Origin of the sequence: Paraburkholderia sp. J12 (genome assembly GCF_905220215.1) — a bacterium.
Classification (GTDB): domain Bacteria; phylum Pseudomonadota; class Gammaproteobacteria; order Burkholderiales; family Burkholderiaceae; genus Paraburkholderia.
This window is the reverse complement of sequence record NZ_CAJMZC010000002.1, coordinates 677119-734789: the sequence shown is the minus strand read 5'-3', so window position 1 is coordinate 734789 and position 57671 is coordinate 677119. Positions and strand designations below refer to the sequence as shown.

51 protein-coding genes, 1 tRNA gene and 2 riboswitches (2 of these 54 only partly in view) are annotated in these 57671 nt (G+C 65.2%); of the genes, 19 read left to right on the top strand and 33 right to left on the bottom strand.

Annotated features, from left to right (window positions below; all coding sequences use genetic code 11):
- The 17 genes from flhA to flhD all read right to left on the bottom strand — a co-directional run.
- Window positions 1-1805, bottom strand: partial view of a flagellar biosynthesis protein FlhA gene (gene flhA, locus U5760_RS08320; RefSeq protein ID WP_322010940.1) — the 5' portion only. The gene continues 295 nt to the left of window position 1, outside the view; only the first 1805 of its 2100 coding nucleotides appear in the window; the start codon lies at window positions 1803-1805; the stop codon falls past the left edge of the window.
- A complete protein-coding gene (flhB, locus tag U5760_RS08315) occupies window positions 1802-3199 on the bottom strand; it encodes a flagellar biosynthesis protein FlhB (protein WP_322010939.1) in 1398 nt (465 codons plus the stop codon). Before flhB ends, flhA begins: the two co-directional genes overlap by 4 nt.
- A gap of 283 nt (window positions 3200-3482) precedes the next feature.
- Window positions 3483-4790 carry a DUF3443 domain-containing protein gene (locus tag U5760_RS08310; RefSeq protein ID WP_322010937.1) on the bottom strand — a complete coding sequence of 436 codons (1308 nt, stop codon included), beginning with the start codon at window positions 4788-4790 and terminating at the stop codon, window positions 3483-3485.
- A gap of 35 nt (window positions 4791-4825) precedes the next feature.
- Entirely contained in the window at window positions 4826-5356 is a 531-nt protein-coding gene (locus tag U5760_RS08305; RefSeq protein WP_415914060.1) for a DUF2844 domain-containing protein, read from the bottom strand.
- Window positions 5357-5584: 228 nt separating this feature from the next.
- Complete coding sequence (cheZ, locus tag U5760_RS08300) at window positions 5585-6301, bottom strand: protein phosphatase CheZ (protein ID WP_322010935.1); 717 nt, start codon at window positions 6299-6301, stop codon at window positions 5585-5587.
- 1 nt (window position 6302) lies between these two features.
- The gene (cheY, locus tag U5760_RS08295) at window positions 6303-6698 is read right to left on the bottom strand and encodes a chemotaxis response regulator CheY (protein ID WP_322010934.1); all 396 of its coding nucleotides are present in this window, start codon (window positions 6696-6698) and stop codon (window positions 6303-6305) included.
- Between the two features lie 183 nt (window positions 6699-6881).
- Window positions 6882-8033, bottom strand: coding sequence for a chemotaxis response regulator protein-glutamate methylesterase (locus tag U5760_RS08290; RefSeq protein ID WP_322010932.1), 1152 nt, complete (start codon window positions 8031-8033; stop codon window positions 6882-6884).
- The gene (cheD, locus tag U5760_RS08285) at window positions 8030-8803 is read right to left on the bottom strand and encodes a chemoreceptor glutamine deamidase CheD (RefSeq protein WP_322010931.1); all 774 of its coding nucleotides are present in this window, start codon (window positions 8801-8803) and stop codon (window positions 8030-8032) included. Before cheD ends, U5760_RS08290 begins: the two co-directional genes overlap by 4 nt.
- Window positions 8800-9798, bottom strand: coding sequence for a CheR family methyltransferase (locus U5760_RS08280; protein WP_322010929.1), 999 nt, complete (start codon window positions 9796-9798; stop codon window positions 8800-8802). The genes cheD and U5760_RS08280 overlap by 4 nt, the downstream gene beginning before the upstream one ends.
- 165 nt (window positions 9799-9963) lie before the next feature.
- Window positions 9964-11853, bottom strand: a complete 1890-nt coding sequence (locus U5760_RS08275; protein ID WP_322010927.1) for a methyl-accepting chemotaxis protein — start codon at window positions 11851-11853, stop codon at window positions 9964-9966.
- A gap of 175 nt (window positions 11854-12028) precedes the next feature.
- On the bottom strand, window positions 12029-12559 hold the full coding sequence (locus U5760_RS08270; protein ID WP_322010926.1) for a chemotaxis protein CheW: 531 nt from the start codon (window positions 12557-12559) through the stop codon (window positions 12029-12031).
- Window positions 12560-12634: 75 nt separating this feature from the next.
- Window positions 12635-15040, bottom strand: a complete 2406-nt coding sequence (cheA, locus tag U5760_RS08265; protein WP_322010924.1) for a chemotaxis protein CheA — start codon at window positions 15038-15040, stop codon at window positions 12635-12637.
- Between the two features lie 76 nt (window positions 15041-15116).
- Window positions 15117-15491, bottom strand: coding sequence for a response regulator (locus U5760_RS08260; protein ID WP_322010922.1), 375 nt, complete (start codon window positions 15489-15491; stop codon window positions 15117-15119).
- Window positions 15492-15530: 39 nt separating this feature from the next.
- The gene (gene motB, locus U5760_RS08255) at window positions 15531-16634 is read right to left on the bottom strand and encodes a flagellar motor protein MotB (protein ID WP_322010921.1); all 1104 of its coding nucleotides are present in this window, start codon (window positions 16632-16634) and stop codon (window positions 15531-15533) included.
- A gap of 34 nt (window positions 16635-16668) precedes the next feature.
- Window positions 16669-17529 carry a flagellar motor stator protein MotA gene (motA, locus tag U5760_RS08250; protein WP_322010918.1) on the bottom strand — a complete coding sequence of 287 codons (861 nt, stop codon included), beginning with the start codon at window positions 17527-17529 and terminating at the stop codon, window positions 16669-16671.
- 287 nt (window positions 17530-17816) lie between these two features.
- Window positions 17817-18359 carry a flagellar transcriptional regulator FlhC gene (gene flhC / locus U5760_RS08245; protein ID WP_322010916.1) on the bottom strand — a complete coding sequence of 181 codons (543 nt, stop codon included), beginning with the start codon at window positions 18357-18359 and terminating at the stop codon, window positions 17817-17819.
- 238 nt (window positions 18360-18597) lie between these two features.
- Window positions 18598-18915 (bottom strand): flagellar transcriptional regulator FlhD, encoded by a 318-nt coding sequence (gene flhD, locus U5760_RS08240; protein WP_322010915.1) that lies wholly within the window; start codon window positions 18913-18915, stop codon window positions 18598-18600.
- A 589-nt stretch (window positions 18916-19504) separates the two neighbouring features.
- On the opposite strand from flhD, the gene U5760_RS08235 reads away from it, so the two are divergent.
- Window positions 19505-20569, top strand: a complete 1065-nt coding sequence (locus U5760_RS08235) for a glycosyltransferase family 4 protein (RefSeq protein ID WP_322010914.1) — start codon at window positions 19505-19507, stop codon at window positions 20567-20569.
- Window positions 20570-20745: 176 nt separating this feature from the next.
- Here the strand turns inward: U5760_RS08235 and U5760_RS08230 are convergent, their stop codons facing one another.
- Window positions 20746-21042, bottom strand: a complete 297-nt coding sequence (locus U5760_RS08230) for an H-NS histone family protein (protein ID WP_322011090.1) — start codon at window positions 21040-21042, stop codon at window positions 20746-20748.
- Window positions 21043-21325: 283 nt separating this feature from the next.
- Here U5760_RS08230 and aqpZ point away from each other — a divergent pair, with 283 nt between their 5' ends.
- Both aqpZ and U5760_RS08220 read left to right on the top strand, forming a co-directional pair.
- Entirely contained in the window at window positions 21326-22066 is a 741-nt protein-coding gene (gene aqpZ, locus U5760_RS08225; protein WP_322010912.1) for an aquaporin Z, read from the top strand.
- A 155-nt stretch (window positions 22067-22221) separates the two neighbouring features.
- Window positions 22222-22923, top strand: coding sequence for a histidine phosphatase family protein (locus tag U5760_RS08220; protein ID WP_322010910.1), 702 nt, complete (start codon window positions 22222-22224; stop codon window positions 22921-22923).
- 39 nt (window positions 22924-22962) lie between these two features.
- Here U5760_RS08220 and U5760_RS08215 read toward each other — a convergent pair whose 3' ends face one another.
- Window positions 22963-23775, bottom strand: a complete 813-nt coding sequence (locus U5760_RS08215) for a Cof-type HAD-IIB family hydrolase (protein ID WP_322010908.1) — start codon at window positions 23773-23775, stop codon at window positions 22963-22965.
- A 126-nt stretch (window positions 23776-23901) separates the two neighbouring features.
- A complete protein-coding gene (locus tag U5760_RS08210; protein ID WP_322010907.1) occupies window positions 23902-24786 on the bottom strand; it encodes a BadF/BadG/BcrA/BcrD ATPase family protein in 885 nt (294 codons plus the stop codon).
- A 160-nt stretch (window positions 24787-24946) separates the two neighbouring features.
- Between U5760_RS08210 and U5760_RS08205 the strand changes: the two genes are divergently transcribed.
- On the top strand, window positions 24947-25549 hold the full coding sequence (locus U5760_RS08205) for a DNA-3-methyladenine glycosylase I (RefSeq protein WP_322010905.1): 603 nt from the start codon (window positions 24947-24949) through the stop codon (window positions 25547-25549).
- Between the two features lie 119 nt (window positions 25550-25668).
- Here U5760_RS08205 and rpsU read toward each other — a convergent pair whose 3' ends face one another.
- A complete protein-coding gene (rpsU, locus tag U5760_RS08200; protein ID WP_006401410.1) occupies window positions 25669-25881 on the bottom strand; it encodes a 30S ribosomal protein S21 in 213 nt (70 codons plus the stop codon).
- 407 nt (window positions 25882-26288) lie between these two features.
- Window positions 26289-27230, bottom strand: a complete 942-nt coding sequence (locus U5760_RS08195; RefSeq protein WP_322010903.1) for an aldo/keto reductase — start codon at window positions 27228-27230, stop codon at window positions 26289-26291.
- Window positions 27231-27471: 241 nt separating this feature from the next.
- Between U5760_RS08195 and U5760_RS08190 the strand changes: the two genes are divergently transcribed.
- The 5 genes from U5760_RS08190 to U5760_RS08170 all read left to right on the top strand — a co-directional run bounded on the left by U5760_RS08190 (window position 27472) and on the right by U5760_RS08170 (window position 35059).
- The gene (locus U5760_RS08190) at window positions 27472-28947 is read left to right on the top strand and encodes a flagellin (protein WP_322010901.1); all 1476 of its coding nucleotides are present in this window, start codon (window positions 27472-27474) and stop codon (window positions 28945-28947) included.
- Between the two features lie 173 nt (window positions 28948-29120).
- Window positions 29121-30677, top strand: a complete 1557-nt coding sequence (gene fliD, locus U5760_RS08185; protein ID WP_322010900.1) for a flagellar filament capping protein FliD — start codon at window positions 29121-29123, stop codon at window positions 30675-30677.
- An 18-nt stretch (window positions 30678-30695) separates the two neighbouring features.
- Window positions 30696-31013, top strand: coding sequence for a flagellar protein FliT (gene fliT / locus U5760_RS08180; protein ID WP_322010899.1), 318 nt, complete (start codon window positions 30696-30698; stop codon window positions 31011-31013).
- Window positions 31014-31324: 311 nt separating this feature from the next.
- Window positions 31325-34219: a tetratricopeptide repeat protein gene (locus U5760_RS08175; protein WP_322010898.1), complete on the top strand. Its 2895-nt coding sequence runs from the start codon at window positions 31325-31327 to the stop codon at window positions 34217-34219.
- Between the two features lie 6 nt (window positions 34220-34225).
- Window positions 34226-35059: a hypothetical protein gene (locus U5760_RS08170; RefSeq protein WP_322010897.1), complete on the top strand. Its 834-nt coding sequence runs from the start codon at window positions 34226-34228 to the stop codon at window positions 35057-35059.
- Window positions 35060-35114: 55 nt separating this feature from the next.
- On the opposite strand, the gene U5760_RS08165 is transcribed toward U5760_RS08170, so the two are convergent.
- The 9 genes from U5760_RS08165 to U5760_RS08125 form a co-directional block, all read right to left on the bottom strand.
- Window positions 35115-36203, bottom strand: a complete 1089-nt coding sequence (locus U5760_RS08165) for an FkbM family methyltransferase (protein ID WP_322010896.1) — start codon at window positions 36201-36203, stop codon at window positions 35115-35117.
- Window positions 36200-37021, bottom strand: coding sequence for a phytanoyl-CoA dioxygenase family protein (locus tag U5760_RS08160; protein ID WP_322010895.1), 822 nt, complete (start codon window positions 37019-37021; stop codon window positions 36200-36202). Before U5760_RS08160 ends, U5760_RS08165 begins: the two co-directional genes overlap by 4 nt.
- Before the next feature lie 27 nt (window positions 37022-37048).
- Complete coding sequence (locus U5760_RS08155; protein WP_322010894.1) at window positions 37049-37987, bottom strand: GNAT family N-acetyltransferase; 939 nt, start codon at window positions 37985-37987, stop codon at window positions 37049-37051.
- Window positions 37988-38012: 25 nt separating this feature from the next.
- Window positions 38013-38993 carry a hypothetical protein gene (locus tag U5760_RS08150; protein WP_322010893.1) on the bottom strand — a complete coding sequence of 327 codons (981 nt, stop codon included), beginning with the start codon at window positions 38991-38993 and terminating at the stop codon, window positions 38013-38015.
- A gap of 6 nt (window positions 38994-38999) precedes the next feature.
- A complete protein-coding gene (locus tag U5760_RS08145) occupies window positions 39000-39665 on the bottom strand; it encodes an acetyltransferase (RefSeq protein ID WP_322010892.1) in 666 nt (221 codons plus the stop codon).
- A 58-nt stretch (window positions 39666-39723) separates the two neighbouring features.
- Window positions 39724-40674, bottom strand: a complete 951-nt coding sequence (locus U5760_RS08140) for a glycosyltransferase family A protein (RefSeq protein WP_322010891.1) — start codon at window positions 40672-40674, stop codon at window positions 39724-39726.
- Between the two features lie 13 nt (window positions 40675-40687).
- Window positions 40688-41806, bottom strand: coding sequence for a DegT/DnrJ/EryC1/StrS family aminotransferase (locus tag U5760_RS08135; RefSeq protein WP_322011088.1), 1119 nt, complete (start codon window positions 41804-41806; stop codon window positions 40688-40690).
- 35 nt (window positions 41807-41841) lie between these two features.
- Window positions 41842-42267: an FdtA/QdtA family cupin domain-containing protein gene (locus tag U5760_RS08130; protein WP_322010890.1), complete on the bottom strand. Its 426-nt coding sequence runs from the start codon at window positions 42265-42267 to the stop codon at window positions 41842-41844.
- A 316-nt stretch (window positions 42268-42583) separates the two neighbouring features.
- Window positions 42584-43144 carry a hypothetical protein gene (locus U5760_RS08125; protein WP_322010889.1) on the bottom strand — a complete coding sequence of 187 codons (561 nt, stop codon included), beginning with the start codon at window positions 43142-43144 and terminating at the stop codon, window positions 42584-42586.
- A gap of 489 nt (window positions 43145-43633) precedes the next feature.
- On the opposite strand from U5760_RS08125, the gene U5760_RS08120 reads away from it, so the two are divergent.
- On the top strand, window positions 43634-43912 hold the full coding sequence (locus U5760_RS08120; protein WP_322010888.1) for a DUF4145 domain-containing protein: 279 nt from the start codon (window positions 43634-43636) through the stop codon (window positions 43910-43912).
- Window positions 43913-44006: 94 nt separating this feature from the next.
- Here the strand turns inward: U5760_RS08120 and U5760_RS08115 are convergent.
- Window positions 44007-44082, bottom strand: a tRNA-Arg gene (locus U5760_RS08115).
- A 327-nt stretch (window positions 44083-44409) separates the two neighbouring features.
- Here U5760_RS08115 and U5760_RS08110 point away from each other — a divergent pair.
- Window positions 44410-45321, top strand: coding sequence for a c-type cytochrome (locus tag U5760_RS08110; protein WP_322010887.1), 912 nt, complete (start codon window positions 44410-44412; stop codon window positions 45319-45321).
- Between the two features lie 109 nt (window positions 45322-45430).
- Here U5760_RS08110 and U5760_RS08105 read toward each other — a convergent pair whose 3' ends face one another.
- Entirely contained in the window at window positions 45431-47521 is a 2091-nt protein-coding gene (locus tag U5760_RS08105) for a UvrD-helicase domain-containing protein (RefSeq protein WP_322010886.1), read from the bottom strand.
- A gap of 203 nt (window positions 47522-47724) precedes the next feature.
- Between U5760_RS08105 and U5760_RS08100 the strand changes: the two genes are divergently transcribed.
- The 8 genes from U5760_RS08100 to U5760_RS08065 all read left to right on the top strand — a co-directional run.
- On the top strand, window positions 47725-48774 hold the full coding sequence (locus tag U5760_RS08100) for an oxidoreductase (RefSeq protein ID WP_322010885.1): 1050 nt from the start codon (window positions 47725-47727) through the stop codon (window positions 48772-48774).
- Between the two features lie 282 nt (window positions 48775-49056).
- Complete coding sequence (locus U5760_RS08095; protein WP_322010884.1) at window positions 49057-49407, top strand: hypothetical protein; 351 nt, start codon at window positions 49057-49059, stop codon at window positions 49405-49407.
- 195 nt (window positions 49408-49602) lie between these two features.
- Window positions 49603-49706: riboswitch (glycine riboswitch) on the top strand.
- A 58-nt stretch (window positions 49707-49764) separates the two neighbouring features.
- Window positions 49765-49907: riboswitch (glycine riboswitch) on the top strand.
- Between the two features lie 79 nt (window positions 49908-49986).
- Window positions 49987-51105 (top strand): glycine cleavage system aminomethyltransferase GcvT, encoded by a 1119-nt coding sequence (gene gcvT, locus U5760_RS08090; protein WP_322010883.1) that lies wholly within the window; start codon window positions 49987-49989, stop codon window positions 51103-51105.
- 61 nt (window positions 51106-51166) lie between these two features.
- A complete protein-coding gene (gene gcvH / locus U5760_RS08085; protein ID WP_322010882.1) occupies window positions 51167-51547 on the top strand; it encodes a glycine cleavage system protein GcvH in 381 nt (126 codons plus the stop codon).
- A gap of 64 nt (window positions 51548-51611) precedes the next feature.
- Complete coding sequence (gcvP, locus tag U5760_RS08080) at window positions 51612-54581, top strand: aminomethyl-transferring glycine dehydrogenase (protein ID WP_322010881.1); 2970 nt, start codon at window positions 51612-51614, stop codon at window positions 54579-54581.
- A gap of 134 nt (window positions 54582-54715) precedes the next feature.
- Entirely contained in the window at window positions 54716-55918 is a 1203-nt protein-coding gene (locus U5760_RS08075) for an alginate lyase family protein (protein WP_415914059.1), read from the top strand.
- Between the two features lie 80 nt (window positions 55919-55998).
- A complete protein-coding gene (locus U5760_RS08070) occupies window positions 55999-57387 on the top strand; it encodes an L-serine ammonia-lyase (protein ID WP_322010880.1) in 1389 nt (462 codons plus the stop codon).
- A gap of 62 nt (window positions 57388-57449) precedes the next feature.
- A protein-coding gene (locus tag U5760_RS08065) for a thiamine pyrophosphate-binding protein (RefSeq protein WP_322010879.1) crosses the window boundary here: on the top strand, window positions 57450-57671 show its beginning. It continues 1485 nt past the right edge of the window; the window shows 222 of its 1707 coding nt (coding positions 1-222); the start codon lies at window positions 57450-57452; its stop codon lies beyond the right edge, outside the window.

Genomic DNA, 57671 nt, shown 5'->3' with positions numbered 1-57671 from the left:
ATGTCGCCGTTGCCCGGGAACCATTGCTGCGTGATCGCGCGGCCAAGCGCAATGCGCACCGCCGCCGTGAGGTCGTGCGCGTCGGTCACGCGCCCGGCGTGCTCGGCCAGCGCCTCCATGATCGTGCGCATGTCGCGGATCGGCACGCCTTCTTCCAGCAGGTTCTGCAGCACCTTCTGCAGCGTCGTGACCGGCAGCACCTTCGGCACGAGGTCGTCGACGAGCGAAGGCGTGTCCTTCTGCACCCGCTCGAGGAGCGCCTGCACTTCGCGGCGCCCGAGCAGCTCCGAGGCGTGCGTCACGACGAGGTGGTTCAGGTGCGTGGCGACCACGGTGCTCGAATCGACGACCGTGTAGCCGTACACCTGTGCCTGCTCGCGCAGGTTCGTGTCGATCCAGATGGCGGGCAGGCCGAAAGCCGGATCGGCCGTGGGCGTGCCCGGCAGCGCCGCGCTCACCTGGCCCGGGTTGATCGCGAGCCACTGGCCCGGATACGCCTCGCCCGTGCCCACCTCCACGCCCTTGAGCGTGATGCGGTAGGCGTTCGGGCGCAGTTCGAGGTTGTCGCGAATATGAATGACGGGCGGCAGGAAGCCGATTTCCTGCGCGAACTTCTTGCGGATGCTCTTGATGCGCTTGAGCAGTTCGCCGTCGGTGTTCTTGTCCACGAGCGGGATGAGCCGGTAGCCCACTTCGAGGCCCAGCGTGTCGATCAGCACGACGTCGTCCCAGCTCGCCTCGGCGTTTTCGGCAGGCGCGAGCGCGGTGGGCGTGGAGTCCACCAGCACGGCGCTCTCCTTCTTCGCCTCGGCGTTCTTCTTCATGATCCGGCCCAGCTGGATCAACCCGGCGCCCAGCAGCAAAAACGCGAAGTGCGGCATGTTCGGGATCAGGCCCATCAGCACCATGATCGTGCCGGCGATCATCAGCACGCGCGGGTTCGTGAAGAGCTGGCTCGTGAGCTGCGTGCCGATGTCCTCGTTGGTCGCCACGCGCGAGACGATCACGCCGGCCGCGGTGGAGATCACGAGCGACGGGATCTGGGCGACGAGGCCGTCACCGATCGTGAGCAGCGTGTAGGTCTTGCCCGCGGTCGCGAAATCCAGGCCGTGCTGCACGACGCCGACGATCAGGCCGCCGATGATGTTGACCGCCATGATGATGAGGCCGGCAATGGCGTCCCCGCGCACGAACTTGCTCGCGCCGTCCATCGACCCGTAGAACTCGGCTTCCTGGGCGATTTCGCCGCGGCGCTTGCGCGCGGCCTCTTCGTTGATGAGGCCGGCGTTCAGGTCGGCGTCGATGGCCATCTGCTTGCCGGGCATCGCGTCGAGGGTGAAGCGCGCCGCCACTTCGGCGATCCGGCCCGCGCCCTTCGTGATCACCATGAAGTTGATGACCATCAGGATCACGAATACGACGATACCCACCGCGAAGTTGCCGCCCACGAGGAAGTGGCCGAACGACTCGATCACCTTGCCCGCCGCGTCGGGGCCGGTGTGGCCTTCGAGCAGCACGATCCGCGTGGACGCCACGTTCAGCGAGAGCCGCAGCAGCGTGGAGAACAGCAGCACGCTCGGGAACGCCGCGAAGTCGAGCGGCTTCATCGTGTACATGCTGACGAGCAGCACCATCACCGAAAGCGCGATGTTGAAGGTGAACAGCAGATCCAGCAGGAACGGCGGCAACGGCAGGATCATCATGCCGAGGATCATGCAGATCAGGATCGGCCCCGCGAGCGCGCGCAGGTTCGTGCCTTGCAGCACGTCCGGGCGGCGCGCGAGAAAACCGGTGCGGGCGTTCATTCAGAAGCTCCTTCGTTGCCGCGGCGCGCGGCATTGGGTGAATTGCCTGCGCCGTCACTGCTTTCGGTGCCGTCGGCGGTGCCGGCCGGCTTTGTTGGGTTGCCGTCGGCCTGCGCGGCCGTGTTCCGTGCGTTTCCTGGTGTGTTTCCTGCATTGGCCGCGTTGACCGTGTTCGCGGCATCGGAGGCGGTGGCGCTCGCCATGGCTGCCGCGTCGGGGCCGAGGGCGTCCTCGGCTTCTTCGTTCGCGTCGTCGTCGCTCACGGCGCCCTTGTCGAGATCGGGCGGCACATCGAGATCGGTCGGGGCCATCGGCACGTCGCCGCCATGCGCGCGAAAGCGCTTCAGCTGGTACACCCACGCCAGCACCTGCGCGACCGCGCCGTAGAGCGGGCCCGGAATCTCGCGGTTCAGATCGACGTTGTAATAAAGCGCGCGGGCGAGCGGCGGCGCTTCGAGGAGCGGCACGTCGTGTTCGACGGCGATCTCGCGAATGCGCGCCGCCACGAGGTTCACGCCTTTCGCGATGACCTTCGGCGCACCCATCTCGCCGTCGGCATACTGAAGCGCCACGGCGAAGTGCGTCGGGTTGGTCACCACCACGTCGGCCTTCGGCACCTGGGTCATCATCCGGCGGCGCGCCATGGCGCGCTGCTGCTGGCGAATGCGGCCCTTCACGTGCGGGTCGCCTTCGTTCTCGCGGTGCTCGCGCTTGACCTCTTCCTTCGTCATGCGCAGCTTGCGGTGGTATTGCCAGAGCTGGTAGGGCACGTCGAGCGCGGCCACCACGAACATGCCCGCGACCGTCGTGCCGCAGCACACGGCGATGAGGTGGAACGAGTCCGAGTAGGCGCGCAGGCCCGGCTGCATGGCGAGGCCCAGAATCTCCTCGCGATGGTTCCACACGGCCATACTGCCGATCACCCCCACCACGAGCGTTTTCGCGAACGACATGCCGAGCTGGATCGGGCCGTTCAGCGAGAAGATGCGCCCGAGTCCCGCGATGGGGTCGAGGCGGCTGAATTTCGGCTCGAGCGACGCCGTGCTGAAGAGCCAGCCGCCGAGCGCCATCGGCGCGAGCAGGGCGGCGAAACCCGTGAGCGCGAGCACCGGGGCGATCGCCGAAAAGCCTTCGCTCGCGACGGCCCCCGCGCCGATCAGCATGCGGCTGGTATCGAACACCATCGCGTGGTTGAAGGTGAGCGCGCCGCGCAGCATGTCCTGCATGCGCATGCCGATCATGCCCGAGAGCATCCACGTGCCGTAGAAACCGGCCGAAAGCAGCGCAAACGTCGAAAGCTCCCGCGAACGCGCAACCTGCCCCTCCTCCCGCGCCCTCTGCAGGCGCTTGGGAGTGGCGGATTCGGTTTTTTCGAGGTCGCTGTCCTCAGCCACGGATGCTCCGGTCGGTGGCGTGCGGCGCCGGCAAGGCGGCGCACACCCATTTTCAGTGACAGCGATTATTGCCGCGCGGCGCCAGCGGCGATTGGCGGAGTAAGGCGGAGAAACGGGGGTATTTCAGGGGATGGGCGGCCGCAGCGAAGGGAGCGCGGTGTGCCCTGTTGAAAACAGGGGCGGAGCCGGCCGTGCGGCGGGAGGACCGGCCGGGCGTGTGATGCCGCCCGGCCGGCCTGGACCCGAATTGCCCCGGATTGATCCGGATTGACCCAGGGCGGGCCTAGAAAGCGACGTACGGCGCCTGGCTGCCGCCAATGGCGGCCGTATTAAGACCGAAATACACGTAGCGGCCGTAGAAGAACGGCAGGCCCAGGTCGAGATCCGCCGACGAGCCGAACTGGCCGCCGAGATCGTTGAGGGCGAAGTTGCCGTTGTTGCCGCCGCTGCCGAGAAGCGTGCTCGCGCTCACCACGGCAAAGGTTGCCGTGCCGCTCGAACCGTCCACGCCGGTCAGCGCCGCGCTGAGCGACTGCGGCGTAGACGGACAATAGAACGTGCCGAGCGAGCCGCCACACTGGGGCAGCGCGCTGTCGTTGAAGAACAGCGCGTTCGAGCCCGAGTCGAGGAACGACGTGAGCGTCGCTCCGTTGAACCCGGCGTTCAGGTCGCCCCACTGCGTGGTCTGGAAGCGATGCGAGGCGCTCAGGGTGTTGTTCGACTCGGTGCCGATGCCGAACACCAGCGTGCCGGTGGCCGACGTCGCCCCGTTGTACGAAACGGGCGCCATCTGCAGGATCACGCCGTTGTTGTCGGCGGTGAAGTTCGCGACCGGGTTGGCGACCTGTTGGCTCGTCGCCAGTGTCGTATTGGTGCAGTTCGAGCCGCTCGGGCACGAATAGTAGTTGCTGTTCGCGGCGCTGATCGCGCAACTCGCCCCGCAATCCCACGGCGCCACGCCGATGCCGAGGATGCCGTTCGCGCCGAGGTCGCTCGCCGTGTTCTGTGCCGCACCGATGTTCGCGCAGGCCTGCGGCACGGTGGAGGACGCGAGGTCGCCGATGAACTGGATCGGGATGCGGCTTGCGGTTTCGCCGCCGATCTTCACGTCGGCCGTGCGCACGGTGCCCCAGGTGAAGCCGTCGGCGAACGCCGTGCATTCGGCGAGCGTGCCGCCGTTGGCGGCCGTGTTCACGGGCAGCGCGTTCGCAAACGAGGAAGGCAGCGCCGACGCCACGAGACGCAGTCCGAAGGAACCCGTATCGAGCTGCACGTTGTTCACGGTCGTGCAGGTGCTCGTGCCGCTCACGCAGACGGTGACGCTCACCGTGGGAATGTTCGGCACGCCGGCCACGCCGCCGTTCACCGTGACGGGCACGGTATTCGAGGCCGTGGCCGCGATGGGCTGCTGGCTGGGCAATGGCGGCAGCGACGAGGTATCGACGCCGCCGCTGTTGTTGTTGCTACTGCTGCCACTGCTTCCGCCTCCGCCGCCGCAGGCCGCCACGCTCAAGGCGAGCGGAACGAGAGCGCAAAGCGCACCGCGGCGCAGCCAGTGAAGGACGGTTGTCTGAAGTCGTTGTGTAAGCACGCGTCGCCTCCCCTTGGTCACCAATTCGTCGCCCATCACTGGATATCGCTGGCGCTGACGCCGGCCGGCAGGTCCTGAGGCACCCAGGCCTGCCCCGAGAAGGCGCCCATGTGGCCGCCCGAATGCACGACGAGGCCGGGTTGATCCACGACGCCCGGGCCATGCACGCCCGCGGCGCGGCTCGCCTTCACGCCCGCGACGTACTGGGGAAAGTAGCTGCCGAGCAGCGCCGAGAGGTCGGGCGGCTGCGGCCCGGTCCAGCCGACGCCGAACACGGTGCCTGCCGGCGAAAGATACTCGCGCACCACCGTGCCGTTGCCGAGCGTAGTTTGACGGACCGTGTATAAGGCGGAAGACGCTGAGGAAGCGGATGCGGCCTGCGCGGAGGCCGCCTGAACGGCCTGCCGGGCCACGGCATTGGGCATGCCGCTGGAGGTGCTGACGGTGGCGCCCTCCGGCGTGGCCATGGGCGCGCCGCCGAGCGCGGCAAAGGCGGACGGCGCACAGACCAGCACGGCGGCAGCGCCGGCGAGCGTGAGTGCGGCAAGCCGCCTGGGGATAGACAAAACGTTCGTATACAAGACAGCCATACCCCTCCCGATCGATGACGTGCTCCACGGAAACGGTGCCGGTTGCAGCGCGGCAACGAGGAGCGAACTCAAGCGATGCGGCCACGGCAATCGCCATGGCCATCGCGTCAGTCTGTCGTCGCTAGTATGCCTGTCCCAGATTACAGCCAACAGCTTTGCCGAACGGCCAACGGGGCAAACGCGCCCCCGCCGTCGCCCCGGAACCTAGAACCCGAGGCTCGCGAGCAGGTCGTCCACCTGCCCCTGGTCCTGCATGACGTCGGTCTTGCCTTCGGGGTTGATCTGCGGGCCGTTCAGGAGCGCTTCGGGACTGCCGGTCGAAGACACGGCACCGGACCCGGCAAGCTGCGCCGCCGTGGCTGCAAACTGCTCGCGCCGCTCCGGCGCGATATTCTCCACCAGCACGCCGAGGAGCTGCTGCTCGATCAGGTACACCACGTCCATGATCTTCTTGATCACCTGACCGGTGAGATCCTGGAAGTCCTGGGCCAGCATGATGCCGAGCAGTTGCTGGCTCGTCGCCGTGGTGGCTTCGGGCACGCCGGCCAGAAAGGAGCGCGTGTCGTCCATCAGCGCGCGCACTTCCTCGCGGCCGATGGGCGCGTCGTACCACGTCGCCCAACGCTCCGAAAGGGCCTTCGCGTCGCGTTCGAGCTGCTCCTGCATCGGCTTGGCGATCTCGATCGCCGACAGCACGCGCTCCGCAGCCTGCTCGGTCATGTTCGCGACGTAGCGCAAGCGGTCGCGCGCGTTGGGCACGGCTTCCGCCGCGCGCTCGACGTGCTTGTCGAGGCCGAGCTCGCGCATCGAATCGCGCAGCGTGCGCGTCACATGACCGATGCGCGCGAGGATGCGGTCGCTCGCGATCTCGTGCAGGTCGGCCTGCAGGCCGCCGGCCTCGGCGCTGATGGGCTCGTTCACGTCAGCTCCCGGTCTTGGCCATCTTCTCGAGAATCTTGTTCAGCTTCTCGTCGAGCGTCGCGGCCGTGAAGGGCTTCACCACGTAGCCGCTCGCGCCGGCCTGGGCCGCCGCGATGATGTTCTCCTTCTTCGATTCCGCCGTCACCATCAGCACGGGCAGGTGCGTGAGCGAGGCGTCGGCGCGGATCTCCTTGAGCATGGCGAGACCGTCGAGGTTCGGCATGTTCCAGTCGGAGATCACGAAGTCGTAGCCGCCGCTGCGCAGGCGCGCGAGGCCCGCGGCGCCGTCTTCGGCTTCGTCCACGTTCGAATAGCCCAGTTCCTTGAGCAGGTTGCGGACGATCCGGCGCATCGTCGGAAAGTCGTCCACCACCAGAATCTTCATTCCCTTATCCATCTCGTTTCATTCCTCCAGGCTTAACCCCGGGCAATTATCCAGACAAGCACGACACCGATCCAGATAAATTAATCGCGATCGATCGCGCCGTCGTCCGGCGTCGACGCGATCTCTCAATCCTGCTTCGCGGGCGCTTGCTGCTGCGCCTCGCGGGTTTTCCACGCGCCGCGTTTTACACGCGTATTACACGCGCTGCACGCGCTCGCCCATCATTGCGAGACGCGCCATCACGCGGCGACTCATGTCGGCGAGCGGCGAGATGTCGTCGGCCGCGCCGAGCGCGATCGCCTCGCGCGGCATGCCGAACACGATGCAGCTCGCCTCGTCCTGCGCGAGCGTGTACGCGCCCGCGTTGCGCATCTCGAGCAGGCCCGCGGCACCGTCGCGCCCCATGCCCGTGAGAATCACGCCGATGGCGTTCTTCCCCGCGTGCGTGGCCGCCGAGCGGAACAGCACGTCCACCGACGGGCGATGCCGGTTCACCGGCGGCTCGTCGGAGAGATGCGCGATGTAGTTCGCGCCGCTGCGCGCGAGCAGCAAGTGCGCATGCCCCGGCGCGATATAGGCGTGACCCGGCAGCACGCGCTCGCCGTGCTCCGCTTCCTTCACCGTGATGCGGCACAGGCCGTTCAGGCGCTGCGCGAACGACTTCGTGAAGCCCGGCGGCATGTGCTGCGCGATCAGCACCGCGGGCGCGTCGGGCGGCAGCGGCGTGAGCACTTCGCGGATCGCTTCGGTGCCGCCCGTCGAGGCGCCCACGATGATGAGCTTTTCCGTCGACAGGAGCGGGTTGTTAAGCATGGGCGCGGGACTCGCGCTGGCCGGCGCGGCATGCGCGCTCGCTGCGGCAACGCCCGGTGCCGATCCGCCCGCCCCCGCCGCACCCGCCGCGGCCGGCGCATGCGCAGCCGGACGCACGCGCACGCGCGCACGCGCGGCGGCGCGCACCTTGTCGGCGAGCTTTTCGGCGTAGTCGAGCATGCCGTCGCGAATGCCGACCTTCGGCTTCGTCACGAAGTCCACGGCGCCCAGTTCCAGCGCGCGCAGCGTGATTTCGTTGCCGCGCTCGGTCAGCGACGACACCATCACGACCGGCATCGGCCGCAGGCGCATGAGCTTTTCGAGGAAGTCGAGCCCGTCCATGCGCGGCATTTCCACGTCGAGCGTGAGCACGTCGGGGTTGTGCTGCTTGATGAGCTCGCGCGCCACGAGCGGATCGGGCGCGGTCGCGACCACGGTCATGTCCGGCTGGCTGTTGATGATTTCCGTCATCAGGCTGCGGATCAGCGCCGAATCGTCGACGCAGAGTACCTTGATTTTTTGCACAGCGTTCACGCCTCCTCTACTGTCCTGGCGTTGTCTTGACTTGTTGTGGGCCGCTGCGCTGCGCCGGCCGCACCGAAGAGCTCGATACGGCCGCGCGCGGGCGACGGCTGGGATGAAACGGCCTGCTGCGCCGTCGCGGCCCCCCGCGACGGAGTGAGGCCAAACAGCTCGACCCGGGCGCGCGCCTTGGCGAGGCGTTCTGCGCGCGCTTCGGGGGTCTGCTGCGCGAGCGCCTGCTCGCGCTCGGTCACGCTCGGGTCCTGGGTGAGGCGCAGCTTCTTCACCATCACCTGGCCCGTGCGCGGCAGGAAAGCAACCTTGCGCGGGTGCGAGCCCTGCAGGTCTTCGGCGACGATGCGGATGTTCTCCATCGCCAGATAGCGGCGCACGAAGGCCGAATTGCGGTCGCCGATATTCATCGTCGTCATGCCCGCGAGCACGGCCGCGCCGCCGAACACCTTGGCTTCGAAGCGCTCGCGGCGCCCGCCCGCCTTGATGAGCTCGTTGATGAGCACTTCCATCGCGTAGGCGCCGTAGCGCATCGCGTCGGAGGCGGCCTGGGCGACATCGGCGCCGTCGTCGGGCAGCATGAAGTGATTCATGCCGCCGATGCCCGCCGTGCGATCCTGGATGCACGCGGCCACGCACGAGCCCAGCACCGTCACGAGCACCATGTCCTCGTGCGTCGTGAAGAACTCGTTGGGCAGGAGCTTCACGCCCGGGCGCTGAAAGTGCGCGTCGAAATAGCGGTTCGTGGCGATCGGAAGTCTTGCGCTCATGCGGTGACTCCGATCTTGTCGGCGCGCGGCATGCCGGATGCGGCCGCTGCCGCGGACCCGGCGGACGCGCCTTCGTCGCGGCGGCCGCCGCGCGCGAGTTCGTACACCGTCTGGCCGCGCAGGCGGAAGGCCTGGGTGACGTACGTGAAGTTCTCCGAATGACCGGCGAAGAGCAGGCCGTCCGGCTTCATGAGCGGCTCGAAGCGGGTCAGCACCTGGCCCTGCGTCGGCTTGTCGAAATAGATCATCACGTTGCGGCAGAAGATCGCGTCGAAGGTCTGCCGCAGGCCGTAGTCCGCATTGGTGAGATTGAGCTGCTCGAAGCGGATCATCGCGCGCAGTTCCGGGCGCACCTTCACGAGGCCCGCATGCGCGCCCGTCCCCTTCAGGAAGAAACGCTTGAGCCGCTCCTGCGAAAGATGCTTCACCTGGTCCCACGCGTAGACGCCCGAGTCGGCCTTGGCGAGCACCTGGGTATCGAGGTCGGTGGCGAGCACCCTGGCCTCGCGCGCCGCGCGATCGCCGAGCGCCTCGATCAGCGTCATCGCGATCGAGTACGGCTCCTCGCCCGTCGAAGCCGCCGAGCACCACACCGAAACCGGCTGCGGGCGGCGCTTCACGAACTCCGCGAGAATCGGAAAGTGATGCGCCTCGCGAAAGAACGCCGTGAGGTTCGTGGTGAGCGCGTTCGTGAACGCTTCCCACTCGTCGACGTCCTGGCGCGATTCAAGCTGGTCCAGATACTCGCGAAAGCTTTCCAGACCAAGCGCGCGCAGGCGCCGCGCGAGACGGCTGTAGGCCATGTCGCGCTTGTGGTCCGACAGCGAAATGCCTGCGCGGCGATGAATCAGCGCACGAATGCGCTCGAAGTCCGCTGTCGTGAATTCGAAGTCGCGGTTGCTCTCGCCGCCCGCGCCCGGTATGCCGGCGGAGGCTCCTTTGGTCGGCGCGGCGCTCTCGCCGCGTCCCTGACGGGAAAAACGCAAACTCTTCATCGTCTTGCGCCTCCCCGTTGTCCGGCCGCACGCGTGCCGGTTCGCAATGCGTGCAGCGCGTCGTGCGCGGCGGCGGTCTCGTGGACTGCCGCGCGGAACGACTCATCACGTTCTTGTGCGCTCGTGTGCATTGCGGTTGCTCTTCAGGTCGTCAAATCGTCTTGGCTAGAACGTTTCCCAGTCGGCGTCGTCGGACGCTGCCGACTTCGCCACCGGTTCCACGCGCTGCGGCAGCACCTTCGGCGCCGGCTTGTGCGCAGGCGCGGCGGCGGCCGCCGGCGTGGCTTCGGCAGCACTCTTGGCCGGTGCGGCGTGGGCGGCCGGAGCCGGTGCGCGCCGGGCCGCCGCAGCAGCAGCCGGCGCCGTGCTGGCCGATGCCCCCGAAGGCAGCGCGACCGACCGCGCTGCCGTGCTGCGCACGCTGGCGCTCGCCGTGCCGCCGCTCGCCCCGCTCGCCCCACCCGCGCCGCTCATGCCGCCTGCGTGGCCCGATGCCCCCGGCCCCCCCGTGCGCCAGATGCCGAGCACCGTCTGCAACTGCCGCGTCTGCTCTTCGAGCGAGGCGGCCGCGGCCGCGGCCTGCTCCACCAGCGCCGCATTCTGCTGCGTGACGGTGTCCATCTGTGTGACAGCGCGGTTGACCTGCTCGATACCGCCCGACTGCTCTTCCGACGCCGCGCTGATCTCGCCCATGATGTCGGTCACGCGGCGCACGGCCTGGAGGATCTCGTCCATCGTCGAACCCGCGCGGCCCACCAGTTCGGAGCCGCTCTGCACCTTCTGCGCGGAGGTGTTGATGAGCTCCTTGATCTCCTTGGCGGCGCTCGCGCTGCGCTGCGCGAGGCTGCGCACTTCGCCCGCCACCACCGCGAAGCCGCGGCCCTGCTCGCCCGCGCGCGCCGCTTCCACGGCCGCGTTGAGCGCGAGGATGTTGGTCTGGAACGCGATGCCCTCGATCACGCTGATGATGTCCACGATCTTCGCGGAGCTCGCCGCGATGTCCTGCATCGTATGCACCACTTCGCCCACCACGTCGCCACCGCGCGTGGCGATGTCCGAGGCGTTCACGGCAAGCTGGCTCGCCTGGCGCGCGTTGTCGGCGTTCTGCTTCACGGTGCCGGTGAGCTGTTCCATGCTCGAGGCAGTTTCCTGCAGCGAAGCGGCCTGCTGTTCGGTGCGCTGCGAGAGATCCGTGTTGCCCATCGCGATTTCGCGCGCGCCGATGTCGATCGAGCTCGCGCCCGTGTTCACGGCGCTCACGAGCTTGATGAGGCTTTCCTGCATGCGCTTGATGCCCGCGAAGAGGCGCCCGATTTCGTTGTGGCTGTACACGTCGATCGGCTGCGAGAGGTCGCCCTGGGCGATGCGCTCGAAGCAGTCGACGGCGTCGTTCAGCGGCTGCACGATGAGCCCGCGCAGCGAGAAGCGGATCAGCACCACCATCAACAGCGCGACCACGACCGTGCCGGCGATCAGCGTGCGCATCAGCGCGATCTGCGAGCGCGCGTCTTCCTCGCGCGCCTGGGCGCCGTCCTGCAACGCCTGCGCGAGCGGCGCCGCGACGTTGTCGTAGTCCACGAACATCGGGCTGATCTTCGTGTCGGCAATCGCGTGATACGCGTTCAGATCGTTCGCGCGCAGCGCCGCGAACTCGGGCTGCACGCCGTCCTGCAAGAGCGATGCGCGCTTTTGCGAGAGCGCGTCGAGCGCGGCGGCGTCGAGGCCGTTCTTCTGCGCGGCCTGGAACGCCTTCCAGGCATCGTTGCCCTTGGTGAGCAGTTCGTCGGCGCGATCGAGCGCCTTCTTCGCGTCGTCGGTCTGGCTGGCGGCGGCCAGCGCGCTCACGCGTTCGAGCGCAACCCGCGAGCGCAGCAGATACGACGAAGCGTCGTTGAGCGAGCGCATGGCGACGAGATCGCCGCGCGCGATCGTGCCGAGCGAGTCGCTCGCATTGCCGAGCGCGACGAGCCCGAGCGCACCGACCACGAGGGTCAGCGCAACCAGAATGACCCCTACGCCCGTGAGCGTCGTGCGGATCGACCACCTGTGCAGCATCTCGATTGCTCCTGTCCTGTAGCGAGGCGTTCGGCGAATTTCGTGTCGGGCGACGGATCGGCCGGGCCGGTGCGGCGGGCAACGAACAAGGCGGTTTGCCGCTCTTGGCGGCGGCTTCCGCTCTCCCGCGCGGGTCCCCGAAGGGACCACCCCCGATTAACCGTTCCCGCGTGCCTTAGCCGAGCACCTCGATGAGCGCCATTTCCCGGCTCGTCATCAGCTTTTCGATGTCCATCAGAATCAGCATGCGGCCTTCCACCGTGCCGAGGCCCGTGAGGTATTCGGTGGTGAGCGTCGCGCCGAACTCCGGCGCCGGCATGATCTGGTCCATCTGCAGCGTAAGCACGTCCGACACGCCGTCCACGACCATGCCCACCACGCGATGCGCGACGTTCAGGATGATCACGACGGTCTGGTGGTCGTACTCGACGCGGCCCAGATGGAACTTGATGCGCATGTCCACGATCGGCACGATGATGCCGCGCAGGTTGATGACGCCCTTGATGAACTCGGGCGCATTCGCAATGCGCGTCACGCTCTCGTAGCCGCGGATCTCCTGCACCTTGAGGATGTCGATGCCGTACTCTTCCGCGCCGAGCGTGAAGACGAGGAATTCCGCACCGCCCGCGTCGGCTTGCTGCGCGTCGCGGCGGTGCGCGCCGGCGCCGGCTGCGCCGGCACCATGAATGGATTGGACTTCTGCCACGTTAGCCCCTGAACTGTTGGGAGATGGTTGGGATAAAGCGCTGCTTGAGCTTCATGTGTTCATGTGTTCATGCGGTCATGCGAATTCTGCGAACGAGCCCGCGTTCTGGCTCGCGCCCCCGCCGTGGCCCGAACTGACACCGTGGCTCGCGCGCGTTTCGCGGTTGAGCGCGGCCACGTCGACGATCAGCGCGACGCTGCCGTCGCCGAGAATGGTCGCCGCCGAAATGCCGTGCACCTTGCGGTAATTGGTTTCGAGGTTCTTCACCACCACCTGCTGCTGGCCGACCAGTTCGTCGATCAGCATGGCGAAGCGACGCCCCTCGGTTTCCATGATGGTCACGATGCCCTGGGTGGGTTCCGTGCGCGCGCCGTCCACGTTGAACACGTGGTGCAGCGCGACGAGCGGCAGGTATTCGCCGCGCACGCGCACCACGCGGTCGCCGTTGGTGACGGTGTAGATGTCTTCGTGGCGCGGCTGCAGCGACTCCATCACGAAGTTCAGCGGCAGGATGAAGATCTCGTTGCCGACCTTCACCGACATGCCGTCGAGAATCGCCAGCGTGAGCGGCAGCACGATGCGCGTGGTGGTGCCCTTGCCCGCATGCGAGGTGATCTCGACGTGGCCGCCCATCGACTGGATGTTGCGCTTGACCACGTCCATGCCCACGCCGCGGCCCGAGACGTCCGTGACCTGCTCGGCGGTGGAGAAGCCCGGCATGAAGATGAGGTTCCAGACCTCTTCGTCGGTCATGCTTTCGCTGACCTGCATGCCCTGCTTCATGGCCTTCGCGAGAATCTTGTCGCGGCGCAGGCCCGCGCCGTCGTCGCTCACCTCGATCACGATGTTGCCGCCGTGGTGCGCGGCGGAGAGCACGAGCTGGCCCGTGCCGTCCTTGCCCACGGCGCGGCGCGCTTCTACGGTTTCGATGCCGTGGTCGAGCGAGTTGCGCACGAGGTGGGTGAGCGGGTCGATGATGCGCTCGATGAGGCTCTTGTCGAGCTCGGTCGCCTGACCGAACGTGACGAGCTCCACTTCCTTGCCGAGCTTGGCCGCGAGGTCGCGCACGAGACGCGGGAAGCGGCTGAACACGTAGTCCATCGGCATCATGCGGATGGACATCACGGCTTCCTGCAGATCGCGCGCGTTGCGCTCGAGCTGGGCCATGCCGTTGAAGAGGCGGTCGTGCAGCGCCGGGTCGAACGTGCTGGTGGTTTCCGCCAGCATCGCCTGGGTGATGACGAGCTCGCCCACGAGGTTGATCAGCTGATCGACCTTTTCCACGCCCACGCGAATCGAGCTGCCTTCAGCCGATGCGGCCGCAGCGGCCGGGCGCTGCTTGCGGTCGGCTTCGGCCGCCGGTGCAGCGGCTTGCGGGGCGGCGGCAACGGCCGCCACGGGCGCCGCTTGCTGCACGGGTGCCGGTGCGATTGTCGGTGCGAGCGCCAGTGCGGGAGCCGCAACCGGTGCGGCAGCCGGCACCGCCGCAACGGGTGCCGCGACGGGAGCGACGCTTGCCGGAGCCGGCGCGCTCACCGGTGCCGCAGCCTGAACGGGCGCGGGGGCCGGTGCAAGAACCGCCGGCTCCGCTTCGCCCTCGCCTTGCGGCGCGGCGCCGCGGCCGATCGAAATCTGGCTTTCGTCGATCACGAAGCAGCACACGGCGATGATGTCGTCCGAGGACACGTCGGTTTCGAGCCAGAGCGTGATGTCGTCGCCCGTCTTCACCTGGCCGAGCACGCGGCCCAGGTTGCCGAGCTCTTCGAGGAGCAGCTCCTGATCCTTCGGATCGACGCGGCGCAGCGTGATGCGCAGATGCGGGCCTTCGGCGGCACCGCCTGCCGCGCCCGCATCCGCGCCTTGCGCCGGTGCGGCCGCGATGGCCTGATCGACCACGTGCTCGGGCGCGCCGGCCACCGCAGCCGGGGCCGGTGCAACCGCCATGGCCGAAGGCAGGTTCGCTTCGAAGGCCGCATCGAGATCGGCTTCGCTATCCGGTTCGAACGCGCTTGCGGCAACCGGCGGGGGCGCCACCGCAGCGGCCACCACCGGAGCCGGTGCGGGCGCCGCTGCCGGCGCGGGCAGGCCGCGGCTTTCCGCATAGAGATGTTCGAGCTTCGCGCGCACGGCAGCCGCCGCGGCCGCGTCGGGCTCGGCGCTCGCGCGGTAGGCCGCCAGCTGGTCCGAAAGCACGTCCTTCGTTTCGAGGAACGTGTCGATCATGTCCTTGCGCAGCACGAGTTCGTTGTTGCGCGCGCGGTCGAGCAGCGATTCGAGGATGTGCGTCGTTTCGGTGAGCGCGGTGAAGCCGAACGTCGCCGCGCCGCCCTTGATCGAATGCGCCGCGCGAAAGATCGCCGCGAGATCCTCGGGATCGGGCCGGCCTACGTCCAGATTCAGCAACAGCTGCTCCATCTGTGCGAGCAGCTCGTCCGCCTCGTCGAAGAACGTCTGGTAGAACTGAGTGATGTCGAGTGTCATGCCTCTTTCACCGCGATATATGCCTGTTTGGGGTGCCGGTACTGTCCATGTCGGGCGCGCCGCGAGTCTTGCGCCGTCAGGCGCCCGTCTCGCCGAGTGCGCTCGTCAGATCGACGAGCAGTTCCGGGTCCACCGGTTTTTCCAGCCAGCCGGTCGCGCCTGCATCGCGCAACGCCGCCTTGAAGGTTTCGTCCGATTCCGTGGTCAACACGAGGATCGGCGTTTCGAGGTACGAAGGATTCGCGCGCAGCTTGCGGATCAGGTCGAGGCCGCTCATGCGCGGCATGTGCAGATCCGTGAGCACGAGGTCGAAGCACTGCGAGAGCGCGTGCTCCAGCCCGTCTTCGCCGTCGTTGGCCAGCGTCACTTCGTAACCCGCCCCGCCCAGCGCTGCCTGCAGGATCTCCCGCATGGACGCCGAATCGTCGATCGCCAGAATGTTCCTGATCATCCGCTCCTCGCTCGCACTATTCCTGTTGCCGCCGCGCTTTCAGTGCCCCGCCTGCTGCGCCGGTCCCACCGCCGGCGGCGCCGGCACGACCACCGGATTCGACACCATCGGCGCGGCCACCGGGGTGAGCTTCACCGGCCCGGGCGCCGTCGCCGGCGGCACCTTCACGGGCGCCGCGCCCGGCACCAGCTGATCGGGAGACAGCGATTTGCCCGATCCGGCCGCATCGTCCGACAGCGTCGTGGTGGTCGAATCGTCGTGCATCAGCGCGTCTTCCGACTTCTTGTTCAGCACCAGAATGCTGATGCGGCGGTTCTCGGGATCGAGCGGGTCGGCCTTGTTCAGGTTCTGCGTGGAGGCAAGGCCGATCACGCGCATCACCTTCGCTTCGTCCATCCCGCCCGCAATCAGCTCGCGGCGCGAGGCGTTCGCGCGGTCCGCCGAAAGCTCCCAGTTGCTGTAGCCCTTCTCGCCGCCCGCATAAGGCACGGCGTCGGTGTGGCCCTGCACGATGATGCGGTTGGGCACGTCGTTGAGCGTCTCGCCGATGGCGCGCAGGATGTCGCGCATGTACGGCTCGACCACGTCGCGCGCGGTGGCGAACATCGGACGCTTCTGCGAATCCACGATCTCGATGCGCAGGCCCGTGAGCGTCGAATCGATGCGGATCTGCTGCTTGAACTGGCGCAGCACCGGATTCGCCTCGATCGCGGCCATCAGCTTGATCTGCAGATCGTGCAGGCGCACCTGCTCCTGGCGCTCGAGCGAGCCCTTCAGCTGCTTCATCGCCTCGTCGTCGCTCTTCGAGGCAGTGTGCTCGGCGCGCGCCGTGGAACCGTCCGTGCGACGCTGGACGCCATCTTCGTCGGTGGAGATGTCGCGCCCGCCGCCCTTCACGATGCTCGAATCCGTCGCGCTGCGATCGCCGCCCCAGAGCGTGATCTTCAGCGGCTGGTTGAAGTACTCGGCGATGCCGTGCAACTGCGTCGTGGAGGCCGAGGACAGCAGCCACATCAGCAGGAAGAACGCCATCATCGCGGTCATGAAGTCCGCGTAGGCGAGCTTCCACGCGCCGCCGTGATGGCCGCCTTTCGCGGGCGCCGACTTCTTGACGACGATCGGTTGACTCTTGTCCTTGCTCATCGTGCGTTCCTTGCCGGTTTCATCGTGAGCGGCCTTACTTCGCCTTCACGCGGCGCACGTGTTCTTCGAGCTCGGAGAACGACGGACGCTCGGTCGAGAACAGCACCTTGCGGCCGAACTCCACCGCGATGGCGGGCGCATAGCCGTTCAGGCTCGCGAGAATCGTCACCTTGATGCACTGGAACATCTTCGTGGACTCGGCCACGCGCTGCTCCGCCACGCTCGCGAGCGGGCTGATGAGGCCATACGACAGCAGAATGCCGAGGAACGTGCCGACGAGCGCCTGGGCGATCATCTCGCCGAGAATCGCGGGCGGCTTGTCGGCCGAAGCCATGGTGTGCACCACGCCCATCACCGCGGCCACGATACCGAAGGCCGGCATGGCGTCGCCGACCTTGGCGAGCGCATGCGCAGGCGCATGGCCTTCGTGGTGGTGCGTTTCGATTTCCTCGTCCATGAGGCTTTCGATTTCGAAAGCGTTCATGTTGCCGCCGACCATGAGGCGCAGATAGTCGGTGAGGAATTCGACGATATGCTTGTCGGCGAGAATTTTCGGGTACTGCGTGAAGAGCGGGCTTTTCATCGGATCGTCGATGTCGGCCTCGAGCGTGAGCGTGCCTTCCTTGCGCGCCTTGGCGAGCAGAACGTAAAGCAGCGCGAGCAGCTCCATGTACACGTCTTTGTTGTACTTCGACCCCTTGAAGAGCGTCGGGACCACTTTCAGGGTCGCCTTGATCGTCTTCATGCCGTTGCCAAGGATGAACGCGCCAACGCCCGCACCGCCGATCATCAGCAGTTCCATCGGCTGCATCATGGCCCCGAGATGGCCGCCCTCGAGCGCGTAACCGCCGAAGACGGACAGAATCGTCACGAGTACTCCCACGAAAATCAGCACAGCTGGGTCCTCACTAAGAAAGTGCCGCGAACCGCCATCGGCCCGCGTCCTTAGCTGGTTTACGGCATCGATGCGGAAAACTTTGGGATTGGGGTATGCCCCGTTAGGGCTTGCCCGCGGGGAGATTGATCAGACAAAGCGGCGCCGCCGGCACGCTGTTGGTGCAACGTCGGCGGGATGTCCGGCCGGTCGGGGAGACCGGTCGCTCCGGTGAAGGGCCGGCGAGGGTTCAGGGCCGGTGAAGGGGCAGGTGAAGGGGCCAGTAAAGGGCGCCCTGCCCGCTTCGCTCAGCCCTCGGTCGTGGCGGCTTCGCTGCTGCGACGCGTGCGGCCGGCGCGCGAAGGCGGCTGGCACAGCCCGCAGACGAACCCGTGCTGCGGGTCGTGGGCGTGCGCCACGAAGTGACCGCCGCAGCGGCTGCAAGGCGTCATCTGCAGGAGGCCCGAGGCGAAATAGCGCACGAGCGTCCAGGCCCGGGTGAGGCTCAGCACCGGCTCGTCGCCCTGCAACTGCATGTGCTCGAGATACAGCCGGTAGCTCTTCACGATCGCGTGAACCGGCTCGCACCGCGCCTGCCGCCTCATGAACAGGAAGGTGTTGTAGAAGAGCGAAGACTGGATGTTGGGCTGCCAGGTCATGAACCAGTCCGTGGAAAACGGCAGCATGCCCTTGGGCGGCGATTCGCCCTTGACCTCCTTGTAGAGCCGGATCAGGCGGTCGCGCGAAAGCGAAGTTTCCGCTTCGAGCAGTTGCAGCCGTGCGCCGAGTTCGATCAACTCGATCGCGAGAGCGATCTCCTTGACCTCGAGTACCACGCTCTTTGTCGCCATAGCCCCCCGGCTGTTAGTCCGCTTTTTTAGTCCGCTCTTTTGGTCTGCGCCTTGGTTCGCTTTCCTGGTCCGCGTATTTCCGCGCAAGTCTGCGTAGTGAGATCCGCTTTCTGCTCCGCGCATTGGCGGACCGGCGCAACGAGCCCGCCCGGCCCGCGAGCCGGACCCGGGCAAAAAGCCGCGCCCGCTCAGTCGCGAGGGCAGCCGCGAAAGGCGGTGTGCTGCAACGTCAGGTGGTTCAGTCGAACTGCGCGACGGGCTGGCCCGCCATCAGGATGGCGGAATGCGCTTGCGCGGACTTGCCCTTCTCGGCCAGTGCGCTAAGGATGGCGTGATCGTCGAACCGGAAACGGCAGAGCACCTGGTTCGATGCGGCGAGCCGGACGGTTTGTGCCAGCGAAAGATTGGCGAGGACCTCGGCGAGTTGCTCCGAGATCCCCATACGGAACATGCCCGTCGGTTTGTCCTCACGCAAAAGGCGTTGCGCGAGCAACAGGTACGACAGGTTCACTTCCTTGATCTCGCTGAGCATGTCGCTGTGAGTCGTCGCGCTCATGGATACCCCCGAATGCAAATCGGCTGGTCAGGCCGGTTACGGAAACGTTTGCTCGCTCGCGTCCAGACAAATCTGGGCAAGCGGCCCGTTTATGGTCATAGCGGCATTGTGGCCAGGCCGTGCGCAACTGGAAATCGGACGGACACCGCGACGATTTGCAGGAAATCGCTTCGCAACCGTGTAGGAATTCTTCTGACAACGAGGCGGGAGGAGGAGAGAGGGGCGCGCAGGCTATGTCATGCGCATAGATGGCCTCGGAATGCGCGGATTATAAAACGATTTCATTACCTTGTAATACTTGCGTGCCGCATTGCCCGCCGACGGGCACGCCGTTTGCTGATGAGCGTCGGCCCGCCTCGGCGCGCGGGCCGCGAAATGCCGGCGGGACGGTGTTTCCCGCTGTAACAAGGTTAAGTGTTTGCAAAAGAACTCGTATCGGCGAGTCACATCTTCATAATGGGACTCAGGGATAACCCGATATCTCGATATCTGTCGATACCGTTGCGTCCGCCCTTCCCGCGTGGCGCTTGCCGCAGAACGATGCTCAGGCGTCAACCGTCGCGGCCCAGGCTCCAAGGAGATCCAACTCATGCGAATCGCCCAAATTGCGCCGCTCTACGAAGCCGTTCCGCCCAAGCTTTATGGCGGCACGGAGCGCGTCGTCTCGTATCTGACCGAGGCCCTCGTCGATCTTGGCCACGACGTGACCCTGTTCGCCAGCGGCGATTCGGTCACCTCGGCGAAGCTCGAAGCCGCCTGGCCACGCGCGCTGCGGCTCGATCCGACCATTCGCGACGCCCTGGCGCCCCACATCGTGCTGCTCGAACGCGTGCGCCGCGCGGCTCACGAATTCGACGTGCTGCACTTTCACCTCGACTATCTACCGTTTCCGCTCTTCTCGACGCTCGACACGCCGTTCGTCACCACGCTGCACGGCCGGCTGGACCTGCCCGAACTGCAGCCGGTGTTCGACTCGTTCCCGGGGGCGCCGGTGATATCGATTTCGGATTCGCAGCGCCAGCCGCTTCAGCAAGCCAACTGGCAGAACACGATCTACCACGGTCTGCCGAAAAATCTGCTCACGCCGGAACCGGGCCGAAAGCCCGAGTACCTCGCGTTCCTCGGCCGCATCTGCCCGGAAAAGCGCGTGGACACCGCCATCCGGATCGCGGCGCTCTCCGGCCTGCCGCTGAAGATCGCCGCCAAGGTGGACAAGGTGGACCGCGACTACTTCAAGACCGAGATCGAGCCGCTGCTCTCGCAGGCCCATGTCGAATTCGTCGGCGAGATCGACGAAACGCAGAAACCCGCGTTCCTTTCGGGCGCCAAAGCGCTGCTGTTCCCGATCGACTGGTCGGAGCCGTTCGGCCTCGTCATGATCGAAGCCATGGCCTGCGGCACGCCGGTCATCGCGTTCAATCGGGGTTCGGTGCCGGAAGTGATCGAACCGGGCATAACGGGTTTTATCGTGGAAGATGCACAGAGTGCCGTAGCGGCACTGCAGAATATCGACTCGCTTTCACGCGAAGCGATTCGCGCCCAGTTCGAACGCCGTTTCACCTCGCATACGATGGCCCGCAATTACGTGGAAACGTATACAGCGCTGATCGAAGCCGAACGCCGGCCGATGCTGCGCCGTGTTGCGGCGGGCTGATAATGAGATCGCGTCCGGGTCGCACTCGAATTCCGGATAAAAACCGACGAATACCCGAGGTGTATCGTTTGCGTATGCCGCTTTAGCGCAATTATCGGACATACCTTAAAAAAGAGCCGCGTGGATCCACGCGGCTCTTTTTCACGATAACGTAAGCGGCTCGCAAGCCGCCTGCGCTAACCGATCAGATAACGTTCGCGATTCTTGCCCGCGATCCACTTGGGCGGCTTGCCCCGCCCGCTCCACGTCGCGCCGGTTTTCGGATCCTGATAGCGCGGAGGCAGCGGCGCCTTCTTGGGCGGGCGTCCGCGCCGCGCGGCCGCCGCGAAACCCAGATCCTGGGCACTCAACCCGTACTCGGCAATTTTCTCGCGGATCATGGCGATGACGTCCGCAATTTCGGTACGCCGCGCGTCATCGGCCTGGGCCTGGAGCCTGGCGATCTGGGCTTTGAGTTCTGAATATTGCGACATTTCTTTTCCCCCTTCATTGTCAAGCAAATCAACTCAAACGGAGATTAGACGTAAATACGGGAATTAGCAATCGCTGTTAATACGGTTTTATCAGGACATTTCCGATATTTAACGATTGGCCAGCACTGTGAAATCCGGCGTCCGCCCCGCGCAATAATTCGATCATTCGCGCCGGAATTGACAATTCTCCACAGTCTCGAACTGCACGACTGCCTAGAATCTGCGACTGGCAGGAAGCGGATTTTTTACCGGCCACTTCAAATCGACTTTCGAGGTATCAGAGATGCACTTATCCAAACGACTCACCGCCGAACTGTTCGGCACTTTCTGGCTCGTGCTGGGCGGCTGCGGCAGCGCGGTGCTTGCGGCCAGCTTTGCCGGCCCGGTTCACGGTCTCGGCATTGGCTTCGTCGGCGTGGCGTTCGCGTTCGGCCTGACCGTGCTCACCATGGCGTTCGCCATCGGCCATATTTCGGGCTGCCATCTGAATCCGGCCGTGAGCGTGGGCCTTACCGTCGCGGGCCGCTTCCCGGTTCGCGACCTGCTGCCGTATATCGTCGCGCAGGTGCTCGGCGCGATCCTCGGCGCGTTCGTGCTCTCCCTGATCGCCACGGGCAAGCCCGGCTTCGACCTCGTGGCGAGCGGCTTCGCCACCAACGGTTACGGCGAGCACTCGCCGGGCCACTACTCGATGGCGGCGGCCTTCCTCTGCGAAGTCGTGATGACGGGCTTCTTCCTCTTCGTGATTCTCGGCGCCACCGACGAGCGCGCGCCGGCCGGCTTCGCGCCCATCGCGATCGGCCTGTGTCTCACGCTGATCCACCTGATCTCGATTCCGGTGACCAACACTTCGGTGAACCCGGCGCGCTCGACCGGCCCGGCCCTCTTCGTCGGCGGCGAAGCGATCTCGCAGCTCTGGCTCTTCTGGGTGGCGCCGATCCTGGGCGCGATCATCGCGGGCGTGATCTACCCGGCCATCGTGGGCCAGCGCTCCGCGATCGCGGGCCGCAGCTACGCGAACTGATTTCCGCATCGATCGAACGGGCGCTTCGGCGCCCGTTTGCCGTTTATCACGAGCGCACAAGGAGCGCACAGACCTTGCGGGCGCCGCCCGGCGAGACGCAGCGGCACTGCTAGAATCGGGCGACTCATCGACCTCCACCGTCCAGGGTCCGCACCATGAAGCGCTCACACATCCGGCTGATGCATCTTGCTTCGAGCTTCACGCCTGCTCTCGCAACGGCCCTGGTCACGGCTTCGCTGGCGACGACCAGCGCCGGCGCACAAGCGGCCGATGCCGCCACGCCGGCGAGCGCGAGCAACGTAGAAACACTGGTGTTCGTGCGCCACGGCGAAAAGCCCGCTGCGGGCCTCGGCCAGTTGAACTGCAAAGGCCTGAACCGCGCGCTCGCGCTGCCGGCCGTGATCGCGGCGAAGTACGGCAAGCCCGACGCGGTCTACGCACCGGACCCGGGCCAGCAAAAGGAAGACGGCGGCCAACCGTACTACTACGTGCGCCCGCTCGCGACCGTCGAGCCCACCGCGATCCAGTTCGGCCTGCCGGTGCAGACGCCGTACGGCTATTCGCAAATCAGCAAGCTGGGCGACGCGCTGGTCGATCCGAAGTGGCGCAACCGCACGGTGCTCGTCGGCTGGGAACACCGCGAGATTGAAACGCTCGTGCGCCAGATCGTGAGCGCGCACGGCGGCGACGCGGCCACCGTGCCGAAGTGGAAGAGCGCCGATTTCGACAGCATCTACGTGCTGCGCATCGACTGGAGCGGCGACGCACCTCGCGTGAGCTTCGCGCACGACCACGAGGGCCTCGACGGCCGTTCCGCGGATTGCCCGTGCGCCGCGCTGCCTGGCGCCGCGCAGTAACGCCGGCCCACGCCGTCAAGCTGGCTTAATCAAGCCGGCTTAAGCGTCGCTGAGCGCGAAGAGCTTGCGCAGATGATGCGCGACGCCTGCCTCGAAGTTGTTGCCGATGCGCGGCACGGCAGGCAGGCGCGCGATGAGGTCGGGATTCGCGTTGTTCATCATGAACGGATGGCCCGCGGTTTCGAGCAGATCGATATCGTTCATGTTGTCGCCGAACGCCACGCAGCCCGCGGCGGCAACGCCCAGTCGTTCGAGCACGACCCGCAGCGCGCGGCCCTTCGAGACGCCCGCCGTCATCACTTCGAGGCAGTCGGGCAGCGAATAGGTGATGTAGAGCGTGTCGCCGAACTCTTCCTCCAGACACCGCGAAATGTGCGCGAGATCCGCGGGGTCGCCGATATAGAGCGCCTTGGCGATGCCCACGCCGTCGTGTGCGCGCAGGTCGGTGACGCGGTACGTAAAACCGGAGTCCTGATGGAATGCCAGCAGCTCGGGCGCATCGCGGTCGATGAACCAGGCATCGTCCGAGAACAGGCTGACGATCACGCGGCCATGCTCGCCCGTCACATCCGGTGCAACGAGGCGCTGGATCACCGGCTCGGGCAGATTGCGGGCGTGAATGAGCGTGTCGTCAGGCGCATGTACGCGTGCGCCGTTCGACGTGATGAGATACGGGCGAATGCCGAGCACGTCGCGAATGCCCGCGACGTCGCAATAATGGCGCCCCGTGGCGATGATGAACGGCAGGCCCTGCGCATCGAGCCGGTTGAGCGTGGCGACCGTGAAGGGATCGAGCTGATGATCCGAGTTGAGCAGCGTGCCGTCGAGATCGGTGGCGATGACCTGGTACATGGGAGAGGGGGCGGGCAGCGAGGACGAGAAACGTCCAATCGTAGCATCTACGCGGGGGCCGCAAGGCGCAAACGCGGGCGCCCGCGCTCTGGTCAGCGGTGGTCGGTGGTGTGCCACTGCACAGCATCAAGCCCCGGCGAGCCGCGCGGCCTCGCGCTGCGCCAGCATGAGCGCGCCGCTCGTGGAATCGGCCAGCGGCGCGCGCAGCCGCTCGCGAACCGCTTGCGGCACCCATTCCCGCAGCGGCTGGCCAAGACCGCCCGATAGCGCGGCCGGCAACGTAGTGCTGGGGTCGAGCGCAACGATCAGCTTCGCGATGGCCTCGCCGGCTTCGGCCAGCAGTTTCGCCACGAACGGATGCTCGCGGTGAGCGAGCACCACCGGCGCAAGACTCGCGTACCCCGTCTGATTGGCGGCGCACAGCCAGACAATGAGGCTGTCGCGATCGGTAGCGCCTGTGTGGGCGAGCAGCGCCTGAGCGAAGGCGTCGAACGGCGCGCGCCCGTCGAGCGCTTGCTGCGCCCATACGACGGCGCGCAAGCCGAACCAGGCGCCGCTCGCTTCATCGCCGGAGGGAAAACCGAAACCGCCGGCAATCCGGCACGCACCCGATGCATCGAGTACCGCCGCGATGCTGCCGGTGCCCAGTGCGACGACCACGCCGGGCTCGCCGCCGTGCGCGCCGAGCAACGTGGTGTAAGCATCGCTCTCCACCGCAAGCCCCGCCACCGGCGGCGCCTGCTCGCGAAAGGCGGCAAGCCAGTCGGGATTGTTCACGCCCGCGAGCCCGCAACCCAGCACGCAGTGCGACCAGTCGAAAGCGAGCCCCGCTTTCTCGAACGCCGCGCGGCATCCCGCTTCGATGGATTCCCACGCGCGCGCAATGCCGAGACCGAGTCCCGACGGCCCCGCCGTCGCGCGCGCCCGTTCCGCGCCCTGCGCGTCGCCGATCGCCACACGCGTGCCGGTGCCGCCGCCGTCCACGCCAACGAGCCAGGTGTATGTCTGCATGATGATGAGCGCGGCTTGCGCGCGAGGTCGTGATGAGTTGCCGCAGAGACTAACGGACCTCGCGCGTTCGCACAATCGGCCACTTGGCCAGGGTGGCGGCGCAACGCCGATCCGCTATGCTGACGGGGCCTGACCGAATCCGAGGCAAGGAGAAGACACCGTGACTCACCGCTGCAACTGGGCGACGACCGAAGCGCTCGCGCATTACCACGACACCGAATGGGGCGTGCCGTCACGCGACGACCAGCACCTCTATGAAATGCTCGTGCTGGAAGGTGCGCAGGCGGGCCTCTCCTGGTCCACGATTCTCAACAAGCGCGAGGGCTACCGGCGCGCGTTCGCCGGCTTCGACGTCGCAAAGGTGGCGCGCTTCACGCCGAAACAGGTCGAAACGCTCATGCAGGACGCGTCGATCGTGCGCAACCGCGCCAAGATCGAAGCGGCGATCCTCAACGCGCGCGCGGTGCAGGAAATCCAGGCCGAGCACGGTTCGCTCGCAAAGTTCATCTGGTCGTTCGTGAACGACACGCCTATCCAGAACGACTGGCCGTCCTATCGCGACGCACCGGCCTCCACCGAAGTCTCGGATGCGCTCAGCAAGGCGCTCAAGAAGTACGGCTGCAAGTTCGTGGGCACGACCATCTGCTACGCGTTCATGCAGGCCGTGGGCATGGTCAACGACCACGAGCGCGACTGCATGTGCCGGGCGGCCTGTGCGGCGAAGGGAAAGAAGGGACGCACGGCGAGCAAAGCCAAAGCCTGAACGCCCGGAGCGCCGGTCCGGATCAACATTCTTCGGGCCGCACCAATGCAAACGGCGGCGCAGCTTCCAGAGTAGCTTGCGCCGCCGTCTGGCGGTACAGCAGTGAGCGCGACAGAAGCTTAGTGGAGCTTCTTCGGCAGCATCTGGCTGCGCAGGCGCTTGTGGAGGCGCTTCACAGCAGCGGCCTTCTTGCGCTTGCGAACGGCCGTCGGCTTTTCGTAAGACTGGCGCTCACGCAGTTCGGCGATCAGGCCATTCTTTTCAATTGCGCGGCGGAAGCGGCGAATCGCCACTTCGAACGGCTCGTTTTCCTTCAGAAGAATCGTCGTCATGTATTTCCTAACTCAATCGCTTGATACGGTTCAAAGGCGCAAGCGTAAAACCGCTCGCGCACCGGCCCTCCGGTCGTTCGCCGCACGGGGCGTAACGAAAGGCAAGGCGGCCACGGAGGCCGGAAAAGAGAAGTAGGGGGTTCACTGCGGAACGCGACCAGGCTTGCCTTGCAGCTTCACGCCTGACCGCCGGTTTGCGGCCGCCAACAGTAACGAACACGGCAACAAAACAGGCAAAGATCTCAATTCACTCTCAATGATATCAGGAAAAGATCGTACCGACCACAGTTTCTTGATTCGGCTCAGACACTTGCGTGCCCGAGCCGAAGCGCATCGTTCCGGCGCTATTTAATCCGTGTAATCTGCGTAATCCGTGTAATCTGCGCGGTCCGGTCTGTGCAGCGGAATCAGGCGCTGGCGTCGTTGAGTGCCTGAATATCGGCCGGATCGAGCTTCAGGTGCACCGCCGCCACGAGGCTCTGCAGTTGCTCCAGCGAAGTCGCGCTGGCAATCGGCGCCGTGATGCTCGGCCGCGCGATCAGCCAGGCGAGCGCCACCGCCGCGAGCGTGGCGCCGTGGCGCTGCGCAACATGGTCGAGCGCCGCGAGGATGCGCACGCCGCGGTGGTCCAGATACTTTTCCACCCGCGAGCCGCGCGCGCTCTTCGAAAGATCCTCGCGCGAGCGGTACTTACCCGAGAGAAAGCCGCTCGCGAGGCTGTAATAGGGCACGACCGCAAGCTTCTGGGCCAGCGCCACGGGTTCGAGGTCGGCTTCGTAATGGGCGCGATCGTACAGGTTGTATTCGGGCTGGATGATCTGATACGCCGGCAGCCCCGCCTTGCGCGACACGGCCAGGGCCTCCTCCAGACGCGCGCCGCTGTAGTTCGACGCCCCGATCACGCGCACCTTGCCAGCCTCGATCAGCCGCCGATACGCGCCCAGCGTCTCTTCCAGCGGCACCTTCTGGTCGTCCTCGTGCGAGAAATAGACGTCGAGGTAATCGGTCTGCAAACGCCGCAGCGAATCCTCCACCGCCGCGGCGATATTGGCGGCCGTGAGCCCCGGCCGGCGCGGATCCTTCGCTACCTTGGTTGCGATCACCACCTTCTCGCGCTTGCCGCTCTTCGCGAGCCACTTGCCGATGATCGTCTCCGACTCGCCGCCCTGATTGCCCGGCACCCAGGCCGAATACACGTCGGCCGTGTCGATGAAGTTCAGGCCGGCGTCGGTAAAGGCGTCGAGAATCGAGAACGAGGTAGCTTCGTCCGCGGTCCAGCCGAACACATTGCCGCCGAACATGAGCGGCGCAACCTGCAAGGCAGAGTTGCCGATCCTGCGTAGTTCCATGACGTCTCCCGTCAGTCGAAATCAGTCACAAAGCATACGCCGCGCCCGCCGCCGCTGCAGCGCGGCGGCCGGAGAGCCGCGATCCATGCGCAATCGGGTCGCGATTATCGATTGGGCCCCTCAAGTTTTTTTCACCCCCGCCGTCATCCTTCACTGAGGCGGCCAGCAATGAACGAAAGAAAGCTTCCGCCGATTTCAACGTGGCCAGGTTTTTCAGACTCTAGCCTCTACGGAGAATTCCATGCTCAGCATTAATAGTAATATCCCGTCGCTCGTTGCTCAGGAAAACCTGAACGGTTCGGGTAGCGCACTCTCGCAGGCCATCACCCGCCTGTCCTCGGGCAAGCGCATCAACAGCGCAGCGGACGACGCAGCCGGTCTCGCCATTTCGACGACCCTGCAAACCGCGATCAACGGCCTCACGCAAGGCGTTTCGAACGCGAACGACGGCGTGTCGATGGTGCAGACGGCCAGCACGGGTCTGAGCCAGATCACGCAAAGCCTGCAAACCATCCGCCAGCTCGCCAACGAAGCGGCAGGTGGTTCGCTGTCGGCAAGCAACCAGGCTGCCCTGCAACAGGAAGTGTCGCAGCAGATCTCGGAAGTGAACCGTCTCGCGTCGCAAACGACGTACAACGGTATCAACCTGCTGAACGGCACGGCTGGCAACGTGACGGTGCAAGTCGGCGCGAACGTCGGCCAGACCATCTCGATCAACCTGAGCCAGGGCGTTTCGGCAGCTTCGCTCGGTAGCGGCACGGTGCAGTCGGGCAACACGGTCGGCACGATCACGGGTCTCGACCTGACCTCGACCGGCGCGGCGAACTCGGCGGGCGGCGCGGGCGCGATCACGCAGATCAACATCCTTGCGAACGGCACGGGCGGCTTCACGTTCACCGACCAGAACAACCAGGTTCTGTCGAGCTCGGTCACGGCCAACCTGTTCACCGTCACCGGCGGTTCGAACGGTATCTCGAGCATCGGTCTGGCAAGCGGCACGGGCAACGGCCTGAGCCTGCAGAACGAACTGTCGGCGATCAACTCGAACTTCACGACGGGCGGCGGCTCGAGCTCGGCATCGGGTACGGTTCTGGGCGTTCTCTCGGGCCTGAACCTCAACGCAGCAACGGGTTCGGCAGCTTCGGCAGGTGCAGCGAACGTCATCACGTCGATCACCGTCGAGTCGAACGGCACGGGCGGCTTCTCGTACTTCGACCAGAACGGCAACCAGCTGCAAAGCGCAGCTGCTGCAGCGATCTTCTCGTCGGGCGGCACGGGCATCAGCTTCGGTGCAGCAGGCACGCCGGCCAGCACGATCTACGGCGCAAGCAGCTCGGCCGCAACGACCACCGCCAGCGCAACCGGCGACTCGCTGCAACAGATCAACTACATGAACCAGCCGACTGCAGTTGCCCAGGTCAACGTCAGCACGACGGCCGGCGCAAACCTGGCGATGGAATCGATCGACAACGCACTCGCGACGATCAACAACATCCAGGCAACGCTCGGTGCAGCGCAAAACCGTCTGACGGGTATCGCAACGTCGCAGCAAGCCGAGTCGACCGACCTGTCGAGCGCACAATCGCAGATCACCGACGCAGACTTCGCGCAAGAAACCGCCAACCTCTCGAAGGCACAGGTTCTGCAACAAGCCGGTATCTCGGTGCTCGCGCAAGCGAACTCGCAACCGCAGCAAGTTCTGAAGCTCCTGCAGTAAGGTAGTCAAACGGACCCAGGTCCATAGACGCGGGCGCGCCGTGAGCAACTGACACGGCGCGCCCGCGCAGCCATTTTTGCCCCAGTCACGGCGCCTCGGGCAGTTTTTCGAACCTCGATCACCCGTCCGGAACCAACGGCAGTCACGCCCTCACGAGCGAGTACGGAGCCCCCATGTCGACAGTCAATTCCTCGACCAGCAGCACGACGACCACCACGGCGCAGCAGGCGGCCGCCGCCGCGCAGGCCGCAGCCCAGAGCGCATTGCAGGAAGCCGCCCAGTCGATTATCGGCGGCTCCACCGGCAACAGCTCGCTCGACGTGCAGTCGCTCGTCTCCGCACTCGTGACCGCGAAGGTCGCCGGGCAAACGTCCACGCTGACCGCGGAATCGACCAACGACAACACGCAGATCACGGCAATCGGCCAGCTCATGGCCTCGATCTCGGGCCTGCAGGTCGCCTCCGCGCCGCTCAGCAACGGCTCGATGCTCACCGCCTTCACGGCGACGGCCAGCGGCACCGGCATCGCGGCCACGGCCGGCAGCGGCGCCGTGCCGGGCAGCTATACGGTGAACGTCTCGCAGATCGCGAGCTCGCAGACGCTGACCTCCAGCGCGTTCTCGACGACCGCGGCGGCCTCGCTCGGCACCGGCGCGCTGACCATCTCGGTGGGCAGCAGCTCGATGTCGATCAACATCAATTCGTCGAACGACAGCCTGAGTGAAATCGCCTCGGCCATCAATTCGGCGGACAACAATCCGGGCCTGAAGGCTTCGGTGATCACCGGCTCGGACGGCCAGCACCTTGTGCTCCAGGCCACCAACAGCGGCGCGTCGAACACGATCAACGTTTCGGCGAGCTCGACGTCGAGCGCCGCGCTCCAGAGCCTCGACGTGTCGACGACGCCCGCCGTGGATACGACGGCCAACAGCACGTCCAAGATCACCCCGGCCAGCGGCACCTGGACCCAGACGTCCGCCGCGCTCGACGCGATCATGACGGTCAACGGCGCGACGGCCACGAGCTCGAGCAACACCGTGAGCAGCGTCATCAGCGGCGTGACGATGAACCTGACCTCGGCGGCCGTGACGAGCGGCTCGCAGACGGTGACGGTGGCGGCCAATACGTCCACCGAAGTCACGGACATCAGCAATTTCGTGACGGCCTACAACTCGCTCATGAGCACGATCGGCTCGCTCACGTCGTTCGATTCGACGGCCTCGGCGGGCTCCGGCGGCGGCCCGCTGCTCGGCGATTCGCTCACGACCAGCCTGCAGGTCGCGCTCGGCAACATCGTGAGCAGCAGCGTTTCGAGCGACGGCGCGACAGGCACGCTCGCCTCGCTCGGCATCACGCTCAATGCGGACGGCACGCTTTCGCTCGATTCGTCGACGCTCAACACGGCAGTCCAGAGCGACCCGCAGCAAGTGGCCGCCGTGTTCAACCTGACCAACGGCATCGCGCAGCAGATCAACGCCGCCACCACGCCGTACACGCAAACGGGCGGTCTGCTCGACACGCGCACCAGCGCGCTCACCGCCGACCTGCAGAGCGTCACCACGCAGACCAACGCGCTCACGGCCTATTCGAACCAGCTGACGTCGCAATACAATGCGGAATTCACGGCGCTGAACACGCTGATGGCGACCACGAACAGCAACCAGCAATACCTGACCGCCCTGTTCGGCGGCGCCAACAGCTCGGGCACGCTCAACAAGAGCTCGTCGTAATCCGTCAAGGAGCAGGCAATGAATGCGAATGCGCAGATGAACCAGGCACAGCTGGTCGAGCGGGTCTATGCGATGACGCTGGAAATCGAAGAGGCCGTCCAGCTCTCCGACTGGCGGCGCGCATCGCGCCTCACCAGCGAACGTTCGCCGCTGCTGCACAGCATTGCCGTGGGGCAGGAGCCGGCCTCGCTCGAACTGATTCGGCGTATCCGGGCGCTCGACATCGCACGGCTCGACGCTGCGCGCACGGCGCAGACCGAACTGTCGCAGGAATATCACGCGGCCGTTGCCGGCATGAATGCCGCGCGCCAGTACCAAAGCATGGCGCGTTATTGAACATCGGGCTTTCGGGCGGCTTGCGCCCGCTGGTTCGCCCGAACCCGGTTCCGCCGGGTTGGTCATGAAGTCGAAAGCCCGCCTCGCGCGGGCTTTTTCTTTTCTGGCCCCGTCACTCGCCTCCCCGCACGACCACGAAAAGCGGGGCAATCCGGCCTTTGCTCGGCCAATCGTCCCACGGCCGCCTCACTAGACTAAGCACAGGAAAATGCGCCCGTTTCGAGCGCTGCCAACGCGCGGCCGGTCCGGTCGCGCGCCGCATCCCTCCCCGACAACGGATCGAAGCCGAACGCGCGCAATCGAGGACCGAAATGACCATCGACGCAGAACTTCAGCAGGCAGTCAGCCTTCACCGCACCGAGCACTACGCCGAAGCGGAAGCGATCTACCGATCGATTCTGCTGAGCGAACCCGGGAATCCCGACGCCAACCACAATTTTGGTCTCCTGCATCTCCAGATGGGGTTGATACCCGAGGGCATTGCACTGTTCAGGACGGCAGTGGATGCCGCCCCACAGCGCCGTCAACTCTGGTCGAGCTACGTGGATGCACTGATCATGGGCGGGCAGCACGACGAGGCCCAGCTCGCGTGCGAATCGGCGCGCGCCTATGGGTTCTCGCTGCGCGCCGCGCACGACGATGGCGCCCAGACATCGCTCGACGCCCACGGCAACGATCCCACCGCAAGCGGTCTTGCTTCGGCTATAAAATCGTTGCTCGCACGCGGCCAGAACGACAAGGCAGAAGCCTTCGCGAAACAGATGACCGAAGCCTGCCCGGATCACGAACTCGGCTGGAAAACGGTAGCTTATGCTCATCTGCGGCGGGGCGATCTGGACGGCGCACTCGGCTTGCTCGAGAAGGCGCATGCGCTCTGCCCAACGGATCGCGAACTCGGTGCCCACCTCGACGCCGCGCGTGCGATGCGCACTGCCACCGCGCTCAACAACGCCGCGCGCTACGAAGAGGCCGTGCCGCACTATCGGACCGTTCTCGAAGCCTATCCCGATCATCCGGCTGCAAACCATGCGCTGGGTGTCATTGCGATTCGCCTGCGCCAGCCCGCTGCGGCGATTCCGCTGCTGGAAAAGGCTATCGGCGCCGATCCGAACAATCTGCAGTACTGGGCAAACTACATCGACGGATTGCTGCAAAACGACGAGTTGAAAGCGGCCTGGCTGGCGCTCGAAATGGCACAGCAACGCGGCCTCTCCGGCCCGGCGATCGATGCGCTCATCAACATCATGACGCAGGTTTCAACGCAGCAGGCCGTCAAGGTGCCGAAGGCCGATGCGCAGCCGGTTTCAGTAGCTGCGCCAGCGATCGAGCCAGCCACCGGACCGGTCGCCTCCCAATCGGCCCCGCAAGATGATGCACCGGCAGCCCGGGCCGCAATTCGGGCGCGGCCGCTCACTAAAGCCGAAGAAAACGAGTTTCAGGCGCTCGCGACGATTTTTAATCAAGGCAAGATCGAGGCCGCACTCAAGGGTGGCCTCGAAGTCGCCGCACGCTATCCGTGGCACGGATTTCCCTGGAAGGTCGTGGGCATTTCGCAGCACCGCCTCGGTCGCTACGACGAAGCCATGGCGAACTGCCGCAAGGCCCTGGCCCTGATGCCCGACGACGTCGATGCGCTCGCAGTGCTCGCCGGCCTCGAGCAGATGCGACATGAACTCGAAGGCGCTTACAAGAACTGCAGCCACCTGCTGGAGGTCAGTCCCGATCACGGGGAAGGCCTGCGATTGATGGGTGTCATCCAGATGGAACTGGGACGGCTCGACGAAGCCGAGCGTTTTGGCCGGCGCGCGATCGAGGTCAGCCAAGCCCCGCTCGCCTATAATTCGCTGGGTGTAACGCTGATGAAGCAAGGGCGCCTCGACGCCGCCGCCGCCATGTTCCAGCAGGCAGCCGACGCCGATCCCAACAACGCGATGATGTACAACAATCTCGCGTTCTGCCTGACGCATAGCGAAACCGTCACACCGGCCGAAGTCTTCGCGGCACACCGGCGCTTCGCCGAACACTTCGAGGTACCGCTCAAGCCGCACTGGAAACCGCACACGAACAGCCGCGATCCGCAAAGACAGTTGCGCATCGGCTTCATCTCGGGCGACTTCTGCCATCACGCCGTTGCGAGCTTCATCGAGCCGGTGCTCGCACCGCTCGGCCGCGATTCCAGCCTCTCTCTGCACGCCTATTCCAATACGGCGAAAAACGATCAGGTGACGGCGCGGCTTCGCGGCTTGTTCGCACACTGGACCGACGTCGTGGGCATGACCGAAGATCAGGCGAGCGAACGCATCCGCGCGGACGGCATCGACATCCTGATCGACCTCTCCGGCCACACGGCGATGAACCGGCTGCTCGCGCTCGCACGCAAACCGGCGCCGATCCAGGCATGCTGGATCGGCTATCCGGGAACGACCGGCCTGGATGCGGTGGACTACTTCATCGCGGACCGCTTCTGGGTCCCGTCCGACCAGTTCCGCAATCAATTTACCGAAAAGATCGCCTACCTGCCCGCACTCGCGCCGTTCGAAGCCGACCGCCTTTGCCCGCCGGTCAACCTGTTGCCCCAGTTGCACAACGGCTATGTGAGCTTCGGCAGCTTCAACCGGCTCGACAAGCTGCGCCGCGACGTGATCGCGTTATGGGCTCGCATCCTGCGCGAGATGCCAACCGCGCGCATGCTGATCGGCGCCATGCCGCGCGACGGCGGCAACGGCGAAGTGGCGCAGTGGTTCGCGGACGAAGGCATTGCAAGCGACCGACTCGATTTCCGCCCACGCTCGAGCGTGCCCGTTTATCTGCAACAGCATCACCACGTCGATATCTGTCTCGACAGTTTCCCGTTCTCCGGTCTCACCACCGCGCTTCACTCGCTGTGGATGGGCGTGCCAACGCTGACGCTGCCGTCGCAGACCGTACCGGGGCGCAGCGGTCTCACGGCCATGTCGCACGTCGGTCTGCTCGATTTTATCGCTGCCGACAAGGACGACTACGTGCGCCGCGCGGTCGCGCTCGGCTCCGATCCCGCGAAGCTCGCCGCACTGCGTGCAGGCATGCGCGAACGCTGCGCGCAATCGCCCATGTTCCAGCCCGAAGCCGTAGCCGGGGGCCTGAGCCGCGCGCTGCGTGTGATGTGGCGCCGCTGGTGCGAGGGCTTGCCGCCCGAGTCGTTCGAAGTGCCCGAATTGCCGCACTGACCTGCCATGAAGAACCACATCTTCCAGATTTACTACTCGGACGCGACGCTCGATCAGGTCGATCCCGGCTTCATCCCGCTCGACAACACGGGGCAGCGCCCCGACTGGCGGGAGTACTGGCCCATGCGGCGATTCCTGATCGAGAATACGCTGGATCCGAATGCCCGTTATGGCTTTCTGTCGCCCAAATTCATGGAGAAGACCGGGTTGACAGCCGTGGAAGCGATGGCCTTCGTGAACAGCATACCGGACGACGTCGACGTCGTGACCTTCTCGCCGTTCTTCGACCAGGCGGCGTTTTTTCAGAGCGTCTTCGAGCATGCCGCGCTTTGCCACCCTGGCATTGGCCCCGTCATCGAAGAGGCCGTCAGGCTGACCACGCCCGGTCTGAAGACCAGCGAAATCGTAATGAGCTCGGTGCAGACGGTGTTCTGCAACTACCTCGTGGCAAAGCCCGCCTTCTGGCTGCAATGGCTGGAAAAATGCGAGCGCATCTTCGAGGTGGCCGAGGCGGCAGATAGCCCGCTCGCGCAGCAGCTCAACGACGATGTCAAGTACGAGTCCCAGCGGGCGCCCGCGAAGGTGTTCATCATCGAGCGGATGGCCTCGCTGCTGCTCGCCACGCAACCCGGATGGAAGGTGAGGAACTTCAATCCGACGACGTTGCCGATGGGCCATGCCGTGCTGTCGCAGTTCAACGACGATCTGCTCACGCTCGACGCCTTGAAGCACATGGCAAAGGAAACGGGATTTCCGCAGTATATGGGCGCCTATCTGCGCAAGCGGATTCAGGTGATCGAGCGGCTGAATGCAGTCACGTTGGCCAAGGCCCCCGCTTGAGTCCGTCGCTTCCCGAGGCCGGGATGCCCCGGGAAGCGATTGGACGCCGTGCCAATCAGTGAGTCGGCATCGCGTAGAGTACGAGGTCAGCGCCATCGATTCCGTGATAGCGCATCGAGATTCGATACCCGAGCCGGTGCAGCCGCAACGGAATCTCGATCAGATCCGGTGCGTGATGGTAGATGCTGACCGCCAGCATGGGCTTTCTCTCTGCCAGCAAATCGCCTGATTGCTCGATGATCGCGGACTCCGCACCCTCGACGTCGAACTTGACGTAGCAAGGGTTGCGGACGTCTTTCATGAAATGCGCAAGCGTGTGGCAGTGCACCAACAGTTGCCCGCTTTCGGATAGCCGTGCGGCCATGTCACCCGTCGCGTCGAATTTCAGCATTCCTTCCTTTCCGTCCACGGCCGCGTTGTGCGCAATATGATCGACACCCAGCTCTGCGAGACACGCCTGCAGTTTCGCGAAATTCCGCGGGTCGGCTTCGATCGCGACGATCTTCCCCGGCTGCGGGAAATGCTTCACGAAGAGCCTGGCGGTGTCGCCGTCGAACGCGCCTGCATCGACGAAATCCACCTCCTCGTCGTACGGCAGGCCAATATCGTCGGGGAAATAGGGCGTTACGCAATACTCAGCGAAATTCCATGCGAGCGTCAGCCGGAACGTGAGTTGCTCGATGAACGTCCGGCGCGAGGTCTCGTCCTCGAGCGCCTCGTACACGCTGACGATATCTTCGCGGTAGCGGCGATAGGCGTCCGGATGCGCCGCATGGGCAAAGCTCAGTTGCGGGAAGAGCCAGGGTATGTGCAGGAACGACAGGGTTTTCGCGCCAAACCGTTCACGAGATTTGAGGTAGTCGTGGCGAGGATTATGAATGCACACCACCACCGTTGACGATGCATCCTCCCTGTCGCCGAACACCTCCAGTCCATCAATGAACGTCCCCCGCTTGCCCGGCGTGTCGTCGATAAAGCCGCGCGGCTCCACACCGATCTGTCTGAACTGGGCCAAAGCAGCCCGGCCCATGTTGCCGGCCCCGAGGATATAGAAGTCGCTTGGGTCGAAGAAGCTCGTCTTCTCGTGTAGTTCGCGCTCGGAGCGCGCAAAGAGCGCATCGATCGTATCGTGAATGCGTGTCATAGTCTGTTGATCCGGATTTGCCGCCACTCGATGGCAGACGATGCCGTCTGCCTTCCCTGCCCGAAGAACACGCGCTCCTCCGCTGTCTTCAGCTTGTCGCCCAGCATGTTCATAAAATCGTATTGCTGCGCCATGAACGGCGGAACGATGATGTGGTTCACCGCGCGCCTCACGGCTGCCGATGCATTTCTCCCGGTACGGTGAAACAGCATGCTGTCAAAAAGAATCCAGTCGCCGGGGCGCGCGTGCACACACAACTGGTTCTCGATGACGTAACGGTCCGAAGGGAACTTCTCCACCTTGTGCGTGGCCGGCAGAACGTAGGTACCGCCGGTGATTTCGTCGAAGGGATCCACGCACAGGAGGGCGCTCAACGCGAGGCAGCGCGAAGACGTCCAGTGCTGATAGTTCAGGTCGCGATGCCACGAGAACTGATAGTGATCCGTGGAGGGCACATTGATGATCGCATTCTGCGAATACAGAATGTAGTTCTTGCCCAGCAGCGCGTTCGCGACGGCGTGAACCCGGGGGTCCATGGCGACGTCGATGAACACGTCGAAGTCGGCCGAAGGCGCCCGCGCGATATTCGCGTCGTTGATTTTCTTCAGGTTCGCCTCGCCCCCGAGCAGCTCGCATTGCTTCGCGTACGCCTTGTCCGAACATTCGGAAACGCGTGCGATAGTGGCAGCATCCAGGCTGCCGGGAATGACGCTATAGCCTTTGGTAAGAATCTCTTCGATACAGAATCCGGTTTCCGTCGTCGAGGTATATCGCTCGGTTACGCCATGGCAGATGACATGCTGGTCTAGAGTGCTCATCGTCGAAGAGATGTCAAGGGGTGCGGTTCACAGAGCCCACAAATAGAAGTCGTGCACGATGGTGCGTCCGCCAAACGCTTCTTTCTGGGCAATGAGCCCCGCGTTCAGATGAAGGCCTTGCTGTTCCGTCGAGATGCCGAAGCTGAAGAATTTGCGCTGCCCATAGCGGGTAATGAGTTCTGCCAGCAGAAGATCCAGCGCACCCATCTCCCGGCCGGCGTCGGAGTTGGCCATGTATTGCGTGTGGACGACATGCCCGAAGTCGAACATGATGGCGCCCGCCAGCAAGGTGTCGTCCTGCTCGGCGACATGCAGGGTGATGGCATCGGGAAAGCGCCCGGACAGCAGCCGCAACTCCGCACTCGAATGCGTGGGTCTCGCGTCGAACTTTTCGAGAACCTGCGCAAGCAAGGTATGGAATCGATCGATATCGTCCGACTGCCTGATCGTGATACCGGCCTTCCGTGCCTTGTTGACGGCCCACTTTCTACCTTTGGAAAAGCGCAACGGCTCTTCCAGACTGATCACCGTCGAGGCGTCGCGGCGGACGAGCTTCGCCCCTGCGCAAGTCAGGGCGTACAGATCGTTCTGGCAGGGCATCCGGTGAAACACCTGGGGTGTCGCCTTGTAGATCACGGACTGCACGCCCAGTTTGCGGTAGTGCTCGCCCATCGCAGCAAAGGCGAGCAAGGTATCGTGCGCGCCGAGCTCTTCTGTATGGAGCAAGCCGCCATAAGTCAGGCCGCCATGCGAGCTGATCGTGGCACCGTCCCGACTGGCCGGAAATACGCCCACCGGTTTGCCGTTGCGCAACAGGATCAGCGAGGCGTCTTCGAAGCGGTCGTTGTGGTAATCCATGTACTCGCGCTCGTGCAGGAAGTTGCCATTGCACGAGCGCCGAACGACGTCATTCCAGATACCGGCGTGCTCCGCCGCGTACACTTTGAGCGAGAGGGCCGTATCCACGGCCGTTACCCGCGCGACTGACACATCACACCCGCCCTGCCTCTTCCAGCACCACGCCCGCTGCCCGAGCACAGCCGAAGCCGTCGTACCCCATGTTGTTGCCGTTATAGAACATATAGGTTTCTTCCCGAACCGAAATCAAGGCCGGATAGCACAGTGTCTGCGAGTCCCAGCCGTGTTCGGAAAGCGCTATGCCCAGCTCGTCGTCGCGCCGGGTCCAGTGCACGCCATCTTTGGATTTCGCAACGCCCGGAAAATAGGAGCCCGAAGTGGTGCCCTTGGTGTAGTACATGAAGTACTGCCCTGCGATGCGATACACCCTGGGACGGCCTATGCGGTACTCGTCGCCGCGCACGTCCACGCAGAGTTGCCCTTCTCTCGGGACATTGAAGAGATCGTCCGTCTCGACATAGCGAATGTGGTACTGCGGAAACGGGCGGCCGTCGATGATCTCCCAGTCGTCCCCGCAGGCATACCAGAGCCGCCAGCGACCGTTTTCGTAGTGCGCCGAATGAATCGCGCCGATCGTGGATTGGCCACGGGCCCGGTCTAGTATCGGCGACTCTGAAAGGCGGGCAAAAGTATGGCCACCGTCGGTCGAGAGCGCCACGCCGCTAAACGCCAGGAACTTGGCCTTCGCCACCAACTGGAACCCGACATAGAACATGTAGATGCCGCCGGGACCGCGAACGACGTCGCCGAGTATCACGCCGTTGTCGTCGAAGCAGCCGTCGCGCCCGATGTCGAGGACCGGCGCATCCGCTATCGCAAGGACTTTCGTCGGGTTCGAGGCAGACACGTCCACGTACCCGATCCGGCTGACTCCCGCTTCATCGCGAAAGCCCGCGTACACGCGGATCGTCTCCTGGTCGAGCCGGAAAGGCGTGGGAGTCAGCGCCGAATTCTTCATCCACGGCCGCCCATGCGTCGCCGTTTCAAACACGGCGCCCAATTTTTCCCAATGAATTGTCATCTGCGTCGTACCCGCCAGCACAAAAAAGGACATTGCATTTCAAAGCTCGACTTCGTTGGCAAGCTTGCCGGGAACCGGCTTGGAAGCCGAAGCGACGTAGATGCGATTGGCCTCCGTGTCTTTCGTGATGAGCGAGCCCGAGCCAATCACACAGTGGTCCGCAACTCTGACATGATCGTTGAACGTGCTGTTCACGCCGAGGAAGCAGAATTCACCGATCTCGCAGTAACCGGAGATCACGACATGCGACGAGACGAACACGTTATCGCGGATGACCGTCCGGTGGCCGACGTGGTTACCGCTCCACAGGATGCAGTTATTGCCCACCGTCACGAACGGCTGAATAACGTTGTTCTCGAAGATGAACGTGTTTTCGCCAATTGCGGCATTGCGCCAGACAAACGCGTGCGAGCTAACGTAGGTGGCAAACCGGTAGCCCTTCTGCTTCGCATCCAGGTAAAAGCGGGTGCGCAGGGCGTTGAGTTGAGACGACGGAATGGCAACGAACGCCATATAGTCCGAAGGCGGATAGAGACGCTCCAGATCTTCATAGGCCACGACTGGCTTGCCGTTGAGTTCCGGCTGCCGGATATAGCTGCGTTCGACGCTGAACGCCACCACCTCATAGTCCGAGTCGTGAGTGAAATACTCATCGGCAATTTCTGCCATTTCGCCAGCGCCGATCAATACGAGCTTCTTTCCCATTTCCCCCTCCTCCTTCAGATCACCACCATGGTCTGCCGCGATTTGCCGCGACCTGACTCTAGGCAACCGGAATGAACGCATGCCAGGCCTGCACAAAGCGTTCTTCTGCCGATGGAACCTGCCCGGCCAGTTCCTGCATCAAGGTTCTGAACGCCGCCATGTCGGCGTCGCCAGGATTGCGAAGCGCAATCAATGCATCGACGTTTCTGAAACACTGCACTGCCTGCTCTCGCGAGAGCTTGTCCACGCGGCATCCCGCAATGGCGAGCGCAGCCCACGCCAGGACAGCAAGCTTGCCTGCGTGACTCGACGTTTGTTGGCTGATCTGCTGCGAACTCAGGCGAAAATAGCCCAACGGATCGTTGATGTAGCACAGCGGCTTGTTCAGACTCGCGGCAAGGAAAAGCCCGATGTCGCCCAACCCCTCATACGAAATGCCGGCGAGCTTCGCGTCGAACAGCAGCTTTGCGCCGTCCTGATTGAAGACTGCATTGGAGAACTCGCCCAGCCAGTTATTGCAGCCGGGGATGGTGGACATGAACGCGGCATCGGCCGGCAGCGAAAGCACGCGCTGCTGGTTCTGAACCACCACGTCGGGCCGCATGAGCTGGCCAATCGGCTGGCCGGATTCGATCGCCGTCCAGCGGCGGCTGACCGAGCAGTCGAACGCACCCGTTGCATGCACTGCGGCATGGAACGAGTAGAAGTCCGGGTAGATGACGTCGTCGTCAAACAAGAGGTGTGCCAACGGCGTCGAACCGTTCCACGCTTTCAGCAGATGCTGGCAGTTCGCAATCCCGCCAGCACGCGGACCATCGATGACCTCGATGTTCATATCCGCGATCTGGGACCGTAACGGTTCGCTCTCGAATGCAGCGCGAAATGCACGATCGGGGCTGTCATCGGAAATGATGATGCGCTCGGGGCGCACGGTCTGATGCCTCAGTGCCACCAGCAAGTCGTGAAGATACTGGGGCTTGAAAGCAGGAATCAGCGTGGTGATCTTCATTGCGTTACCGGGGTTAAAGCCTGGAGGCGCTGCCATCACGCCGGAAATATTCGTCAATCGCGCCAGCCACGGCACCGACCTCGTCTGCGCCCAGATACGTCGCGAACGGAAGGCTGAGAACCCGGGATTGCAGTGTTTCGGCGACCGGCAAAGCGGGCCATGCGACATCCGCATAGGCGGGCTGCAGGTGGTTCGCGACGGGATAGTGAACCAGCGAGCCAATGCCGCACGCCGTTAAATGCGCCTGCAGGGCATCCCGGTTCGGAGTCTGCACGACGAAGAGATGCCAGACCGGTTCGACGTCTTCAAGTACTACGGGCAACTGCAGCGGCGCCTGTGCGAGCGCTTCGAGATACATCGCCGCGAGGGCAGCGCGCTGCGTGTTTTCCGTATCGAGATGTTTGAGCTTCACCCGCAAAATCGCCGACTGAAGTTCGTCGAGGCGCGAGTTCTGCCCGGCGACATCATGGTGGTATTTGACTTCCGAGCCGTAGTTTCGCAACTTGCGCAGCGTGGCGGCCAGCTTGCCGTCATTCGTCGTGATGGCTCCGCCGTCACCCAGCGCGCCCAGGTTCTTGCCCGGATAGAAGCTGAAGCCCGCGGCGTCGCCAAGTCCGCCCGCGCGCCGGCCGCGATAATGCGCACCGTGCGCCTGCGCAGCGTCTTCGATAACACGCAGCCCGTGGCGGCGCGCAATCTCGTTGATGGGACTCATGTCAGCCGGCTGGCCGTACAGGTGTACAGGCATGATTGCGCGCGTACGCGGCGTAATGGCAGCCTCGATCCGCTGCGGGTCGATATTGCACGTCCGGCTATCGGGCTCGACGGGAACGACACGCGCGCCGGCCTGGCTCACGGCCAGCCACGTCGCGATGAAGGTATTGGACGGAACGATCACCTCGTCGCCCTCGCCAATGCCCATGGCGCGCAGAATCAGGTGCAGCGCTTCAAGACCGTTCGCTACGCCGATGCAGTGCTCGACACCACAATAATCGGCAAATTCGCGTTCGAAGGCGAGCGTCTCCTCGCCGAGAATGTACCGGCCGGAGTCGATCACGCGGTCGATCGCTTCGTGGATACCCTTCTCGAAGCGCGCGTTGACCTGCTTGAGGTTCAGAAAATCAATCTTCATTCGTCGTTTCTGATTCGGTATCCGAACGACCTCGATCAGAGCGCCACAGGTTCGCGCGCACGCGCGAGCCGGATGAACTCGTCGTGATCGCGGATGTAGTCGGCCGGGTCGTAGTGTTCCGACGCGAGCACCATGCACACCCCGCCGGACGAGAAGTTGTCGAGCGAGCGCCACATCATCGGACAAATGTAGAGCCCGTAGTACGAGCGATTCAGGTGGAAACGCCGCTGGCGATCGCCGTCGTCGAGCACGATGTCGAAGCTGCCCGACATAGCGATCACGAACTGGTGCAGCTTGCGGTGCGCGTGCGAACCGCGATCCGATCCGCCGGGGACGTCGTACAGGTAATACACGCGCCGGATGTCGAACGGAATGTGATTATCACTTTCCACGAAGGTGAGATTGCCGCGCGGATCGGTGATCTTTGGCAGTTCAATTATCCGGCAATCATTCAGCGGCATGGCCACCGTCCTCTAACGTTCAGTTCACCGTTTTGCGGTCTGTTGTGCCGCATCCGAGACGTCCCAGACGGAAGCGGCCATGCGCTCGCGTATGGCACCCGACGGGACTTTTACCTGGAAAGCTTAACGTTGAGGGAAGAGGTCCGATCTGGCAAACAGACCGGGGTTTCGCCTCTATTCCCCAAGTTCGGGCTGGAGCGCCGGGCCCGGCTCTGCGGTAAGCGGCTGGGGGAGGTTTGCGGCGCGGGGTGCCGGGACGAACAACACGTGCCGCCAAAGGTTGGCGGCACGTTACGCACAATTTGCGGGGAAGGTGTTACTTACCCGCCAGCGTAGCGAACTGCGGGTTGGTCACGACCTGCTTGATCAGCTCCTGCACGGCCGGTGCGAAGGCGTCTGCCGTGTTCTTGCACGCATTGGCGGCAATCCAGCTGGTGTCGAACGGGTACTTCACCGAAACGGTGTAACCCGGCGAAGTCTCGGAACGCACGTGCATCGTGATCTGCCAGTACGCCGGCGCGACCGAGCTGAAGCTCAGATCTTCGATGCTGCCCACGATGGCCGGGCCATGCGGGTCGTACGACTGCGCCGTGAACAGTTCCTTCTGGAACGCTTCCTTGATGTACTGCGAGAGCGTCTTGCCCGGAGCCACCTTCACGTCGCCATCGAGGCGGCACAGCAGATGTTCGTTCACCCCTTGCGCGAGTTCGATGCTGCTCACGCTGATCTTTTTCGACTGCAGACCTTGCTGGATGGCAATGACGTTGTCGGTCGAAACTTCATAGGGCACGGAGGAATTCGTCGTCTGGCACCCCGAAAGCATCACAGCGGTAGCGGCTACGAGACCTGCAATTGCGGAAATTCTTGCCTTCTTCATTTAAACCCGTTCTCCTTGTTATGGGCTATTGGTCTGATTTAATTAACGGCGGAGAAAGTGGGGACTTGAGGGGGAGGGACGATTCGGCCTGGTGGAAGGATTGCGTGCGCGTGGGTACCTCTGGCGCAGTCTTCGTCAGCAGCGAAAACTGAGGGCTTAAACGATTGAGTCTTGAGGTAAGCCCGGCTGCGACAGAACCGAAAAGCCTGCCGTTGGAGCGAGGCACCAAATCGGCGAATTTTATAAATTGATTGGCCCGGTTCAACACATGACTGCGATCACTGCGGCTCGTATAGGCCAGAAACCATAGAAAAGCCTCTGGAAAATATGGCGACGAAAATCTGTGCCTGGGATCAATTCCGTATATCCGTCTAAACCACTACCGGATACTCCCGAAGACTGCCCGCACGCGGTTAGTAAGGCGTATGTAGAGGGCGCCGATTGCCTGAGAAGCGGTCGATATACCGCCGCGGCGGCCATGTACCGGAGATGCCTGAGATAGCCCTTAAAGTCTTTAGCCCCGACGTCGAGGCGTGGAAGTTGGAAAAACGTATAGATAAGCTTGCCGCTGAAAACCGCATCACCAAAGACTTGCAAACATGGGCTCACCGCGTGCGCCTTGACGGAAACGACGCACTTCACGAGGAAGAGGAGTTCACAAAGGAGGCAGCGACCGAATTGTCCGAATTCACCCGGTTGCTACTCATCTATCTCTACACACTTCCAGAGAAGATCAAGCGGCGCATCGAACCGCTCGATGAACAATAGGGGCGGCATCTCGAACTTTCGGGCATCCAAGGACGGAATGAGTACCCGAAGGGACCATTCAACGGCTGCGAGCCTTTGATTTTGAAGATTTTCTTGGCGCGCCCGGCTGGGATCGAACCAGCAACCCCTGCCTTCGGAGGGCAGTACTCTATCCATTGAGCTACGGGCGCTTTGAGACGCTGGCGCTGCCACCAACCCGCTGAACACGGAGGAAATGCGGCGCCGCAGTGAGACCGAGAGAATACCCGGTTTCGGTTAAACCGTCCACCGCGCGGGGTTGCCGGCCCCACAGCCAGACTCAGGCCCCATCGGACCAGTCACAAAAAAGGGCCGAGTCCACAGCCCCCACCCACCCGACACACGCTCCGGGTAAACGCCCGCTGAAGACCCCCAGCCGGCCCGCACCGGCCGCGAAACCTTCCGTCTATAATCATCGGTGTTTGATCCATCGCCAGGTTGTACCGCTCACCACAATACCAACGGGAGACGAGACAAGCATGAGCGAAGCACCGCACGGAGCCCCGATCAAAACGCCCGGCCAGCTGATCGCCGCCATCATCGCCGGGTTTGCCATCCCCATCGTTTGCTGCATCCTGCTCGCCTATTACGTCGACAGCACCACGCGTATCGGCGCCGGGACCGATGAACTCGCCCCCGCCGAAATCGCCCAGCGCATTGCGCCCATCGCGCAGGTTTCGATCCGCGATGCCAATGCGCCGCACGTCTACAAGACCGGCGAGCAGGTCTATCAGGCCGTCTGCTCGGCCTGCCACGCCACGGGCGCAGCGGGCGCGCCCAAGTTCGGCAACGCGTCCGACTGGGCGCCGCGCATCGCGCAGGGCTACGACACGCTCTGGCACACCGCGCTCACCGGCAAGGGCGCCATGCCCCCGCGCGGCGGCACGAGCCCCGACGACTACAGCGACTACGAAATCGGCCTCGCCGTGGCCTACATGGCCAATCACGGCGGCGCGAACTTCCAGGATCCACCCAGGCCCGCGCCGGGCGCCGCACAAAGTGCATCGGGTGCGGCAGCCGCCGCGCCGGCTGCGGGTGCCTCGGGCGCCGATGCGAACGCCGCCCAGGCCGCGGCCGCCGCAGCGGCCATCGCCGCCATTCCGCAAGCCTCCGCGCCCGCGGCAGGCGGCGCCGGGCAAAGCGCCGATGCCTCGCAAGCGGGCAAGGCGCTCTATCAGCAGGTCTGCCAGGCGTGTCACGCGGCCGGCGTGCTGGGCGCGCCAAAGTTCGGCAACAAGGCCGACTGGGCACCGCGCCTGAAGGACCCGATGGACACCATCTACAACTACGCACTGCACGGCAAAGGCCAGATGCCCCCGAAGGGCGGTTCGAACGCCTCGGACGCCGACGTGAAAGCTGCCGTCGATTACATGGTGAGCGCCGCGAAGTAAGTCTCCACTCACGGGCCACAACGCCAGGCGGCAAAGACCGGGCGACAAAGACAAAGGGCTGCATCGCAAGATGCAGCCCTTTCGTTTAGAGAGGCGCAGCGCTCAGCCCTCAGCCCTTCTGCAACAGCGCCTTCAGACTCGCCAGCCGGTCCTTCGGCGACATCGGCGCCTCTTCGGCCGTGGGCGGCGGCGCGTCGTCCAGCCCCATCTCCGGGATGAAGCGCGAGGCCTCGCACACCACCGTCTCGCGCGCCCGCTTGCGTTTCTTGCACCAGTTCAGATGCAGGCTGCGCTGCGCGCGCGTGATCGCCACGTACATGAGGCGCCGTTCTTCCTCGATGCGCGCGTCGTCGATCACGTCGTCTTCCGAGCCGCCGCGGTGGGGCATGATGCCCTCCTCCACGCCCACCAGAAACACGTGCGGATACTCCAGTCCCTTCGACGCATGCACCGTCGAAAGCCGCACCGCGTCCGGATCTTCGTCCTTGCCTTCGAGCATCGACATCAGCGCCACGGTCTGGATCAGGCCCATCAGGTTCTTGCCGGTGTCGGCAAGACCGTCGGCGTTGTCGTAGCCCGTCGCCTCGCTGTCTTCGCCGATTTCCTGTTCAGGCTTCGTGCCCTTGCGCTTCAACCACTCCAGGAACTCCAGCACGTTCTGCCACTTCGACTGCGCCTGGCGTTCGTCGAACGCGTCGTAGAGATACGACTCGTAGTGGATCGCTTCCATGAGGTCGTCCAGCACCACGGTCGCCGGGTCTTTCTCCGCACGCTCGGCGAGGCGCTGCATGAAGTCGCAAAACACGCGCATGGGCTCGACCTGGCGCGCGGAGAGCCGCGCCTCGATGCCGCCCATGTACACGGCCTCGAAGAGCGACACCTTGGCCTGCCCCGCAAACGCGCCCAGCGCTTCCAGCGTCGTGTTGCCCACGCCGCGGCGCGGCGTGGTGATCGCGCGGATGAAGGCGGGGTCGTCGTCGTGGTTGGCGATCAGGCGCAGGTACGCGCAGATGTCCTTGATCTCGGCCCTGTCGAAGAACGACTGGCCGCCCGAGAGCACGTAGGGAATGCGCTCGCGCCGCAGCACCTGTTCGAAGATGCGCGCCTGGAAGTTGCCGCGATAGAGGATCGCATAGTCGCGAAACTGCGCGCGGCGCTCGAATTTGTGCGCGGAGAGGCGGAACACCACCGATTCGGCCTCGTGCTCTTCGTCGTTGCAGGGCGTGACGGTGATGGTGTCGCCCATGCCGTGCTCGGACCAGAGCTTCTTTTCGAAGAGCTTCGGGTTGTTGGCGATGACGTTGTTCGCCGCCGTGAGAATGCGCACCGTCGAGCGGTAGTTCTGTTCGAGCTTGATGACGTGCAGCTTCGGATAGTCCTTGCCGAGCTGCGCGAGATTTTCGATGGTGGCGCCGCGCCAGCCGTAGATCGCCTGGTCGTCGTCGCCCACCGCCGTGAACGCGGCGCGCGGGCCCGCCAGCAGCTTGAGCAGTTCGTACTGGCAGGTGTTGGTGTCCTGGTACTCGTCGATCAGCAGGTAGCGCAGCTTGTTCTGCCAGCGCTCGCGCACGGGTTCGTTCTTCGCGAAGAGCTCGGTGGGCAGGCGGATCAGGTCGTCGAAATCGACGGCCTGGTAGGCGTGCAGCGTCGCCACGTAGTTGCGATAGACGATCGCGGCCTGGTGTTCGTCTTCGTTCGATGCCGTCGCCAGCGCCTCTTCGGGCATCACGAGACCGTTCTTCCAGAGCGAGATGATCGACTGGATCTTGCGGATAAAGCCCTTGTCGGTCGATCCCACCTGCTCCTGGATCATCGAGAAGCAGTCGTCCGAATCCATGATCGAGAACTGGGGCTTGAGTCCCAGATGCTCGGCTTCCTGGCGCAGGATCTGCACGCCCAGCGAGTGGAAGGTGCAAACCGTCAGTTGATTGGTCGGCACCTTGCGGCCTTCCTTGCCGGGCGTCGTGAGCGTCTTGCCTTCGAGCAGCTTGCCCACGCGCTCGCGCATTTCGGCGGCGGCCTTGTTGGTGAAGGTGACGGCCGCGATATGGCGCGGCTCGAAGCCTTTCGCTTCGATCAGGTGCGCGATCTTCTGCGTGATCACACGCGTCTTGCCGCTGCCCGCGCCGGCGAGCACGAGACAGGGACCGTCGAGATAGCGCACCGCTTCGCTTTGGGCGGGATTCAGGCCTGCGGACATCGTTGCTGGATTGGGAAAAACGGGTGGAACGGCTGGGGGCCGGGTTGGACCGGCCGGCGCGAGGCGCGCGGGAGGTGCGATGTTAACACGATCGAACCTCGCTCCCCCCGCACCCGGCCGCGTGCCACAATAACGCCCTCCCGCCCACTGCGGCCGCGGCGGCGTTTCACCTTCGCCGCGCCGTCCCTTGCAGGATTCGCCTCATGACTTCTCCGCTGAAAATCGGCCTGATGGGTTATGGTTTTGCCGGCCAGACCTTCCACGCTCCCGTGATCGCGCATTGCAAGGCCGTCGAGCTCGCCGCCATCGCGACGGGCCAGCCGGAACGCGCCCGCGCCGACTTTCCCGCCGCCGCGATCGTCCCCGATCTCGACGCCCTGCTCGCGCTCGCCGAGGTGGAGTGCGTGGTGATCGCGACACCCAACGATACGCACTTCGACCTCGCGCGCCGCACGCTCGAGCACGGCAAGCACGTGCTCGTAGACAAGCCGGTCACGCTGACTTCCGCACAAGCGCGCACGCTCGCCGCGCTGGCGGCCGGGCGCGGTCTCGTCTTCGCGCCGTTCCACAATCGCCGCTGGGACGGCGATTTCCTCACCGTGCGCGCACTCCTCGAAAGCGGCGAGCTGGGCCGGGTGACGCACTTCGAGTCGCACTTCGACCGTTTCCGCCCGCTCGTGCGCCAGCGCTGGCGCGAAGACGCCGCGCGCGGTGGCGGTCTGCTCTACGATCTCGGGCCGCACCTGATCGACCAGACGCTTGCGCTCTTCGGCACGCCCGAAACGGTGACGGCCTTCGTGCGCACGCGCCGCGACAACGCCACGGCGCCCGATTACGCACATCTCGTGCTCGGCTACGCCCAACACGATGCGGTGCTGCACGCGAGCGCGCTCGCGGCTTTCTCGCCGCGCTTCGTCATCAACGGCACGCGCGGCGGCTACCTGAAAAACGGTCTCGACACCCAGGAGGACCAGCTGAAGGCCGGGCTGCGTCCGGGCCAGGCGGGTTTCGGCGCCGGCAACGAAGCCGGCCAGCTGCACGTGCTGCTCGACGACGGCGGCGAAACCGGACGCCCGCTGCCGACGCTCGACGGCGACTACACGGGCCTCTACCGGGCGCTCGCCGCGTCGATCCGCGAAGGCCTGCCGTTCCCGGTGAGCCCGCAGGACGCCATCGACGTGATGACCGTGATCGAGCTCGCAATGCAGAGCGCCGCCGAAGGACGCACGCTGGCCTTCACGCGAGGCCACTGAAAACCGAAAGCCGGGCCGCCGCACGTCGGCGGCCCGGGGAGCCAGACGGCGCGGGCGTTTCCGAACCGACCCCGCGCCGTTTTTGTTTTCGCGAGGCCGCCCATCGCGTGGCCAAATATTTCGATGTCCCGCGCAACACCTTTCATTGTTCCGACATCCATGAAAGATGATTACAAACGGTTACATGTGGCGGCGCGTGGCCGGTCATCGGAAGCCGCGCTTCGGACGTTGGGCGTTCGGACAACGCCAGAAAGAGCGACAACGACCAAAAGGAGAGTCTTAATGTCTCGCATCGCCCGCACACTTGCCGCAAGCGCCCTCGTTTCGACGCTGGCTGCCTGCGTCGTCAACCAGCCGCCGCCCCCGCCGCCCGGCCCGACGCCGCATCAGATCGCCGTCGAGCGTCTGCACCAGGTGGATGGCCGCATCGATAACCTGAGCCACCGCATCGACGTGCACGTGAACCAGGGCTACTATCCGCCGCCCCAAGGTGGCGCGCTGCATCACCGCCTCGACGAAATCCGCGGCGAAGCGCACAACATGGCAGCCCAGCACGGCGGCGGTCTCTCCGGCGACGAGCAACGCGTGCTGAACCAGGAACTCGACCAGGCCGCTCACGCCATCGGCGAGTAACGCCTGGGCAATCCCTGAGTCATCCCTTCGCGGCGTGCGCTCTGCGCGCCCGCTTCCGGTGTGGGGACCGCTGCGCTGCGGTCCTCACACCGGCTCCCTCCGCGGCAGGACACGCCGCCGGCGCCCGGGCGCCATCTGTCCCTCCCGATCAAAATTTTCCGCATTGACACGCCCTGTGCGCGTCGCGCACAATCGCTGCGCGCGCCGGGAGAGCGTGCCGATTGCCGCTTTGCTGCGCGCACCCGGCACCGCCGAAGGGGCAACCCACAAACTCTCAGGCAAAAGGACCGTGCGCGCCGGACCGCCTATCCGCCAGCTCCGCGCGCCATCGCGCGCGGGCGAACGGAGACGCAACGAGGTCCGCACTCTGGAGAGCGGCAGCAGAACGGCGGCAAGACAGGCCGCGTTCAGACTGCCCACCGAAGGGGCGCGCGCCGCCCAGTGCCGACTACCGCGGCGCCCGGCGCAATCTCTCAGGTACCGAGGACAGAGGGGCCATGCAAGAAGCGTCCACAGGCATCGTGCCTGCGGCGCGTCATGCATGGCCCTTTTCGTTTTCGACCGTGCCGAGGCCGCCCCATGACCGAACTGAAACACACCCCGCTCAACGCTACGCACCGTGCGCTCAACGCCCGCATGGTCGATTTCGGCGGCTGGGACATGCCCGTGAACTACGGCTCGCAGATCGACGAGCACCACGCCGTGCGCACCGACGCCGGCATGTTCGACGTCTCGCACATGTGCGTCGTCGATTTCGCCGGTCCGAAGGCACGCGCCTTCTTCCAGCGCGCGCTCGCCAACAACGTCGCCAAGCTGACCACGCCGGGCCGCGCCCTCTACACCTGCATGCTCAACCCCGAAGGCGGCGTGATCGACGACCTGATCGTCTATTACTTCGCCGACGATCAGTTCCGCACCGTCGTCAACGCCAGCACGGCCGACAAAGACATCGCCTGGCTCGAGAAGCTCAACGCCGAAGAAGGCTTCGGCCTCACCATCACGCCGCGCCGCGATCTTGCGATCGTCGCCGTGCAGGGCCCGAACGCCCGCGAGAAGGTCTGGCAGGTGGCGCCCTCCACGCGCAGCAGCACCGAAATCCTCAAGCCCTTCAACGCCGCGAAGATCGAAAGCACGCCGTTCGGCGAGCTGATGATCGCGCGCACGGGCTATACCGGCGAAGACGGCTTCGAAGTGGTCGTGCCCGCCATAGCCGTGTGCGAACTCTGGGACGCGCTGCAGCGCCAGGGCGTGAAGCCCGCCGGCCTTGGCGCGCGCGACACGCTGCGCCTCGAAGCCGGCATGAACCTGTACGGCCAGGACATGGACGAAGGCGTCTCGCCGCTCGACGCGGGCCTCGCCTGGACCGTCGACCTGAAAGAGCCGCGCGACTTCGTCGGCCGCGCCGCGCTGGAGGCGAACGGCTCGCGCATGACCTTCGTCGGCCTGATCCTGCAGAAGGAAAACGGCAAGGCGGGCGGCGTGCTGCGCGCGCACCAGAAGGTGCTCACTCCGCACGGAGAAGGCGAAATCACGAGCGGCACCTTCTCGCCCACCATGCAGGAATCCATCGCCTTCGCGCGCGTGCCGCAAGGCGTGCAGCCGGGCGATGTCGTGCAGGTGCAGATCCGCGACAAAGCCCTTCCCGCAAGCGTGGTAAAACTGCCGTTCGTGCGCAACGGCAAGGTGCTGGCCGCCTGACCCGGGCGCGTACGCCCCCCTCTTTCACGTATTCACAAGCAACCACGCACTGGAGCATCCTATGAGCATCCCGGCCGATCTGAAATACACCGAATCGCACGAATGGGTCCGCACCGAAGCCGACGGCACGCTGACCGTCGGCATCACGGACCACGCGCAGGAAGCGCTCGGCGACATCGTCTTCCTCGAGCTGCCCGAAGCGGGCCGCTCGGTCTCGGCCGGCGACGCCGTTGCCGTGATCGAGTCGGTGAAGGCCGCCTCGGACATCTACGCTCCGGTTGCGGGCGAGATCGTCGAATCGAACAGCGCGCTCGTCGATACGCCCGACCAGGTGAACGGCGCGCCCTATGAATCGTGGCTCTTCAAGATCAAGCCGGCCGCGGGCGCTGCGCTCGACCGCCTGATCGACGCCGGCGCCTACGAAAAGGCCATCGGCGCCTAACCGCACCGCCCAAACCGTACCCGCGCGGCGGCCGAGCCCGGCCGCCGCGCCAGCAGGAACGCCCATGAAGCTCGAACACCCGGATCGTCTGATGAACACCTCCCTCACCCTCGCTGCGCTCGAAACGCACGAAGCCTTCGCCGGCCGCCACATCGGCCCCGACACGGCCGACCAGCAGGCGATGCTCGACGCACTCGGCTTCGCCTCGCGCGCGGCGCTGATCGACGCGGTGATTCCGGCTGCGATCCGCCGCAAGGAAACGCTGCCGCTCGGGCCGTTCGCGCAGTCGCGCACGGAAGCCGAAGCGCTCGCGGGCCTGCGCGCGCTCGCCGACAAGAACCAGGTGTTCCGCTCCTATATCGGACAGGGCTACTTCGACACGCACACGCCGGCCGTCATCCTGCGCAACGTGCTCGAAAACCCGGCGTGGTACACGGCGTACACGCCGTACCAGCCGGAAATCTCGCAGGGCCGACTCGAAGCCCTGCTGAACTACCAGCAGATGATCATCGACCTCACGGGTCTCGCGATCTCGAACGCGTCGCTGCTCGACGAAGCCACGGCCGCCGCCGAAGCGATGACGCTCGTGCAACGCGTGGGCAAGTCGAAGTCGAACGTCTTCTACGTGGCCGACGACGTGCTGCCGCAAACCCTCGAAGTGGTGAAGACGCGCGCGAAGCCGATCGGCATCGAAGTGAAGGTCGGCCCCGCGGCGCAAGCCGCGCAGGCGGGCGCCTTCGGCGTGCTGCTCCAGTACCCGGGCGTGAACGGCGACGTGCGCGACTACCGCGAACTCGCCGCCGCCATCCACGCGGCGGGCGGCGCGGTGATCGCCGCCGCCGACCTGCTCGCGCTCACCGTGCTCGCGCCGCCGGGCGAATGGGGCGCGGACGTGGCCGTGGGCAACTCGCAACGCTTCGGCGTGCCGATGGGCTTCGGCGGCCCGCACGCCGCCTACCTCGCGGTGAAGGACGAATTCAAGCGCCAGATGCCGGGCCGTCTCGTCGGCGTGACCGTCGACGCGCAGGGCAACCCGGCGCTGCGCCTCGCGCTGCAAACGCGCGAACAGCACATCCGCCGCGAGAAGGCCACCTCGAACGTCTGCACGGCGCAGGCGCTGCTCGCCATCATGGCCAGCATGTACGCGGTCTATCACGGTCCGCAGGGCCTCAAGACGATCGCCCTGCGCGTGAACCGCGTCGCGGCCATTCTCGCGGCCGGCGCGAAGCAGCTGGGCTACACGCTCGTCAACGAAGCCTTCTTCGATACGCTCACGTTCGAATCGGGCGCGCGCACCCAGGCGCTGCACGACGCGGCGCTCGCGCGCGGCATGAACCTGCGCCACGTGAGCGAAACGCGCGTCGGCATCTCCGTCGACGAAACCACCACGCGCGCCGATCTCGCCGATCTGCTCGCCGTGTTCGCACAAGCCGCGTTCGCAGGCGTTGCGCCTTCGGTCGATGCGCTCGACGCCGAAATCGCCGCACAGGCCGCCGCGTCGTTCCCGGCTGCGCTGGTGCGCGAAAGCGCGTACCTCACGCACCCGGTGTTCAATCGCCACCACTCGGAAACGGAAATGCTGCGCTATCTGCGCAGCCTCTCCGACAAGGACCTCGCGCTCGACCGCTCGATGATCCCGCTCGGCTCGTGCACGATGAAGCTCAACGCCACGTCCGAAATGCTGCCGGTCACGTGGCCCGAGTTCGGCCGCATCCACCCGTTCGCACCGGCCGAGCAAACCGTCGGCTATCGCGAGATGGTCGATCAGCTCGAACAGATGCTCGTGGCCGCCACCGGCTACGCCGCCGTTTCGCTGCAACCGAACGCGGGCTCGCAGGGCGAGTACGCGGGCCTGCTCATCATTCAGGCCTACCACGCCTCGCGCGGCGAAGGCCATCGCGACGTCTGCCTGATTCCCGCTTCGGCGCACGGCACGAACCCCGCATCGGCGCAGATGGCCGGCATGCAGGTGGTGGTCGTGGCCTGCGACGCGCAGGGCAACGTCGACCTCGCCGACCTCAAGGCCAAGGCCGAACAGCATGCGGCGAAGCTCGCGGCGATCATGATCACGTATCCCTCCACGCACGGCGTGTTCGAGCAGAACGTGCGCGAAGTCTGCGAGATCGTGCATGCGCACGGCGGCCAGGTCTACGTGGACGGCGCGAACATGAACGCGATGGTCGGCCTCGCGGCCCCGGGCCAGTTCGGCGGCGACGTCTCGCACCTGAACCTGCACAAGACCTTCTGCATTCCGCACGGCGGCGGCGGCCCGGGCGTCGGCCCGGTCGCAGTGGGCGCGCACCTCGCGCAATTCCTGCCGAACCAGCTTTCCACGGGCTACAAGCGCTCGGCGGACCAGGGGCACGGCATCGGCGCCGTGAGCGCGGCGCCTTACGGCTCGGCCTCGATCCTGCCGATCTCGTGGATGTACATCGCCATGATGGGCGCGGCCAACCTCACGGCCGCCACGGAAACCGCGATCCTCAACGCGAACTACGTCGCGAAGAAGCTCGCGCCGCACTTCCCGGTGCTCTACAGCGGCCCGGGCGGACTCGTCGCGCACGAGTGCATTCTCGACCTGCGCCCCATCAAGGACGCGAGCGGCATCACCGTGGACGACGTGGCCAAGCGCCTGATGGACTACGGCTTCCACGCGCCCACCATGAGCTTCCCGGTACCGGGCACGCTGATGGTCGAACCGACCGAGTCGGAATCGAAGGAAGAGCTCGACCGCTTCATCGACGCGATGGTCGCGATCCGCGCCGAAATCCGCGCCGTGGAAGAAGGCCGCGCGGACAAGGAAGACAACCCGCTGCGCCATGCGCCGCACACGGCCGCCGTGGTCGTCGCCGACGACTGGAAGCACACCTATTCGCGCGAACAGGCCGCCTATCCGGTGCGCTCGCTCGTCGCGCGCAAGTACTGGCCGCCGGTCGGCCGCGCCGACAATGCCTATGGCGACCGCAACCTGTTCTGCTCGTGCGTGCCGATTGCCGAGTACAGCGACGCAGCGCAAGAGGCCAGCGAAGCCTGAGCGCCGCACCGGCCGCCGCCATCTGCATCCAGCCTGTCACGGGGGTCGATGCCGGCGGCGGCCCTTGCACTCACATTTGCCGCCGCAAACCGTTAACATCACACACCTGTCAGCCTTGAATCAGGGAGTCCCGCATGGCGCGGAAGGTGCGAACGGTCTCAACCCGGGCTTCGACCCGGCAGGCGCGCGGCGGCGCGCGCTCGTCCGATACGAACAATCCGGCTGGCCGGTCCCCTCGTTCCGGTTTGCGTACTGCTTCGGCCCCGGCCCGGCTCGCCGCCGTGCTGGCGGCGGCCTGCACCTGGCTTGCCGCCGCGCCCGCAGCACACGCGGCCATGAACTTCTGCGCGGCGCCGGCCTTGCAGTCGAGCGAACGCACGAACGCCGATCCGGGCGTGAAAGCGCTGGTGGCCGAAGTGCAGGCGCACGTGAACGACGTGCCGCATCCGCTCGCGAAGCTGCACACCGAAGGCACGCTGCCGCACGAGGGCATCTACGACGAGAGCGTGGAGGCGGAAAAGGAACTCGACCTGATGCGCAACGCCGCGCTCGCGTGGCGCGCAACGGGCGACGAGCGCTATCTGAAGCTCGTCGACCGCTTCCTCGCCGCGTGGGTGAGCACCTATCAGCCGAGCTTCAACCCCATCGACGAAACGCGCTTCGAAGGCCTGATCCTCGCGTACGACATGACCGCGAGCGCGCTTTCCGTGAAGACGCGCAACGCGACCATGGCATTCCTGAACCGCATGGGCAGCGGCTATATCGCGCAGGTGGATGCGCAGCCGCGGCCGCTGAAAGGCACGTTCGCGAACAACTGGCAGAGCCACCGGGTCAAACTGATCGCGATGATCGCGTTCACGCTGGACAACCGCAAGATGATTGCGGCGGCGCAGCGGCTCTTCGTGGAGCACATCGGCGACAACGTCGCGCCCGACGGTTCGACGCTCGACTTCGGCGAGCGCGACGCGCTGCACTACGTGACCTACGACCTGCAGCCGCTCGTGACAGCCGCGCTCGCCGCGCGCCGCCACAACCGCAACTGGCTGCCCGAAAAGGCGGCCAACGGCGCGACGCTCGCCAGGGCGCTCGACTGGCTCACGCCCTACGCGCTCGGCGAGAAGACGCACGAGGAGTTCGTGCACTCGAGCGTGCCGTTCGACGCGCGGCGGCGCGAAGCGGGCCTGCCGGGTTATTCCGGCGACTGGGACCCGAAGAACGCCGCCGAGCTGTATCACCTGGCCGCCCGACTGGACGGCCGCTATGCGCCGATCGCGCTCAAGCTCGCGCCGACGCCGCCCGCGTGGCTCGCCGTGTGCCTGCCGCTGCCCGCGCGCTAACGGCGCCGGACGTCGCGCACGCGGCTTGCGCCATCGATTGAAACAGAGTTGAGTTTTTTGAAGCAGGAGCAGTCCTCATCATGGCAGTCAGCGTTTTCGATCTCTTCAAAGTCGGCATCGGGCCGTCCAGCTCGCACACCGTCGGGCCGATGCGCGCAGCGCTGATGTTCGCCGAAGGACTCGAGCGCGACGGCCTGCTGGCCGCCACCGCGACGGTCAAGGTGGAGCTGTACGGCTCGCTCGGCGCCACGGGCAAGGGCCACGGCACCGACCGCGGCGTGATGCTCGGCCTCATGGGCGACGCGCCCGACACGGTCGACCCCGACACCATCGCCGAACGCCTCGAAGCCGTGCGCGCCTCGCGCCTGCTCGCGCTGCTCGGCCATCACACGATTCCGTTCGTGCAGAAGGAGCACATCGCCTTCTATCGCCAGGCGCTGCCCGAGCACCCGAACGGCATGAAGCTGCGCGCGCTCGACGCCAACGGCGAAACGTTGCGCGAGAGCACCTATCTCTCCGTGGGCGGCGGCTTCGTGGTGACGGCCGGCGCGCCGAACACGAAGGTGCTGGCCGCCGCCGAGCAGTTGCCGCACCCGTTTCGCACCGGCGCCGAACTGCTCGCCCTGTGCGCCTCCACGGGCAAGAGCATCGCGCAGCTGATGCTGGAAAACGAGCGCGTCTGGCGCAGCGACGAAGAGATCCGCTCGGGCCTCCTGCGCATCTGGGACGTGATGCAGTCCTGCGTGTCGCGCGGCTGCGGCATCGGCAATCCCGAGGCCGAAGGCACGCTGCCCGGCCCCTTCAACGTGAAGCGGCGCGCCGCGCAGCTCTATCGCGCGCTCACCGGCAACCCCGAGCGCGCGCTGCAAGACCCGCTCTCGATGATCGACTGGATCAACCTCTACGCGATCGCCGTGAACGAGGAAAACGCCGCGGGCGGCCGCGTGGTGACGGCGCCCACCAACGGCGCCGCCGGCATCATCCCCGCCGTGCTGCACTACTACGTGCGCTTCACGCCGGGCGCGAACGAACAGGGTGTGATCGACTTCCTGCTCACCGCGGCCGCCATCGGCATTCTCTACAAGCTCAACGCCTCGATCTCGGGTGCCGAAGTGGGCTGCCAGGGCGAAGTGGGCGTGGCCTGCTCGATGGCCGCGGGCGCGCTCGCCGCCGTGCTGGGCGGCACGCCGCTGCAGGTGGAGAACGCCGCCGAAATCGGCATGGAACACAACCTCGGCCTCACCTGCGACCCCGTCGGCGGCATGGTGCAGATCCCCTGCATCGAGCGCAACGCCATGGCGTCGGTGAAGGCCGTGAACGCCGCGCGCATGGCGCTGCGCGGCGACGGCGCACATTACGTCTCGCTCGACTCGGTCATCAAGACCATGCGCGAGACCGGCGCCGACATGAAGACGAAATACAAGGAGACCTCGCGCGGCGGCCTCGCGGTGAATATCGTCGAGTGCTGACGCCGCGCGCGTCGCTCCTGCTACCTGATTAAGTAGTACATAGAACTGGAGACATAACCGAGATGACGCAGCCGAACGATTCCGCTTCTTCCACCACGACCACGGGCGCGCGCCTGCTCGTCGATGCGCTCGTCGCCAACGAGGTGACGCGCGTGTTCTGCGTGCCGGGCGAGAGCTACCTCGCGGTGCTCGACGCGCTGCACGACGTCACCGACCGCATCGAAACGGTGGTGTGCCGTCACGAAGCGGGCGCTGCGAACATGGCGGAAGCGGTCGGCAAGCTC

What these genes read in the sequence shown, in the direction of transcription:
- U5760_RS08095 (WP_322010884.1), top strand. Translation starts at nt 49,057, where the DNA reads ATGTCTCGCATCGCCCGCACACTTGCCGCAAGCGCCCTCGTTTCGACG.
- U5760_RS08280 (WP_322010929.1), bottom strand. Translation starts at nt 9,798, where the DNA reads ATGAAGAGTTTGCGTTTTTCCCGTCAGGGACGCGGCGAGAGCGCCGCG.
- U5760_RS08230 (WP_322011090.1), bottom strand. Translation starts at nt 21,042, where the DNA reads ATGTCGCAATATTCAGAACTCAAAGCCCAGATCGCCAGGCTCCAGGCC.
- rpsU (WP_006401410.1), bottom strand. Translation starts at nt 25,881, where the DNA reads ATGACGACGATTCTTCTGAAGGAAAACGAGCCGTTCGAAGTGGCGATT.
- U5760_RS08165 (WP_322010896.1), bottom strand. Translation starts at nt 36,203, where the DNA reads ATGACACGCATTCACGATACGATCGATGCGCTCTTTGCGCGCTCCGAG.
- U5760_RS08110 (WP_322010887.1), top strand. Translation starts at nt 44,410, where the DNA reads ATGAGCGAAGCACCGCACGGAGCCCCGATCAAAACGCCCGGCCAGCTG.
- U5760_RS08135 (WP_322011088.1), bottom strand. Translation starts at nt 41,806, where the DNA reads ATGAAGATTGATTTTCTGAACCTCAAGCAGGTCAACGCGCGCTTCGAG.
- U5760_RS08275 (WP_322010927.1), bottom strand. Translation starts at nt 11,853, where the DNA reads ATGCTGCACAGGTGGTCGATCCGCACGACGCTCACGGGCGTAGGGGTC.
- motB (WP_322010921.1), bottom strand. Translation starts at nt 16,634, where the DNA reads ATGAGCAAGGACAAGAGTCAACCGATCGTCGTCAAGAAGTCGGCGCCC.
- flhC (WP_322010916.1), bottom strand. Translation starts at nt 18,359, where the DNA reads ATGGCGACAAAGAGCGTGGTACTCGAGGTCAAGGAGATCGCTCTCGCG.
- flhD (WP_322010915.1), bottom strand. Translation starts at nt 18,915, where the DNA reads ATGAGCGCGACGACTCACAGCGACATGCTCAGCGAGATCAAGGAAGTG.
- U5760_RS08075 (WP_415914059.1), top strand. Translation starts at nt 54,716, where the DNA reads ATGGCGCGGAAGGTGCGAACGGTCTCAACCCGGGCTTCGACCCGGCAG.
- aqpZ (WP_322010912.1), top strand. Translation starts at nt 21,326, where the DNA reads ATGCACTTATCCAAACGACTCACCGCCGAACTGTTCGGCACTTTCTGG.
- cheY (WP_322010934.1), bottom strand. Translation starts at nt 6,698, where the DNA reads ATGGATAAGGGAATGAAGATTCTGGTGGTGGACGACTTTCCGACGATG.
- U5760_RS08215 (WP_322010908.1), bottom strand. Translation starts at nt 23,775, where the DNA reads ATGTACCAGGTCATCGCCACCGATCTCGACGGCACGCTGCTCAACTCG.
- U5760_RS08220 (WP_322010910.1), top strand. Translation starts at nt 22,222, where the DNA reads ATGAAGCGCTCACACATCCGGCTGATGCATCTTGCTTCGAGCTTCACG.
- U5760_RS08070 (WP_322010880.1), top strand. Translation starts at nt 55,999, where the DNA reads ATGGCAGTCAGCGTTTTCGATCTCTTCAAAGTCGGCATCGGGCCGTCC.
- U5760_RS08210 (WP_322010907.1), bottom strand. Translation starts at nt 24,786, where the DNA reads ATGCAGACATACACCTGGCTCGTTGGCGTGGACGGCGGCGGCACCGGC.
- U5760_RS08100 (WP_322010885.1), top strand. Translation starts at nt 47,725, where the DNA reads ATGACTTCTCCGCTGAAAATCGGCCTGATGGGTTATGGTTTTGCCGGC.
- U5760_RS08145 (WP_322010892.1), bottom strand. Translation starts at nt 39,665, where the DNA reads ATGGGAAAGAAGCTCGTATTGATCGGCGCTGGCGAAATGGCAGAAATT.
- U5760_RS08160 (WP_322010895.1), bottom strand. Translation starts at nt 37,021, where the DNA reads ATGAGCACTCTAGACCAGCATGTCATCTGCCATGGCGTAACCGAGCGA.
- U5760_RS08150 (WP_322010893.1), bottom strand. Translation starts at nt 38,993, where the DNA reads ATGTCCTTTTTTGTGCTGGCGGGTACGACGCAGATGACAATTCATTGG.
- U5760_RS08140 (WP_322010891.1), bottom strand. Translation starts at nt 40,674, where the DNA reads ATGAAGATCACCACGCTGATTCCTGCTTTCAAGCCCCAGTATCTTCAC.
- U5760_RS08130 (WP_322010890.1), bottom strand. Translation starts at nt 42,267, where the DNA reads ATGCCGCTGAATGATTGCCGGATAATTGAACTGCCAAAGATCACCGAT.
- fliT (WP_322010899.1), top strand. Translation starts at nt 30,696, where the DNA reads ATGAATGCGAATGCGCAGATGAACCAGGCACAGCTGGTCGAGCGGGTC.
- gcvP (WP_322010881.1), top strand. Translation starts at nt 51,612, where the DNA reads ATGAAGCTCGAACACCCGGATCGTCTGATGAACACCTCCCTCACCCTC.
- U5760_RS08175 (WP_322010898.1), top strand. Translation starts at nt 31,325, where the DNA reads ATGACCATCGACGCAGAACTTCAGCAGGCAGTCAGCCTTCACCGCACC.
- U5760_RS08105 (WP_322010886.1), bottom strand. Translation starts at nt 47,521, where the DNA reads ATGTCCGCAGGCCTGAATCCCGCCCAAAGCGAAGCGGTGCGCTATCTC.
- fliD (WP_322010900.1), top strand. Translation starts at nt 29,121, where the DNA reads ATGTCGACAGTCAATTCCTCGACCAGCAGCACGACGACCACCACGGCG.
- U5760_RS08235 (WP_322010914.1), top strand. Translation starts at nt 19,505, where the DNA reads ATGCGAATCGCCCAAATTGCGCCGCTCTACGAAGCCGTTCCGCCCAAG.
- cheD (WP_322010931.1), bottom strand. Translation starts at nt 8,803, where the DNA reads ATGAGCGCAAGACTTCCGATCGCCACGAACCGCTATTTCGACGCGCAC.
- gcvH (WP_322010882.1), top strand. Translation starts at nt 51,167, where the DNA reads ATGAGCATCCCGGCCGATCTGAAATACACCGAATCGCACGAATGGGTC.
- U5760_RS08195 (WP_322010903.1), bottom strand. Translation starts at nt 27,230, where the DNA reads ATGGAACTACGCAGGATCGGCAACTCTGCCTTGCAGGTTGCGCCGCTC.
- U5760_RS08120 (WP_322010888.1), top strand. Translation starts at nt 43,634, where the DNA reads ATGCCTGAGATAGCCCTTAAAGTCTTTAGCCCCGACGTCGAGGCGTGG.
- U5760_RS08260 (WP_322010922.1), bottom strand. Translation starts at nt 15,491, where the DNA reads ATGATCAGGAACATTCTGGCGATCGACGATTCGGCGTCCATGCGGGAG.
- U5760_RS08190 (WP_322010901.1), top strand. Translation starts at nt 27,472, where the DNA reads ATGCTCAGCATTAATAGTAATATCCCGTCGCTCGTTGCTCAGGAAAAC.
- gcvT (WP_322010883.1), top strand. Translation starts at nt 49,987, where the DNA reads ATGACCGAACTGAAACACACCCCGCTCAACGCTACGCACCGTGCGCTC.
- U5760_RS08125 (WP_322010889.1), bottom strand. Translation starts at nt 43,144, where the DNA reads ATGAAGAAGGCAAGAATTTCCGCAATTGCAGGTCTCGTAGCCGCTACC.
- cheA (WP_322010924.1), bottom strand. Translation starts at nt 15,040, where the DNA reads ATGACACTCGACATCACTCAGTTCTACCAGACGTTCTTCGACGAGGCG.
- U5760_RS08170 (WP_322010897.1), top strand. Translation starts at nt 34,226, where the DNA reads ATGAAGAACCACATCTTCCAGATTTACTACTCGGACGCGACGCTCGAT.